The organism is Neisseria sp. Dent CA1/247 (assembly GCF_022870825.1).
GTDB classification, from domain to species: Bacteria; Pseudomonadota; Gammaproteobacteria; order Burkholderiales; family Neisseriaceae; genus Neisseria; species Neisseria zoodegmatis.
This window is the reverse complement of record NZ_CP091522.1, coordinates 230,687-288,357: the sequence shown is the minus strand read 5'-3', so window position 1 is coordinate 288,357 and position 57,671 is coordinate 230,687. Positions and strand designations below refer to the sequence as shown.

52 protein-coding genes, 3 tRNA genes and 5 pseudogenes (2 of these 60 running past the window's edge) are annotated in these 57,671 nt (G+C 52.3%); 33 read left to right on the top strand and 27 right to left on the bottom strand.

Going from position 1 to position 57,671, the window contains the following annotated elements:
- From LVJ85_RS01305 to parC, 5 genes are all read right to left on the bottom strand, one after another.
- Positions 1-569, bottom strand: the beginning of a protein-coding gene (locus LVJ85_RS01305; RefSeq protein WP_244740786.1) for a hypothetical protein. It extends 703 nt beyond the left edge of the window; 569 of the gene's 1,272 nt are visible here — the first part of the coding sequence; its start codon is at positions 567-569; its stop codon lies beyond the left edge, outside the window.
- Between the two features lie 94 nt (positions 570-663).
- Positions 664-1,422, bottom strand: coding sequence for a class I SAM-dependent methyltransferase (locus LVJ85_RS01300; protein WP_244742926.1), 759 nt, complete (start codon positions 1,420-1,422; stop codon positions 664-666).
- Between the two features lie 165 nt (positions 1,423-1,587).
- Entirely contained in the window at positions 1,588-3,276 is a 1,689-nt protein-coding gene (locus tag LVJ85_RS01295) for a sigma-54 dependent transcriptional regulator (RefSeq protein ID WP_244740783.1), read from the bottom strand.
- Entirely contained in the window at positions 3,263-4,858 is a 1,596-nt protein-coding gene (locus LVJ85_RS01290; RefSeq protein WP_244740780.1) for a nitrogen regulation protein NR(II), read from the bottom strand. The genes LVJ85_RS01295 and LVJ85_RS01290 overlap by 14 nt, the downstream gene beginning before the upstream one ends.
- 142 nt (positions 4,859-5,000) lie before the next feature.
- Positions 5,001-7,310: a DNA topoisomerase IV subunit A gene (parC, locus tag LVJ85_RS01285; RefSeq protein WP_244740777.1), complete on the bottom strand. Its 2,310-nt coding sequence runs from the start codon at positions 7,308-7,310 to the stop codon at positions 5,001-5,003.
- A 306-nt stretch (positions 7,311-7,616) separates the two neighbouring features.
- On the opposite strand from parC, the gene LVJ85_RS01280 reads away from it, so the two are divergent.
- Complete coding sequence (locus LVJ85_RS01280; protein WP_244740774.1) at positions 7,617-8,501, top strand: DUF4743 domain-containing protein; 885 nt, start codon at positions 7,617-7,619, stop codon at positions 8,499-8,501.
- Positions 8,502-8,740: 239 nt separating this feature from the next.
- Complete coding sequence (locus LVJ85_RS01275) at positions 8,741-8,980, top strand: TM2 domain-containing protein (RefSeq protein ID WP_085364146.1); 240 nt, start codon at positions 8,741-8,743, stop codon at positions 8,978-8,980.
- Between the two features lie 28 nt (positions 8,981-9,008).
- Here the strand turns inward: LVJ85_RS01275 and LVJ85_RS01270 are convergent.
- Positions 9,009-9,154: pseudogene (locus tag LVJ85_RS01270) on the bottom strand (lipoprotein signal peptidase).
- A gap of 126 nt (positions 9,155-9,280) precedes the next feature.
- Here LVJ85_RS01270 and pdxA point away from each other — a divergent pair.
- From pdxA to nrdR, 10 genes are all read left to right on the top strand, one after another.
- Positions 9,281-10,291: a 4-hydroxythreonine-4-phosphate dehydrogenase PdxA gene (pdxA, locus tag LVJ85_RS01265; RefSeq protein WP_244740770.1), complete on the top strand. Its 1,011-nt coding sequence runs from the start codon at positions 9,281-9,283 to the stop codon at positions 10,289-10,291.
- Between the two features lie 19 nt (positions 10,292-10,310).
- Positions 10,311-10,559, top strand: coding sequence for a cytochrome-c oxidase (locus tag LVJ85_RS01260; RefSeq protein WP_244740768.1), 249 nt, complete (start codon positions 10,311-10,313; stop codon positions 10,557-10,559).
- 91 nt (positions 10,560-10,650) lie between these two features.
- A complete protein-coding gene (locus LVJ85_RS01255) occupies positions 10,651-10,950 on the top strand; it encodes a hypothetical protein (protein WP_085364189.1) in 300 nt (99 codons plus the stop codon).
- 118 nt (positions 10,951-11,068) lie between these two features.
- Positions 11,069-11,647, top strand: a complete 579-nt coding sequence (locus LVJ85_RS01250) for a carbonic anhydrase (protein WP_085364149.1) — start codon at positions 11,069-11,071, stop codon at positions 11,645-11,647.
- A 22-nt stretch (positions 11,648-11,669) separates the two neighbouring features.
- A complete protein-coding gene (nadD, locus tag LVJ85_RS01245) occupies positions 11,670-12,281 on the top strand; it encodes a nicotinate-nucleotide adenylyltransferase (RefSeq protein WP_244740765.1) in 612 nt (203 codons plus the stop codon).
- 78 nt (positions 12,282-12,359) lie between these two features.
- A complete protein-coding gene (gene rsfS / locus LVJ85_RS01240; RefSeq protein ID WP_085364151.1) occupies positions 12,360-12,752 on the top strand; it encodes a ribosome silencing factor in 393 nt (130 codons plus the stop codon).
- Positions 12,753-12,874: 122 nt separating this feature from the next.
- Positions 12,875-12,952, top strand: a tRNA-Pro gene (locus LVJ85_RS01235).
- Positions 12,953-13,003: 51 nt separating this feature from the next.
- Positions 13,004-13,080 (top strand) — tRNA-Arg (locus LVJ85_RS01230).
- 13 nt (positions 13,081-13,093) lie between these two features.
- Positions 13,094-13,169 (top strand) — tRNA-His (locus LVJ85_RS01225).
- Between the two features lie 257 nt (positions 13,170-13,426).
- Entirely contained in the window at positions 13,427-13,885 is a 459-nt protein-coding gene (gene nrdR / locus LVJ85_RS01220; RefSeq protein WP_244740763.1) for a transcriptional regulator NrdR, read from the top strand.
- Positions 13,886-14,230: 345 nt separating this feature from the next.
- Here nrdR and LVJ85_RS01215 read toward each other — a convergent pair.
- The 6 genes and pseudogenes from LVJ85_RS01215 to LVJ85_RS01190 all read right to left on the bottom strand — a co-directional run bounded on the left by LVJ85_RS01215 (position 14,231) and on the right by LVJ85_RS01190 (position 16,502).
- Positions 14,231-14,400 (bottom strand): annotated as a pseudogene (locus LVJ85_RS01215) (lipoprotein signal peptidase).
- A pseudogene (locus tag LVJ85_RS01210) lies at positions 14,400-14,612 on the bottom strand (cysteine peptidase family C39 domain-containing protein); the annotation flags it as partial. The pseudogenes LVJ85_RS01210 and LVJ85_RS01215, both read right to left, overlap by 1 nt.
- A 104-nt stretch (positions 14,613-14,716) precedes the next feature.
- Entirely contained in the window at positions 14,717-14,944 is a 228-nt protein-coding gene (locus tag LVJ85_RS01205) for a hypothetical protein (RefSeq protein WP_244740760.1), read from the bottom strand.
- Between the two features lie 353 nt (positions 14,945-15,297).
- Entirely contained in the window at positions 15,298-15,507 is a 210-nt protein-coding gene (locus tag LVJ85_RS01200) for a hypothetical protein (protein WP_244740758.1), read from the bottom strand.
- Positions 15,508-15,547: 40 nt separating this feature from the next.
- Positions 15,548-15,865: pseudogene (locus LVJ85_RS01195) on the bottom strand (hemolysin D); the annotation flags it as partial.
- 244 nt (positions 15,866-16,109) lie between these two features.
- Complete coding sequence (locus LVJ85_RS01190; RefSeq protein ID WP_244740756.1) at positions 16,110-16,502, bottom strand: hypothetical protein; 393 nt, start codon at positions 16,500-16,502, stop codon at positions 16,110-16,112.
- 537 nt (positions 16,503-17,039) lie between these two features.
- On the opposite strand from LVJ85_RS01190, the gene LVJ85_RS01185 reads away from it, so the two are divergent.
- The 21 genes and pseudogenes from LVJ85_RS01185 (at position 17,040) to LVJ85_RS01085 (ending at position 40,245) form a co-directional block, all read left to right on the top strand.
- Positions 17,040-17,612: a cytochrome C gene (locus LVJ85_RS01185; RefSeq protein ID WP_244740754.1), complete on the top strand. Its 573-nt coding sequence runs from the start codon at positions 17,040-17,042 to the stop codon at positions 17,610-17,612.
- A 45-nt stretch (positions 17,613-17,657) separates the two neighbouring features.
- Positions 17,658-18,755 carry a bifunctional diaminohydroxyphosphoribosylaminopyrimidine deaminase/5-amino-6-(5-phosphoribosylamino)uracil reductase RibD gene (ribD, locus tag LVJ85_RS01180; protein WP_244740751.1) on the top strand — a complete coding sequence of 366 codons (1,098 nt, stop codon included), beginning with the start codon at positions 17,658-17,660 and terminating at the stop codon, positions 18,753-18,755.
- A 408-nt stretch (positions 18,756-19,163) separates the two neighbouring features.
- Entirely contained in the window at positions 19,164-20,468 is a 1,305-nt protein-coding gene (locus LVJ85_RS01175) for a nucleotide sugar dehydrogenase (RefSeq protein ID WP_244740749.1), read from the top strand.
- A gap of 15 nt (positions 20,469-20,483) precedes the next feature.
- The gene (locus LVJ85_RS01170; protein ID WP_244740747.1) at positions 20,484-21,536 is read left to right on the top strand and encodes a Gfo/Idh/MocA family protein; all 1,053 of its coding nucleotides are present in this window, start codon (positions 20,484-20,486) and stop codon (positions 21,534-21,536) included.
- A 16-nt stretch (positions 21,537-21,552) separates the two neighbouring features.
- Positions 21,553-22,593 carry a glycerol-3-phosphate dehydrogenase/oxidase gene (locus LVJ85_RS01165; RefSeq protein ID WP_244740745.1) on the top strand — a complete coding sequence of 347 codons (1,041 nt, stop codon included), beginning with the start codon at positions 21,553-21,555 and terminating at the stop codon, positions 22,591-22,593.
- Entirely contained in the window at positions 22,590-23,171 is a 582-nt protein-coding gene (locus LVJ85_RS01160) for an acyltransferase (RefSeq protein ID WP_085391120.1), read from the top strand. The genes LVJ85_RS01165 and LVJ85_RS01160 overlap by 4 nt, the downstream gene beginning before the upstream one ends.
- A 16-nt stretch (positions 23,172-23,187) precedes the next feature.
- On the top strand, positions 23,188-24,267 hold the full coding sequence (locus tag LVJ85_RS01155; RefSeq protein WP_304653904.1) for a DegT/DnrJ/EryC1/StrS aminotransferase family protein: 1,080 nt from the start codon (positions 23,188-23,190) through the stop codon (positions 24,265-24,267).
- A 59-nt stretch (positions 24,268-24,326) separates the two neighbouring features.
- Positions 24,327-25,757, top strand: coding sequence for a lipopolysaccharide biosynthesis protein (locus LVJ85_RS01150; RefSeq protein WP_244740742.1), 1,431 nt, complete (start codon positions 24,327-24,329; stop codon positions 25,755-25,757).
- 65 nt (positions 25,758-25,822) lie between these two features.
- Positions 25,823-26,998, top strand: a complete 1,176-nt coding sequence (locus LVJ85_RS01145; protein WP_244740739.1) for a glycosyltransferase — start codon at positions 25,823-25,825, stop codon at positions 26,996-26,998.
- 5 nt (positions 26,999-27,003) lie between these two features.
- Positions 27,004-28,302: an O-antigen ligase gene (locus LVJ85_RS01140; protein WP_244740736.1), complete on the top strand. Its 1,299-nt coding sequence runs from the start codon at positions 27,004-27,006 to the stop codon at positions 28,300-28,302.
- Positions 28,303-28,488: 186 nt separating this feature from the next.
- Positions 28,489-29,556: a glycosyltransferase family 4 protein gene (locus LVJ85_RS01135; protein WP_244740734.1), complete on the top strand. Its 1,068-nt coding sequence runs from the start codon at positions 28,489-28,491 to the stop codon at positions 29,554-29,556.
- A gap of 15 nt (positions 29,557-29,571) precedes the next feature.
- Complete coding sequence (locus LVJ85_RS01130) at positions 29,572-30,744, top strand: glycosyltransferase (RefSeq protein ID WP_244740732.1); 1,173 nt, start codon at positions 29,572-29,574, stop codon at positions 30,742-30,744.
- Positions 30,737-31,381 carry a sugar transferase gene (locus tag LVJ85_RS01125; protein WP_244740730.1) on the top strand — a complete coding sequence of 215 codons (645 nt, stop codon included), beginning with the start codon at positions 30,737-30,739 and terminating at the stop codon, positions 31,379-31,381. The genes LVJ85_RS01130 and LVJ85_RS01125 overlap by 8 nt, the downstream gene beginning before the upstream one ends.
- Positions 31,368-32,333, top strand: a complete 966-nt coding sequence (locus tag LVJ85_RS01120; RefSeq protein ID WP_085364171.1) for an ATP-grasp domain-containing protein — start codon at positions 31,368-31,370, stop codon at positions 32,331-32,333. The genes LVJ85_RS01125 and LVJ85_RS01120 overlap by 14 nt, the downstream gene beginning before the upstream one ends.
- A complete protein-coding gene (locus tag LVJ85_RS01115; protein ID WP_244740728.1) occupies positions 32,326-33,006 on the top strand; it encodes an HAD family hydrolase in 681 nt (226 codons plus the stop codon). The genes LVJ85_RS01120 and LVJ85_RS01115 overlap by 8 nt, the downstream gene beginning before the upstream one ends.
- A gap of 79 nt (positions 33,007-33,085) precedes the next feature.
- Positions 33,086-33,211: pseudogene (locus LVJ85_RS01110) on the top strand (formyl transferase); the annotation flags it as partial.
- Positions 33,204-34,379 carry a DegT/DnrJ/EryC1/StrS aminotransferase family protein gene (locus LVJ85_RS01105; RefSeq protein ID WP_244740726.1) on the top strand — a complete coding sequence of 392 codons (1,176 nt, stop codon included), beginning with the start codon at positions 33,204-33,206 and terminating at the stop codon, positions 34,377-34,379. The pseudogene LVJ85_RS01110 and the gene LVJ85_RS01105, both read left to right, overlap by 8 nt.
- A 101-nt stretch (positions 34,380-34,480) precedes the next feature.
- Positions 34,481-36,385, top strand: a complete 1,905-nt coding sequence (locus tag LVJ85_RS01100) for a nucleoside-diphosphate sugar epimerase/dehydratase (RefSeq protein ID WP_244740724.1) — start codon at positions 34,481-34,483, stop codon at positions 36,383-36,385.
- A 52-nt stretch (positions 36,386-36,437) separates the two neighbouring features.
- Complete coding sequence (locus LVJ85_RS01095) at positions 36,438-37,568, top strand: polysaccharide export protein (RefSeq protein WP_244740722.1); 1,131 nt, start codon at positions 36,438-36,440, stop codon at positions 37,566-37,568.
- A 32-nt stretch (positions 37,569-37,600) separates the two neighbouring features.
- Positions 37,601-38,041, top strand: a complete 441-nt coding sequence (locus LVJ85_RS01090; RefSeq protein ID WP_244740720.1) for a low molecular weight phosphotyrosine protein phosphatase — start codon at positions 37,601-37,603, stop codon at positions 38,039-38,041.
- Between the two features lie 38 nt (positions 38,042-38,079).
- A complete protein-coding gene (locus LVJ85_RS01085; protein ID WP_244740718.1) occupies positions 38,080-40,245 on the top strand; it encodes a polysaccharide biosynthesis tyrosine autokinase in 2,166 nt (721 codons plus the stop codon).
- 69 nt (positions 40,246-40,314) lie between these two features.
- Here the strand turns inward: LVJ85_RS01085 and LVJ85_RS01080 are convergent, their stop codons facing one another.
- From LVJ85_RS01080 to LVJ85_RS01010, 15 genes are all read right to left on the bottom strand, one after another.
- A complete protein-coding gene (locus LVJ85_RS01080) occupies positions 40,315-40,836 on the bottom strand; it encodes a hypothetical protein (RefSeq protein WP_244740716.1) in 522 nt (173 codons plus the stop codon).
- Positions 40,833-41,894 (bottom strand): DUF6402 family protein, encoded by a 1,062-nt coding sequence (locus LVJ85_RS01075; protein WP_244740714.1) that lies wholly within the window; start codon positions 41,892-41,894, stop codon positions 40,833-40,835. Before LVJ85_RS01075 ends, LVJ85_RS01080 begins: the two co-directional genes overlap by 4 nt.
- Positions 41,895-41,908: 14 nt before the next feature.
- Entirely contained in the window at positions 41,909-42,637 is a 729-nt protein-coding gene (locus LVJ85_RS01070; RefSeq protein ID WP_244740711.1) for a DUF2345 domain-containing protein, read from the bottom strand.
- A gap of 222 nt (positions 42,638-42,859) precedes the next feature.
- The gene (locus LVJ85_RS01065) at positions 42,860-43,864 is read right to left on the bottom strand and encodes a hypothetical protein (protein WP_244740708.1); all 1,005 of its coding nucleotides are present in this window, start codon (positions 43,862-43,864) and stop codon (positions 42,860-42,862) included.
- Entirely contained in the window at positions 43,830-44,990 is a 1,161-nt protein-coding gene (locus LVJ85_RS01060; RefSeq protein WP_244740706.1) for a hypothetical protein, read from the bottom strand. Before LVJ85_RS01060 ends, LVJ85_RS01065 begins: the two co-directional genes overlap by 35 nt.
- 2 nt (positions 44,991-44,992) lie before the next feature.
- Positions 44,993-45,343 (bottom strand): hypothetical protein, encoded by a 351-nt coding sequence (locus tag LVJ85_RS01055; RefSeq protein ID WP_244740704.1) that lies wholly within the window; start codon positions 45,341-45,343, stop codon positions 44,993-44,995.
- 105 nt (positions 45,344-45,448) lie between these two features.
- Positions 45,449-46,456: a hypothetical protein gene (locus LVJ85_RS01050; protein ID WP_244740702.1), complete on the bottom strand. Its 1,008-nt coding sequence runs from the start codon at positions 46,454-46,456 to the stop codon at positions 45,449-45,451.
- Positions 46,422-47,582 (bottom strand): hypothetical protein, encoded by a 1,161-nt coding sequence (locus LVJ85_RS01045; protein ID WP_244740700.1) that lies wholly within the window; start codon positions 47,580-47,582, stop codon positions 46,422-46,424. The genes LVJ85_RS01050 and LVJ85_RS01045 overlap by 35 nt, the downstream gene beginning before the upstream one ends.
- 2 nt (positions 47,583-47,584) lie before the next feature.
- Entirely contained in the window at positions 47,585-50,074 is a 2,490-nt protein-coding gene (locus LVJ85_RS01040) for a type VI secretion system Vgr family protein (RefSeq protein WP_244740698.1), read from the bottom strand.
- Between the two features lie 330 nt (positions 50,075-50,404).
- A complete protein-coding gene (locus tag LVJ85_RS01035; RefSeq protein ID WP_244740695.1) occupies positions 50,405-51,856 on the bottom strand; it encodes a sodium:alanine symporter family protein in 1,452 nt (483 codons plus the stop codon).
- 103 nt (positions 51,857-51,959) lie between these two features.
- Entirely contained in the window at positions 51,960-53,429 is a 1,470-nt protein-coding gene (locus LVJ85_RS01030; RefSeq protein ID WP_244740693.1) for an aldehyde dehydrogenase, read from the bottom strand.
- Positions 53,430-53,625: 196 nt separating this feature from the next.
- Positions 53,626-54,489, bottom strand: a complete 864-nt coding sequence (gene dapA, locus LVJ85_RS01025) for a 4-hydroxy-tetrahydrodipicolinate synthase (RefSeq protein WP_244740691.1) — start codon at positions 54,487-54,489, stop codon at positions 53,626-53,628.
- Positions 54,490-54,578: 89 nt separating this feature from the next.
- Positions 54,579-55,832: an FAD-binding oxidoreductase gene (locus tag LVJ85_RS01020; protein WP_244740689.1), complete on the bottom strand. Its 1,254-nt coding sequence runs from the start codon at positions 55,830-55,832 to the stop codon at positions 54,579-54,581.
- Positions 55,829-56,779 carry a 4-hydroxyproline epimerase gene (locus LVJ85_RS01015; protein ID WP_244740687.1) on the bottom strand — a complete coding sequence of 317 codons (951 nt, stop codon included), beginning with the start codon at positions 56,777-56,779 and terminating at the stop codon, positions 55,829-55,831. The genes LVJ85_RS01020 and LVJ85_RS01015 overlap by 4 nt, the downstream gene beginning before the upstream one ends.
- A 296-nt stretch (positions 56,780-57,075) precedes the next feature.
- Positions 57,076-57,671, bottom strand: the 3' portion of a protein-coding gene (locus tag LVJ85_RS01010) for an AraC family transcriptional regulator (protein ID WP_244740684.1). The gene runs 157 nt beyond the window's last position; only the last 596 of its 753 coding nucleotides appear in the window; its start codon lies beyond the right edge, outside the window — the gene reads right to left on this strand; the stop codon is at positions 57,076-57,078.

Here is a 57,671-nt window from a genome sequence, read left to right as displayed (position 1 = left end):
TCCGCGCCGTTTGCCTGCAAACGCTGCACGGCATCGGCCGGTACGCTGCCGTCGATATAGAAACGGCACACCCAGCCGGGATAAATCTGCCCGGCCAGCTCGGTATTCATCACGGCAGGTTCGATATATTCGGGGCTGCTGCCGAACAATGAAAAAGCGATGATTTTTTTACCGTTTGGTTTGATTTCGACATCTGGCAGCGCAGGCCGCGCGGTGATGCTGCGGTGGCGGAGGGTAAGTGCCTGCAAACCGTAGGTGCGGCAGTTTTCCCAGTCTTGCAGGCTGCCGTAGGCATGAGCCAGCGCATCTAATGAATTGATATGGTTCGGGTCGCGTTGCAGGGCTTTTCGGGCGTAAGTGATGCCTTCCTGCCAAAAGCCGCCTTTCACTGCTGCGGTGGCCGCGTCGCTCAACGGCGCAACCGACTGCGGAATCAGCTTGTGCGCTTTCAGGGCTTCGGTCAGCGCGCTGCGATAATCTCCGGCGGCCATGTATTGTAAGAAAGAGGCGGAAATGTGGTTGAGCTGTTGTTGGACTTTTTGTAGTTTGGGTGGTAAGCGTTTGTTCATATCCGTTTGTCAATTAATTGATTTTTATATATTTAAAGATTTATCTGCTGCGCTTGAATAGTGAGGCCGTCTGAAAACGTGCTTTCGGACAACCTTAGTCGGCCACGGGTTCGAAAGGCAGATACACATCGAAACGCGTGCTTTTGCCCGTGTATTGGTAGGCGGGCTTTTCGCCGTTTAGAAATTCGCCCAACCGCGGACGTTTGACTACGACGCGCTTTTTGGCAACGCGGCGGGCGGCAGAGAGCAATCCGGCTTCGTTTTGCGCCCCGCCGACCAAGCCGTGAAAATAGGCCATTTCTTTTTTCACGGCGGCGGATTTTTGCCTTTCGGGATACATCGGGTCGAGATACACGACATCGGGGCGGCCTTGCTCGTCGGCGAAGCGGGGCAGCAAGGCGCAAGTATCGCCTACATGCAGGGTAATGCGGGCGGCGGTTTGGGCTACTTCTGCATCTTCGGAAGCGGATGCACGCATGAGGCCGTCTGAAAGCAGGCAGGCAACGGCGGGATTCTGCTCAAACACATTTACCTGCAAACCGAGCGCAGCCAGCACGAAGGCATCGCGCCCCAAGCCGCCCGTGCCGTCCCAAACGGTGGGGTGCGCGGTGTGGTTGACCGCCTTGCCGATCAGTTCGCCCCCGCCTTTGGTTCGGCGGTATTGTGCCGCGCCGCCTGCGAAATCGACGCGAACCTTGCCTTTTTCTCCGGCACGGCATAAAGAGAGGCCGTCTGAATCGGCCAGCAGATATTCTCCTTGCTCGGGCGGTTGGCTGCATACGGGCAGATTGAAACGGCCGATTAATTCGCGGGCGGATTCGGTGGAGGATGCGTCGAGATAAACGTAGGTCATGGTTTCAATTTTTTTCAGACGGCCTCTGGGAATATCAATCACGGCAAACTGTTTGGCTGATTTTTGTACGGCTTGTGCTTGAAAGGGCAGAAAACCATCTGCCCTTTCAAGCCTTTTCTTCAGGCTTCATGATTGCGGACGGAAACACCCGGGCCGTCTGAAAAATCAGTGGATATCTAAGCGTTCCATGCGGTATCTCATGGAGCGGAAGCTGATGCCCAAGAGCTTGGCGGCCTGCGTGCGGTTGTAACGCGTCTGCTTCAAAGCCTGCTCGATGATTTCGCGCTCGATTTGGTCGAGATAATCCTGTATCTGCATTTTGCCGGGCACAAAATCGGGCAAGCCGCCGCTCAGTTGCAGGCCGTCTGAAACTTCGTCTTCCGTATCGTGAAGATGCTGCTGCTCGAGTTTGCCTGCCTGAAATTGCGGGGTAGTGCCGGTGTGGATTTGCAGGTCGTCCAGCTGGATCACCTGCCCTACCGTCAGGGCGACGGCGCGTTCCAAAATGTTTTCCAACTCACGGAAATTGCCCGGATAGCTGTAATGCAGCAATGCTTCTTGGGCTTTGGGGCTGAGTTTGTAATTCTCGTTGCCCGTGCAGTGTTTGTGCAGCAGGTGCATGATAAGTCCGCCCAAGTCTTCGCGCATTTCGCGCAACGGCGGCATGCTCAGCGACACCACGTTCAAGCGGTAATATAAGTCTTGTCGGAACGATCCCGCGTCCACCAAATGCTCGAGATTTTTATGCGTGGCGCAAATGATGCGCACGTCCACATATGTTTCTCGGGCATCGCCGATGCGGCGCACGGCTTTTTCTTGGATGGCACGCAGCAGTTTTACCTGCATCGCCAGCGGCAGGTCGGCCACTTCGTCGAGGAACAGCGTGCCGCCGTCGGCATGTTGGAAGAAGCCCAAGCGGTCGCTGTCGGCACCGGTAAAGCTGCCTTTTTTATAACCGAAAAATTCGCTTTCCATCAGGTTTTCGGGAATCGCGCCGCAGTTGACGGCGATAAAAGGCTTGTCAGCACGGTCAGACAGTTCGTGTATGGTGCGCGCCGCCTGCTCTTTACCCGTACCCGATTCACCTGCGATGTAAACCGGCACGACGCTTTTGGCCAAACGGCGGATCAAATGGCGCACTTCGATCATTTGGGGCGACATACCGAGCAGGCGCGGCATGTCGGACTCTCCGCCCAACTCTTTACCGGAATCCGGCAAAATCCGCGCCGTTAATTCACCGCTGGAAAAACGCTCTTTCAAAGAACGCAAGCCTTCCGGCACACCCGCCGAACGGGTCAGCGCAGAGCCGCTTTTACGCGGCAGAGACTGATTCGGAAAAGACGCGGGCATCATGCGCTGCGGCGGCGTCATGGCAGGATTGGGCATAAACGGTTTTGCCGGAACCGGACGGGCAACCACCTCCGGCGGGGGCGGTTCGGAGCGTACCGGCGCAGCACGCAAGTCTTCAACCGGTTCGCTGACTTTTACCGCCGACTTCACCAAAGAGCGGAGCTGCGACAGGGTAATCGGTTTTTGCAGGTAATCAAACGCCCCCGCCCGCAAAGCTTCTACGGCCTGATCGGCATTGCCGAAAGCGGTAATCACTGCCACGGGCGTATCCAAGGCCAATTCATTGATGTATTGGACCACTTCCAAACCCGAACCGTCGGGCATACGCATGTCGGTCAACACCAGCGAATAGTCTTCGTTGTCGAGCTTGTCTTTGGCATCTTCTACACCCACGGCCGTCTGAACGCGCAAACCCATCTTCATCAGGGTCATTTCCATCAAGTCGCGGATGTCGGCCTCGTCGTCCACGACCAATACGGGATCTTGCAGGTTATGGTTGCTCATCGCTTTCTCTCGGTAAAATCAGTTCGAAGCCGTTCATTTCAGGGTGGTAGTGCAGCTGCCCCATATTGGCATGCGCCAATTCGCGGGCAACATACAGCCCCAAGCCCGTACCCTGTTTTTCGGTGGTATAAAAAGGCTCAAACAAATGGTTGCGCACGTCGGGGGGGACGCCGGTGCCGTTGTCGGCAACCACAATGGAAATGTGCATACGCCCGCTCGATTTCATCAGCACGGTAATGGCATGGTGGTCTTGACGGCTGTGCCGCCAAGCGTTGTTACACAGGTTCCACATGATTTGCTGCAAGTGCATGGGATCGACCAACACGCTCAGGTTGCTGCCGTCCATATTCATGCGGATGCAGCCGACGGAATCGGGGTTGTTTAGCGTAAATTCCTGTTTGAATTCGAGCCAGAACTTCATCAGGTTGACCGGCTCGCGGCGCAGGCTGTCGCGCTTGTTGATCAGGGAAACGTCTTCCAGCATTTTGTCTATGCGCTGGATGTTGGTGTCGATGATGTTGTGCAGCTTGGCTTTGGTGGGGTCGTTGCCGTCTTCGTCTTGCAGCAAATCGCTGGCATGACGGATGGCCGACATGGGGTTGCGGATTTCATGCGCCAGATTGGCGGTAAGCTGGCCTAAAGAAGCCAGCTTGGTGGCCAACGCTTCCGCTGCCACTTCGCGCAACGAGCGCACAAACAGCATCAGCAGCTCGGTTTTTTCCTGAATCACCGGCACGGCACGCACATGCATGGAGTGCTGGAAAATATGGATGTCGGTTTCAAAGTTTTTATCGGGCTGGTATTGCCAGCGTGCCACCAATTCGCCGAACACGGTTTCCTGCTTGTCCACTTCCAAGCCGGGGAAATAGGTTTTGGCTTGGCGGTTAAACAGCCAAACGCGCTGGCTGGCGTCGATGACAATCACGGCTTCCTGTACGCGGTTGAGCACCACGCGGTTAAGGCCGCTCACGCGGCGGTAGGCCAATTGGTGTTTAGTGGCGGATTCGGTGGCGGCTTGCAGATAAGTGGCGGAAAAAGCGGTTAACGCCGCCACCAGAAAACACGCGCCCGACAGCAGCGCGCCGGATACAACAATGCGGCCGTCCCACTCCAACGGGCGGAACTGCACCTGCCCTGCGAAAAACATATTCAAAACAATCAGCATCATCGCATAACCGGCATACAGCATGGGATAGCGGCCATGACTGAGCAGGCAGGAGGTTGCGATAAAAGGCAGCACCAGAATGCCGAAACCGGATTCTATGCCGCCTGTGATATAGGTGAGCACCATCACCATGGTAATGTCGACCACGGCGCTGGCGTTGGGCAGTTCAAGCGTCTGGAGCTGCCAGTCGGGTTTGAAAATCGTCAGCAGAATCAGGAGGCCGTACACGGTTATCCAGCTGTAAAACTCAACGGTGGGAAACATGCTTTTGGCGGTTTCGCCACCGGTGGAAAAGCTGAATAAGTGAAAAACCAAGAGGGAAAGGACGATGGCAATCCGGGCAATATTGATTAAGCCGGGTATGCGTTCGTTGAGTGTTTCCCAATCCTGCTTAACGAATAATCTGTTTACACTCATGTAATGTCGGGCCTTGGATATTTTTGTTTTGGGCGGGTGGGTTTGTGTTGTTATGCCGGCAACTTGAATCGCTTACCGCCAGCCCCGGCAGGCGGTACTCCCATGCAATATAGTTGCCTTAGTATATTTACATCTCATGTAATTATACCGAATCTGCGCCGGATAATCTTTTCAGACGGCCTGAAATCTCTAAAACTTTGCCTTTTCTGCCCCGTTTGTTGTTTATATCTTGAATCCGCAGGCGTTCTTTGTGGGTTGCACCGCGTTTGCCGACGCTTTCGGCCACAAATTCGGGCGACGAGGTAACGGCGACATGTTCGAGCTTGATGCCGTCTGAAAGGCTGATTAATTGCAGGCCGCGGCCTTTGGCCATCACTTCCAATTCGCCGATGGTAAACGCCAGCAGGCGCGGCTCGTCGGTGGCCAGCAGCACTTTGCAGTCGGGGTTGATGAGCGAAACGGCATAGATGCTGACCGGCGGCAGGGTTCGCTCTCCGGCTTTGAGCGTCATCACGACTTTGCCTGCTTTGATGCGGCTGACCATATCGCCGAGTTTGGCGATAAAACCGTAGCCGCCGCTGTTGCTCAATAAATAATGCTGTTCGGGCAGGCCGGTCATCATGGCGACGACTTCGGCACCGTTTTGCAGTTCGATGAGCGAGGCTACGGGTACGCCGTCGCCGCGGCCGCCCGGGATTTCCGCCGCATCCAGCGTGTAGGTACGGCCGTGCGAGTCCAGCACTACTACCGGCCACACGGTACGGCCTTCGATTACCTGTTTCAGCCCGTCGCCTTCTTTGAAAGTGGTTTGACTTAAATCGACGTTGTGGCCGGAGCGGCTGCGCATCCAGCCTTTGTTTGACAATATCAGCGTAACCGGCTCGTCGGCGGTGGTTTGCGTGAGGGTGGCGCGGCTGGCTTCTTCGACCAAAGTGCGGCGTTCGTCGCCGAACTGCTTCATGTCGGCCTGCATTTCTTTGATGATGAGTTTGCGTTTTTCGTTTTCGTCGCCCAGCAGGATTTTCAGACGGCCTTCTTCTTCACGCAGTTCGTTCAATTCTTTTTCGAGCTTGAAACCTTCCAAGCGGGCCAGTTGGCGCAGGCGGATTTCGAGAATGTCTTCGGCTTGGATTTCGGTGAGGCCGAACGCCGCCATCAGGTCGGGTTTGGGTTCGTCGGATTCGCGGATGACTTTAATCACTTCGTCGATATGCAGAAAAGCGATCATGCGTCCGTCGAGGATGTGGATGCGTTTTTCCACTTGGGCGAGGCGGAATTTCAGACGGCGTGTAACGGTAATCACGCGGAAATCCAGCCATTCCTGCAAAATGGTTTTGAGGTTTTTCTGCGCGGGGCGGTTGTCCAAGCCCATCATCACCAAGTTCATCGGCACATTGCCTTCCAAACCGGTTTGCGCCATCAGCGTATTGATGAAGTTTTCCGGTTCGATACGGCTGGATTTCGGCTCGAACACCAAACGCACGGGCGATTCGCCGTCGCTTTCGTCGCGCACTTTTTCCAGCAGCGACAACATCAGCGCTTTGGTGTTTTGCTGGTCTTGCGTGAGGTTTTTCTTACCGGACTTGGGCTTGGGATTGGTTTGCTCTTCGATCTCGGCGAGGATTTTCTGCGCGCTGGTGTTGGGCGGCAGCTCGGTTACGATGATGCGCCATTGCCCGCGCGCCAGTTTTTCGATTTCGTAACGCGCACGCACGCGCACGCTGCCTTTGCCGGTTTCGTAAATCTGCTGCAAATCGGCGGCGGAAGTGATGATTTGCCCGCCGCCGGCAAAATCGGGCGCGGGAATATACTGCATCAGGTCGGCCGTTTCCAGCGACGGTTTTTTCAAGAGGGCGATGGCCGCTTGGGTAACTTCGGTCAGGTTGTGCGACGGGATTTCGGTAGCCAAACCGACGGCAATGCCCGATGCGCCGTTGAGCAGCACCATCGGTAGGCGGGCGGGCAGATGCACCGGCTCTTCAAACACGCCGTCGTAGTTCGGCACGAAATCCACCGTGCCCATATTGATTTCGGAAAGCAGCAGCTCGGCAATCGGTGTGAGCCGCGCTTCGGTGTAACGCATCGCCGCCGCGCCGTCGCCGTCGCGCGAGCCGAAGTTGCCGATGCCGTCGATTAGGGGATAGCGCAGGGTAAAGTCTTGCGCCATGCGCACCATGGCATCATAGGCCGAAGCATCGCCGTGCGGATGGTATTTACCGAGAATTTCCCCCACCACGCGGGCGGATTTCACGGGCTTGGCACCGTGCGTCAGCCCCATGTCGCGCATGGCGTAGAGAATCCGCCGCTGTACGGGCTTTTGGCCGTCTGAAACTTCGGGCAGGGCGCGGCCTTTGACCACGCTCATGGCGTATTCGAGATAGGCGCGTTCGGCATATTGGCCGAGCAGCAGATAATCGTCGCCGACGGCAGGCTGTGGGGTTTGTTCGTTCATCGCAAGCGGAAAATGCTGAATTGAAAAAGCCTGTATTGTAAAGCAATTTGGATTCATCCGCCCGCACGGCATTTCAGACGGCCTCATGCGCCACCCGAAGCGCATGAAACCTATGGCCGGACACGCAGTCAAAAAATGCGTAAGCCATATTGATTCAGGGCATGGCTAGCTGTTTGACTCCGGCACCAAGCACCGCACCGCATCTTTCGTTTGCTGCGGAAATACGGGCTTTGCACGTAGTAAGGTCAAAGTTTTTTACGCGCTTGTCCTGATATAATCCGCCCATCGTCTGCCACGGAAAACGCTATGACTACCCGCCCCCGATTTACCCGCCGCCTGAGCGAAACCGAACACGGCCGTTTGCTATCCCGCCTGCAAACCCATTTCAACCCGCAAGCCGACACATGGCAGCCTTTGTGGTTGAACGGCGTGAAGCTGGGCCGTCTGAACGGCGCTTGGCTTCAGCGCGTGCAGCAGGATTGGCCGGAACGCAGCGAAACCAAGCCCGATGGTTTTCATCTTTATACCGACAACTGGCTGACGATGGGCGACAGCCTGCAACACATGACCCAAAGCTGGCACCAGCTCGGTGTGCTCGGCGGCTGGCGGAATGAAAAATTCGATGTCGAAGATGCAGAAGGCAAGCCGCTGTTTGCGCTGGAGCGGGCGGCGTTTAGACCGTTGGGGCTGATGAGCCACGCCGTCCACATCAACGGTTTAACCCTGCACGAAGGCGAATGGATGTTTTGGATAGGCCGCCGCAGCCCGTATAAAGCGGTTGACCCCAACAAGCTCGACAACCTCGTCGGCGGCGGCATTGCCAGCGGCGAGAGCGTGCGCCAAGCCATGATGCGCGAGGGCGGCGAAGAAGCCGGGCTGGGTGCTGCACTGCTGCAAAACCTCGTCTGCCAAAACCGCCGTTTGAGCGTCCGCCCCGTGTCGCGCGGACTGCACAACGAACTGCTGCACATTTTCGACGTAATCCTGCCGTCTGAAACCCGCCCCGAAAACCAAGACGGCGAAGTGGCCGAGTTCAAACTGATGAACCCCGCCGACCTCACCGCCGCCATGTGCGACGGCCTGATGATGAACGACGCCATGCTCGCCACGCTCGATGCGTTTTCGCGCTACGGTTTGCTGGACGAAAACCACGGCCTGACGAAATGGCTGGCCGAAACCCGCAGCGCTTGAGTTTCAGCGTTTACCGTTCCTACTTATATATAAAAAGGCGAGGCCGTCTGAAAACATTTTTCAGACGGCCTCACGTTTGCCTGTTTTTACCAAATACATCTTTAACTTAAGCCAATTCGCACCATTTAAACGCCGTTACCAACAACAACACAGCCAGTAAAATGATTTTCCCGATCCGAAGCAGCAACGCCGGAGCAGAAATAAAGTTTATTGGCGATAAAGATAAAAAGGAAAACTCAATGAACGCACCCGTATCCTACGCCGCATCTTATCCGCACACCTGCAACAAAGCCCTGTATGTCGCCATGGCCTTGCTTTTCGGCACCTTCGGCGTCCACAAATTCTGCGCCGGCCGCGTGTGGATGGGCATCATCTATTTCCTGCTCAGCTGGACATTCATCCCCACCGTCCTCGGCATCATCGAAGGCGTGCTGGCCGCATTTAAACCCACCGATTCCTTAGGCGCCATCGTCGTATAAAGGCAAGAGGCCCTCTGAAAAACACTTTTCAGACGGCCTGAGACCTTTGCAAAACCTGCAGATGTGGATGCAGTTCAAGGCGTAGCAGCGCAGCGAGTGCAGACATATCACACGATAGGCAAACGAGCGAGCAGCGCACAACGCAGACATGCGCCGCAGATGCGGGTTTTGCAAAGGTCTCAGCCTTATTGATCCGCCGTACAGAACACGCTCTAATAACAGCCCGCCCGCACCTCGGGCAACCATCCATCACTACCGGCTGCTGCCCATTTTTCAGCAGCAACACCAGCGGAGCACCCCATGACCCTTCCCGTATTGGCCGTAACCAGTGGCGAACCCGCAGGCATCGGCCCCGACATCTGTTTGGACTTAGCCGAAGCAGACACCCGCTGCCACTGCGTCATACTGGGCGACAAACACCTGCTGCAACAACGCGCCCGACAGCTCGGCAAACACATCCATCTGCGCGACTACCAAACAGGCGTTCCGCCCGAGCGCGGCACGCTCGATGTTTGGCACATTCCCCTGCGCGCCCCGTGCGAAGCAGGCCGTCTGAATACCGACAACGCCGCCTATGTGCTCGAACTGCTCGACACCGCCTACAACGGCATCTGCGACGGCACGTTTGCAGGCATGGTTACCGCACCGCTGCACAAAGGCGTGATCAACGATGCCGGCGTACCCTTCAGCGGCCACACCGAATACCTCGCCGAAAAAAGCCACACCCCGCAAGTCGTCATGATGCTGGCCGGCGGCGGGCTGCGTGTTGCCCTTGCTACCACACACCTGCCGCTGAAAGACGTTGCCGCCCAAATTACCCGGCCGCTGCTTGAGTCCGTATTACCTATCCTGCACCGCGACCTGCAAACCAAATTCGGCCTGCCCTCGCCCCGCATCCTCGTTGCCGGGCTGAACCCCCACGCAGGCGAAGGCGGACATCTCGGCCGCGAAGAAATCGACACCATCATTCCCGCGCTCGAAACACTGCAACAGCAAGGGCTGAACGTGCGCGGCCCCTTCCCCGCCGACACCCTGTTCCAACCCTTTATCCTGAAAGACGCCGACGCCGTGCTCGCCATGTATCACGACCAAGGGCTGCCCGTATTGAAATACGCAGGTTTCGGCGAAGGCGTCAACATCACCTTGGGGCTGCCCTTCATCCGCACCTCGGTCGACCACGGCACCGCCCTCGATCTGGCCGGCACAGGCAAAGCCGCATCCGGCAGCCTGCTCGCCGCCGTGGACACCGCCCTCGAAATGGCGCATCATATCAACAGGCCAAAAACCCAATCCATTCAAACGACTACATAACCACACAAAGGAGGCACACATGTCACAACACGACAACGACATCGACTTCAGCAAAATCAAACCCCAGCCCTACGAAAGCTTTGAAGAAGCCGAACGCAAGCGCGAAGAAGACGCCCTCGCCGTCAACCCGCCCTTGAGCGAACGCGAAAAAGCCGTCGTACGCGAGCAGTCTGGCATCAACCCGATCGAACAAACCGTCAACGACGCGCTAACCGACTTCGACCACGTTCACGAAACCGAACGCAAATACGAAGATTCCAAAGACTAAATCAACACCACAGGCCGTCTGAAAACAAAGCCCGCCAAGTTTGCTTTCAGACGGCCTCGCCGCATTCCGCCCCTTTGCCGGACAAAACACCATGACACACAAACTGACTTCAGACACCGCCATCGCCCGCCGCTCATTCGAAGTAGTAGGCCGACCGGGAGAAAAAGTCGATATTTTCATCGGCAAACCCGAGCAATTACACGAAGAAGAATGGATCTGCCCCTACCGCATCGTCGGCGCAGGAAAAGACATCAACTTCCAAATCCACGGCTACGACAGCGTACAGGTTTTGCAGTTGATCTGGAAAGTGATCGACGGAGCCCTCATCGGCGCCGACCTCGAACTACTATTAGACGGACAAAAATTCCCCGGTTTTACCGAAGAATACTAAGCACATCACCCACAGGCCGTCTGAAACAGCGTTAATAAGCTTTCAGACGGCCTGTTCCCACTTCGCCGCACGAAACCGTTATAATGACCGCCAAACAAACCCAAAAACCAAAGCAGACATGAGCGAATTAGACAACATACTGAGCTTCAACGAAAATTTTGTAGAATCAGGCGAATACGCCCGATTTTTCACCAACAAATTCCCCGAACGCCAACTCGCCATCCTATCGTGCATGGACGCCCGCATGGTCGAGCTGCTCCCCCGCGCCATGGGCCTAAAAAACGGCGACGCCAAGCTCATTAAAAACGCCGGCGCACTCGTTACCCACCCGTGGGGTTCCGTCATGCGCAGCCTGCTCGTTGCCGTATTCGAACTAAAAGTCAAAGAAATCATGGTCATCGCCCACCACGACTGCGGTATGCGCGGCCTCAGCCCCGAGAAATTCCTAAAAAGCGCCCACGACCAAGGCATTCCCGACGACCGCATCACCACCCTGCGCAACGCCGGCATCGACCTCGACAACTGGCTTACCGGCTTCGACAACGTAGAAGAGAGCGTACGCCACACCGTCGGCATCATCCGCCGCCACCCCCTCATGCCCGAAAACGTCGCCGTGCACGGCATGGTTATCCACCCCACCACCGGCAAACTGACCGTCGTCGTCAACGGCAAAAACGAATGCCCCATCAAACCCTAACCTTTCAGACGGCCTCAAACACATGAAAAAAATAGGACTTTTCGGCGGCACCTTCGACCCTATCCACAACGGACACATCCACATCGCCCGCGCCTTCGCCGACGAACTAGCGCTCGACATGGTCGTCTTCCTACCCGCAGGCAACCCCTACCACAAAAAAGAAGAACAAACCCGCACCGACGCCCAACACCGCCTCGCCATGACCGAACTGGCCATCAGCGACGACCCGCGCTTTGCCGCCAGCGACTGCGACATCATCAGAGAAGGCGCCACCTACACCTTCGATACCGTACAGATTTTCCGCCAGCAATTTCCATCCGCACAACTCTGGTGGCTGCTCGGCAGCGACAGCCTGCTCCAGCTCCACACTTGGAAAAAATGGCAAACCCTCGTCAACCAAACCCACATCGCCGTCGCCGCCCGTGAAGGCGACAACATCGCCCAAGCCCCGCGCGAACTGCACGGCTGGATAGGCAGCGCCCTGCAAAACGGCAGCCTGCACCTGCTGCAAACCCCCATGTACAACATCAGCTCCACCGAAATCCGCCGCCGCATCCGCAACGGCGAACCGGTCAGCGGCCTCATCGACCCCCGCGTCGAAAATTACATTGCCCGAAACCACCTTTACCGTTAACCTTCCCCCTTTATCGACCCCCATAACAATCAGACAACCGCCACAGGCCGTCTGAAACACCTTAAAACAGGAAAACCTATGAACGAACAAGAACTGCAAGACCTGCAAAAAATGGTCGACATCGCCGTCAACGCCCTAGAAGACATCAAAGGCAAAGATATCGTCGTCCTCGAAACCCAAGAAAAAACCTCACTGTTCGCCCGCATGATCATCGCCAGCGGCGACAGCAACCGCCAAGTCAAAGCCCTCGCCAACAACGTAGCCGTCGACTTAAAAGAAGCCGGCTTCGAAATCATCGGCAGCGAAGGCCAAGACAGCGGAGAATGGGCGCTGGTAGATGCCGGCGACTTAGTCGTACACGTTATGCTGCCCGCCGTACGCGACTTCTACGACATCGACACCCTGTGGGGCGGCGAAAAACCCTCATTCCACGCCGGCGCACAAAAACCGTGGCACGCAGCAGACAATTAACCGCAACACCCCACCCGATTTCTTTTCCAAAAGAAATGAATTAGATAGACACATACGCCCAATTTCCCTCACACAGAGGCTTGACGGATAAACAGACTGTCGGTATAGTTCGGCTTTCTCGTCGGGGCGTAGCGCAGTCTGGTTAGCGCACCTGTTTTGGGAACAGGGGGTCGTGAGTTCGAATCCCACCGCCCCGACCAGTTTTCAGTTTCCTGCGAGTAGCCCGATATATTCAGGCGCGAAACCGCAACGCGCCCGTAGCTCAACCGGATAGAGCACCCGCCTTCTAAGCGGGCGGTTACAGGTTCGATTCCTGTCGGGCGTGCCAAGTTTTTATTGCGGTGGCTGTAGCTCAGTTGGTAGAGCCCCGGATTGTGATTCCGGTTGTCGTGGGTTCGAGCCCCATCAGCCACCCCAAACACCGAAACCCGTGTATGAAACCATACACGGGTTTTTCATTGGCTTTTCATCACCAATATCTATATTTCCACTAACGGAATCTACCTCAAACATTAGCACAAAACATTCACCCCCAAACCTCAGCAGGAAAATACGCAACCAAAATCACAAGCACATTCGCAATCACTCCCATCAGCTTCTGTTTTCTGCCCAGCGTCCACTTATTTACGCTACAATAAACAATTCAGCACCTTCACAACACACCCTTATTTTCGATGAAATGCCCTTTCTGCCATCACCCTAACACCCAAGTGACCGACTCGCGGCTTTTGGAAGAAACCAACAGCATCCGCCGCCGCCGCCGTTGCCTTTCATGCGGGCAGCGTTTCGGTACATTTGAAACCGTAGAGATGCGGATGCCGCAAATCATCAAAAGCACAGGCGCACGCGTACCATTCAATCCCCACAAACTGCGCACCAGCCTGGAACGCGCCCTGCACAAACGCCCGATTGACGCCGAAACCATCGACGATACCGTTGCATTAATCGAACAACGCTTATACAGCCTCGGGCACAAAGAAGTGTCGTCCCAACTCGTCGGCGAAATGGCCATGGAAGAGCTGGCTAAAATCGACCAAGTAGCCTATGTGCGCTTTGCCTCCGTTTACAAAAGTTTCAACGACGTATCCGAGTTCACACAAGCCATCGCCACGCTTCCGAAAGAAGGTAAGTAACTTTATTTTTGATATGAAATAAAGAAAAAACCACAGACAAAGCAAGCAGTACGAGATTAGATTGACTCCAGCGCTTTATGAAGTTTATACAATCGTTTCCTTTGTATTCCGCAACAAAATTCACTTTATTGACCACGGAAATCCTACTTTTGGAAATACGGCTAATGTGGAATCGCCGATAAATCCCCGGCCGGCTTAGTTGGCATCATATTCAAGATTCTATCTGCCGATTTAATTGTTTCTTTTCTATGGGCCACCATAATTTTGGCAATTTTAAGCTCTTTCAAATTTTCATTTATTGCTTTTTCATTGTTTATGTCCAAACGGCCGGCAGCTTCAAGCGACTTAATTCATCCATGTCCAAACGTAAAGCACGGGATGAGACCTTTGCAACCCCCTCAGATGCGGATGCAGTTTAAGACGTAGCAGCACAGCAAGTGCAGACATATCATAAGATAGGCAAACGAGCGAGCAGCGCACAACGCAGAAATGCGCCGCAGATGAGGGGTTTGCAAAGGTCTCGGGATGTCAGGTTCAAATCATGGGCCAAGCGCACAATATGGGCAAGGTTTGTCCCTTTGCGCGATAACGGATACTTCTGCCGCAGCGTTCTCAAATCGGTTTGGCAGCCGTGATAACCCAAAACAGCTGCCAAATATGCCAACCTTCATTCAGCCACCTCGGTTTGCAGCACCACCGGCAGCCTTTTATTGAAACCGAAAGACAAACGGTTTCAATAATCCATAGCGCCCCGCCTCGAAATACACCTAAATACACCTAATAAGGCCGTCTGAAATTTTCAGACGGCCTTATTGCCGAAATATCGTCCCGCTACGTCAGCCACTTCCATTTTGCTGTGCGCTTTACCATATAATAAGCCAGCCCCATCGACCATGAAAAAACAAAGCTTTCCACCCAGATGGCATCAATGGAATGCGCCGCGAACCAATCCGATAAAAAACGGTCGGCAATGTAATATTGCAAGCGCATCAAGATAAACATAAGGAAAACAAATAAAAAAAATTGCCGCCAATTATTCATAACTTCTCCAACGCCCATCGCGAAATATGCTTTGAATGCCGTCTGAAATGTTCAGACGGCCCCATACACCGCATCGCTACACTATGCCAGCCATTTCCATTTTGCGGTACGCTTTACCGCAAAATAAGCCAACGCTACCGACCACCAAAAAATATAGCTTTTTACCAACCCAGCATCAATGGAATGTGCAGTAAACCAATCCCATAAAAAACGGTTGACTACATAATGTTGCAAATGCCTAAATATAAAAGTTAGAAAAACAAATAAAAAAAATTGCCGCCAGTTATTCATCACTTCTCCAACGCCATCTCGAAATATGCTTTGAATGCCGTCTGAAATGTTCAGACGGCCTCATGCTCAGCATCGGCACACTACGCCAGCCATTTCCATTTCGCCGTGCGCTTTACCGCATGATAAGCAATCAGCATCGACCATGTAAAAACACAGCTACGCACCCAACTGTCATCAATAGAATGCGCCGCGAGCCAGTCCGATAAAAAACGGTCGGCAATGTAATATTGCAAGCGCATCAAGACAAACATAAGGAAAACAAATAAAAAAAATTGCCGCCAGTTATTCATTTACCGCCTCTTCTTTCCTGTCTCGAATATGCCAAATACCTTAATGCCACTTGCCCGAAATACTGTACAGCGGCTCCAACACCCACTCGTCAAGTTTTTTACGCTCGTGCAGAATATCTGCCTCCAACACCATGCCGATTTGCAGCGGCTTTTCTTCCCCGTATGCCTTAACCGTTTGCTTGACCGGCTTTAACTTCACCAAATAAGCAGGCTCGTTTACCAATGCCCGATTGGAAAAAATCAAGCCCAAGCCTGCCAACTCCTGCTTTCCTAATGCCGTTTTCGCCACCGAAACAATTCTGCTCTCGGCATGGCCGAACTTCTGATAAGAGAAAGCCTGATAGCGCAACACCACTTTGCCGGTCCAACGCTGCTTCTTCTCCACTAAAACTTCGGGGCGGAAAAAAGAATCACCCATACTGCCGCATTCCTCACGTTCGACCGAACATACTCTTTACGCACACCTTAAATAAAATCTTAAATAATGGTACTTTCCCGATACACATTATTTTCAGACGGCCTCAAAACAAAGGCCGTCTGAAAATAACGAAACGGCAACTCTTGCTATTTACACCCAAACGAAACAACCGTCCGCATTTCAATCAATGCCTATAATTCCTCCGCTTGCGGAAATCAACAAACACATATACAAGCAGCATGACGATTGCAGCCGCAATAACCGCCAAAACACCGGCCGAAGTTTCATTTCTCACTTCTTCCGCCGCAATCATGGCTGTTAAAAGCGACAACAATAAGAACACAAGCAGATATTTCACTATCAAAAAAGCTTTTTCCAGCCTGCTGCCGACCATAATCTTTGAAAAAACCGCTTTCTCGAAACAATGTATATCCACCCAAGCAAGCAGCCCGCCCAACAGTAACAAACCGAGAGCCGCCGTATCATGAAAAACAATAACCGATACAGCAAGATATACCCCAATCGAAATATAAACGGCTCTTACGAGATACAACCACTTCTTATCCATATTTTCCACCTATTTCCTTTCCGTATTTCCCATACCGTTTTTGAAACCGTTCAAATACTGTCTGAAGCATCAGCAAGACTTCTCCCAATCAACCCTAGCCGTTTTATAAATTAGGTCTGCCTTTTTCAGACGGCCTTCATACTCAGGCCGTCTGAAAATGCTGGAAAATAAGACGGAGCTATTTCATTCATAAAATAAGCTGCTTATCCTCCATAGTTATTTCCTGATTGATCATCGCCATTATTTCCTGACCTATGATAAAAGTAAACCAAATAAAAACTTCATTGTTTTACCCTGATAATAAACCCTGCTTTCAGAAGGCATCTTTGCAAGTTCGAAAACCATAAACTATGGCGGATGAAACGGATAAAGCGGAATCGATAAAGTAAAGGAATGGCAGGACATCTTTTGCCGTGGCAACAATATTTCAACAATAACCAATATTTCAACTATATTTGCAAGATACCCTACCGGCTTGTCCGCTAACGGCTTAAAAATTTGATATACTTAGAATCATTTTTTGCTAACACATACGGAATTTGACCAATGAAATTATCTGTTTTTACTTTGGCTTTGGCTGCCATCACCTCCATCGGCTTGGCCGCATGCAGCCAACAAGTTGAAACTTCAGTTCCTGCTTCCTCTGCAACTGCTTCCGCCCCTGCCGTCGAAAAACAATTACAAACCCTCACCGGCAAAGACGGCAAAGTAAGCGTTGTGATTCAAGGCAGCAGCTTTGAAGATGCTTCGCAAGACCCCAATGCGCTTCCCGAAGGTATTACGGCGGAAGAGCTGACGCTGCTCCAACGCGACAACAACAGCGATATCACGTTATACGTTGTGAATCTCGGCACACCCAAAACCGATGCCAAAAGCTATTTCTCCAACTTGAAAGCAGCATTGGAATCCACCCAAGGTTTGACCGAAGTGCAAGTCGGCGCCGCCACCGACACCCGCATGAATTACCGCTTTGCCCAAGACGACAAACAAGGCAATCTGCTGCGCGAGAGCTGCATTTCGATTTACGAAACCAATCTCTACAACGTCTGCGCCAGCAGCCCCACCGCTTCTGCGGAATCTTTGGCTGCCGTATTGAAAGAAGTGAATTTGGTTAAATAAACCGTCGTATCTTGCGGACGTTTAACGCTTAAGGCCGTCTGAAAAATGTTTGACGCAAACGATATACACATGATGCAAAACGCCCTCGCCCTCGCATGGCAAGGGCGTTTTTCAACATCGCCCAATCCGCGTGTAGGCTGTGTCATTGCCCGCGACAGCCAAATTGTCGGACAAGGCTTCCATGTCCGTGCCGGAGAACCGCACGCCGAAGTACATGCTTTGCGGCAAGCCGGCGCACTGGCACAAGGGGCAACGGCTTATGTAACGCTCGAACCGTGCAGCCACTACGGCCGCACGCCGCCCTGCGCCAAAGCATTGATTGAGTCGGGCGTATCGCGCGTAGTTGCCGCCATGACCGACCCCAACCCTCCGGTTGCAGGCAAAGGCTTGGCCATGTTGGAAGCGGCAGGCATCCGCACGCAAAGCGGCCTGCTCGAACAAGAAGCGCGCGAACTGAACCGCGGTTTTCTTTCCCGCATCGAACGCGGCCGCCCGTTTGTACGCTTGAAATGCGCCGCCGGCCTCGACGGTAAAACCGCCCTTTCAGACGGCCGCAGCCAATGGATTACCGGCGAAGAAGCGCGAGCCGACGTACAGATACTCCGTGCCGAAAGTTGTGCCGTGATTACCGGTATCGGTACGGTGCTGGCCGATAATCCCCAACTCAACGTGCGCAACTTCCCCACCCTGCGCCAACCCGCCCGAGTGGTACTCGACAGCCGTCTGAACATGCCGCTTGAGAGTAAATTGGTGCAAGACAACAGCAGCCCCACCATCATCGCTACGCTGGAAGATAACAAACAACGCCTGCAGACCTACACGCAATATCCGCATATCCATATCATTAGGCCGTCTGAAAACAACGGGCGGATAGATTTGCATGATTTATTGAAACAACTGGCGGAAAAAGGCTTCGGCGAAGTGATGGTTGAGGCCGGAGCGACACTGGCAGCGGCTTTCCTGCAAGCAGATTTGGCAGATGAAATCGTACTCTACCAAGCTCCGAAAATCTTGGGCAACAACGCTCGCGGATTGTTTCAAATGCCTGAAAACGCAGCCGCCTTGCACTCCGAAAGCCCTTGGTACACAAGTTCTTTAACAACCATCGGCAACGACATCAAATGGGTATTGCGTCGGAAATAACCCCTCCCCGACAATATTATTCGTTCGATAATTTTTCTAAAAACCTTAAAATTTGTGAGAAAAGTTTTGTAAACGTCATCTGCTTTGGTTTTGCAGACAACCATTCCACCAAGAATGCCGATCTGCTCAAGCGTGCACAAGGCATAAATTTTATGTAATTCTTCTTTCAGGGAATTCCCTCCTTCCCTAACCACTAATATCCATTATTTCAAACGCATTTCTCAATATCTCACATTGCATACTCCATAAACCGCAATACTTCGTTTTGTTGCCGTTTTGTAAACTTGCCCCTCACCCTTTCGCCATAAGGAAACCGATTGTCCGAGAATCGGTCTGAGTCTAAATAAACCAACATAAATGACTGTTTAAAAATTCCTTCTATCTTCCCTATATTCCACGAGAGCCATCATGAAAAATACCACCATTCAAAAATTCGCCGACAAATCTGCCAAAATCGGTATTGTCGGTTTGGGTTATGTCGGCCTGCCGCTGATGCTGCGCTATGTCGATATCGGCTTCAAAGTATTGGGGTTCGACATTGATGCCGAAAAAGTAGAGAAACTCAACAAAGGCCAAAGCTACATCGAGCATATCCCTTCTGAAAAAATCGCTGCGGCAAGTAAAAACCTGTTTGAGGCCACCACCGATTTCACACGCATCGGCGAAGTGGAAGCGGTGATTTTGTGCGTGCCTACTCCGCTCAACAAATACCGCGAACCGGATATGAGCTTCGTCATCGACACCACCGATGCGGTCAAACCTTATCTGCGCGCCGGTCAGGTATTGTCTTTGGAATCCACCACTTATCCCGGCACTACCGAAGAGGAACTGCTGCCCCGCATCGAAGAGGGCGGCCTGAAAGTGGGCGAAAACGTATTCTTGGTTTACTCTCCGGAACGCGAAGACCCGGGCAATCCCGATTTTGAAACCCGCACCATTCCGAAAGTGATCGGCGGCCATACGCCCGCGTGTTTGGAAGTGGGTATCGCGCTTTACCAACCGGCCATCGACAAAGTGGTTCCCGTCAGCTCAACCAAAGCAGCCGAGCTGACCAAGCTCTTGGAAAACATCCACCGCGCCGTCAACATCGGCTTGGTAAACGAAATGAAAATCGTGGCCGACAAAATGGACATCGACATCCACGAAGTGATTAACGCCGCCGCCACCAAACCGTTCGGCTTCGTTGCCTACTACCCCGGCCCGGGCTTGGGCGGCCACTGTATTCCCATCGATCCGTTCTATTTAACTTGGAAAGCCCGCGAATACGGCGTGAACACCCGCTTTATCGAGCTGGCCGGCGAAGTCAATTCAGGCATGCCCGAATATGTGGTCAACAAAACCGCTCTGGCGCTCAACGATCACCAACGTTCGATCAAAGGCAGCAAAATCTTGGTATTGGGCATTGCCTACAAGAAAAACGTGGACGACATGCGCGAAAGCCCTTCGGTAGAAATTATGGAACTGCTGCGCGATTTGGGCGCGGAAGTGGCTTACACCGACCCGCATGTGCCGGTGTTCCCGAAAATGCGCGAGCACACATTCGATTTGAAGAGCGAAGCTTTTACCGCTGAAAACATTGCCCGTTTCGACTGCGTGGTACTGACGACCGACCACGATAAATTCGATTACGACTTGCTCAAACAGCACGCCAAATTGATTATCGACACACGCGGCAAATATTTGGGCAAATCCGATAACGTCGTCAAAGCATAAAGAGGCCGTCTGAATATGTTTGAAACCATCAAAGACCGTAAAATCAAATTTGCTTTGGTCGGCTGCGGCCGTATTTCCAACAACCATTTCGGTTCGTTCGAAGCCTTGAAAGACCAATGCGAAATCGTCGGCGTGTGCGACATCGACCCCGCCAATCTGCAAGCTGCCGTCGAGCGCACGGGTGCCAAAGGCTATGCTTCTTATACGGAAATGCTGGCAGACACCGATGCCGACATTATCGTGCTCACCACGCCCTCCGGCCTGCACCCCGACCAAGCCGTGCAGGCTTTGGAAGCGGGTTTTCATGTGGTTACCGAAAAACCGATGGCCACCCGCCTGCACGACGGCGAGCGCATGGTGAAAGCGGCCGACAAAGCCGGCAAACGCCTGTTTGTGGTGAAGCAAAACCGCTTGAACGCCACTTTGCAGATGCTCAAACGCGCCGTCGAAGAAAACCGCTTCGGCAAAATCTGCATGGTGCATTTGAATGTATTCTGGACGCGCCCGCAGTCTTACTACGACCAAGGCGGCGGTTGGCGCGGCACATGGGAATTCGACGGCGGTGCGTTTATGAATCAGGCCAGCCATTATGTCGATTTGATGGAATGGCTGATCGGCCCGGTACAAGACGTACAGGCGATGATTTCCACCCACCGCGACATTGAAACCGAAGACACCGGCGTAATGAACATCCGCTGGCGCAACGGTGCGCTCGGCTCGATGGCCGTAACCATGTGCACTTATCCGAAAAACCTCGAAGGCTCGATTACCATTCTGGGCGAAACCGGCACGGTGCGCATCGGCGGCATGGCGGTGAATGAAATTCAGGAATGGAATTTCGCCGATTCCCGCGATTACGACGAACAAGTCAAAACCGCCAACTACGAAACCACCTCGGTTTACGGTTTCGGCCACCCGCTCTATTACAAAAACGTGGTTGACGTGATGCGCGGCGAAGCCGAACCGATTACGGACGGCCGCGAAGGTTTGAAATCGCTGGAATTGCTGATCGCCGCCTATCTCTCCGCCCGCGACAACAAAACCGTATCCCTCCCTCTGGTTTACTGATAAGGCCGTCTGAAAAATGAAAATCGCCATAGCAGGCGCAGGCATCATTGGTGCGTGTACCGCTTGGGCAGCGGCAAAACAAGGCCACGACGTTACCCTGTTTGAACAGGATACGGCAATGGCACACACCAGCCGGTCATCATCCAAGTTGTTACACGGTGGTCTGCGTTATCTCGAAACCGGGCAGTTTTCTTTAGTGAAAAAGGCTCTGCTCGCCCGCCGTTTCTGGTTGGAACGCGCACCCGAATTGTGCCGCCCGCTGGAATTGTTGTTTCCGATTTATAAAGGCCGCGGCCGCCCGAAATGGCAAATCGGCATCGGCACCAAACTGTATGATCTACTGGCCTCCGGCAGCGGCTTCCCCCGCAGCTCGTGGCTGAGTAAAACAGAAGTGCTGAACCGCTGCCCCGCCCTGCTTTCAGACGGCCTCAAAGGTGCGTTTTCCTTTTACGATGCCCAAATGGACGATTTCGCGCTTGGGCAATGGGTGGTCGGCCAATGCCGTGATTTGGGCGTGGAAGTGGTCGAACACCACAAAATCGAAACTTTCGACAGCCTCGCCGGTTTCGAACGCATCGTCAATGCCACCGGCCCGTGGGCGATGGAGTTGCGCCGACAGCAAGGCGGTTCTCCCGCCTATACCATCGACTGGGTGCGCGGCAGCCATATCTTTATCGACCGCAAACGCACGCAGGCTTTGATGCTGCCGATTCCGCAGGAAAAACGGATTTTCTTCGTGCTGCCTTATCAGGGCAAAACCTTAATCGGCACCACCGAAGTCCGCCAAGACCACCCCGAAGCGGAGAGGCCGTCTGAAGAAGAAACCGATTACCTGCTGGCCGCCTACAATGCCTATCACAGCGAAAAGCTCACGGCAGAAGACATCAGCGGCAGCTTTTCCGGCGTGCGTCCTTTGTTGAAAAGTGCCGCCAACCCCAGCGATGCCACCCGCGAATGGGCGTTCGAACGCGTCGGCAACGTGCTGCACATCTACGGCGGCAAATGGACGACGGCACAGATTCAGGGCGAAGCCGCCTTACAGGAGCTATTGAAATGACCGACTACACCGTACACCCCAGCGCCATTGTCGACGACGGCGCGAAAATCGGCGCAGGCAGCCGCATTTGGCATTTCGCGCATATCTGCGGCGGTGCCGAAATCGGCAAAAACTGCTCGTTCGGCCAGAACGTGTTTGTCGGCAACAAAGTAAAAATCGGCGACAACTGCAAAATCCAAAACAACGTTTCCGTGTACGACAACGTTTATCTCGAAGACGGCGTATTCTGCGGCCCCAGCATGGTGTTTACCAACGTCTACAACCCGCGTTCGCTGATCGAGCGCAAAAGCGAATACCGCGACACACTGGTTAAAAAAGGCGCGACTTTGGGCGCAAACTGCACCATCGTATGCGGCATAACCATCGGCAAATTCGCCTTTGTGGGCGCAGGAGCGGTGGTAAACAAAGACGTGCCCGACTACGCCCTGATGGTCGGCGTACCCGCCCGCCAAATCGGCTGGATGAGCGAATACGGCGAACAGCTCGACCTGCCCGTGCACGGCAGCGGCAAAGCAAGCTGTTCCCACACCGGAGCCGTTTATACGCTTTCAGACGGCCTCTTAACCAAATCAGAATAATATTAAGGAAACCATCATGCAATTTATCGACCTCGCCGCCCAACAAGCCCGAATCAAAGACCAAATCGATGCCAACATCCAAAAAGTGCTGGCACACGGCGGCTATATCCTCGGCCCCGAAGTCGCCGAATTGGAAGAACAGCTCAAAGCCTATTGCGGCGCACAATACTGCATCACCTGCGCCAACGGTACCGACGCGCTGCAAATCGCGCTGATGGCTTTGGGCGTGCAGGCCGGCGACGAAGTGATTACCCCCGGCTTTACCTACATCGCCACCGCCGAAACCGTGGCCCTGCTCGGCGCCAAACCCGTGTATGTCGATATCGACGAAACCACCTACAATATCGACCCTGCCAAAATCGAAGCGGCCATTACCGACAAAACCAAAGCCATCATTCCCGTATCGCTCTACGGCCAATGCGCCGACTACGACGCGATTAACGCCATCGCCGCCAAACACAATCTGCCGGTAATTGAAGATGCCGCCCAAAGTTTCGGTGCTACCTACAAAGGCAGAAAATCCTGCAACTTAACCACCATCGCCTGTACCAGCTTTTTCCCCAGCAAACCTCTGGGCTGCTACGGCGACGGCGGAGCGATTTTTACCAACGACGAAACGCTGGCGACCGTTATCCGCCAGATTGCCCGCCACGGCCAAGACCGCCGCTACCACCACATCCGCGTCGGCGTAAACAGCCGCTTGGACACGCTGCAAGCCGCCATCCTGCTGCCCAAACTGGCGATTTTTGAAGAAGAAATGCAGTTGCGCCAGCAAGTTGCCGCCATGTATGCCGAAGCCCTGCAAGATGCGGGCATTGCCGTGCCGTTTATCGAAGCGCACAACCGCAGCGCCTATGCCCAATACACCATCCGCGTGAAAAACCGCGATGCCGTTCAGACGGCCTTGAAAGAAGCGGGCATTCCCACCGCCGTGCATTACCCGATTCCGCTGAACAAACAACCCGCCGTCGCCAACGATGCCGTGCTGCCGGTGGGTGATTTGGTGGCACAGGAAGTCATGAGCCTGCCGATGCACCCGTATATGACGCAGGCACAAATAAAACAAATTGCAGACGCTTTGAAAGCCGCCGTTTGATTGTCTTTTTTTCAGACGGCCTCTCCGCTTTGAGGGAGGCCGTCTGAAAACATATCGGTATGAACATAACAAAAATATTAGGCTATGCACTCGGCCCCGTCGGCAGCGCTGCCATCGGCATCATCTCGCTGCCGCTGATTTCGTGGTATTTTTCCGCCGAAGACATCGGCCGTATCGTGCTGCTGCAAACCGTATCCGCACTCACGCTTACGTTGATGGGCTTGGGCTTGGATCAGTCGTACATCCGCGAATACCATGCCGCGGAAAACAAAGCAGAGCTGTTTAAAGCAGTGATTACGCTGCCGGTAATACTGACTGTGCTGTTTGTTATGGGGATTGCTTTATGGCAGCCGTCGTGGCCGTCTGAAAAAGTGTTTGACCTCGACAGCGGCACACTCGGACTGTTGTGTTTGGCTTTTTTCGGCGCGTCTGTTTTGTCACGCTATTTCGCCTTGATTTTGCGGATGAAAGAGCGTTCGTTTGCCTTCTCTTTCAGCCAATTGACACCTAAAGTGCTGATTTTGCTGTTGGTAGTGGTTTATGTAGCGGCAGGATTACCCAAAGACACCTTAACCCTTGTGCTGGCTTATGTAGTGGCACAAGTGCTGACCGTAGCGGTACTGACCTTGCAGACCCGTAGCGAATTGAAAGCCGCCGCCCGCACGAAGCTGTCGGCACCGCTGCTCAAAGACAGCCTGCATTACGGCATACCGCTGGCTTTGGGCGGCTTGGCCTATTGGGGCTTCACGTCGATAGACCGCTTTTTGCTCAAATCGTTGGGCGGGCTGTCAGAACTGGGTATTTACTCGATGGCAGTCAGTTTTGGCGCGATTGCTTTAATCTTTCAGAATATTTTTTCGGTTATTTGGGCACCGATGGTGTTTAAATGGGTCAAAGAAAATATCCATTTGGATAAAATCGACGGCATCACCGAATCCATGACCGATTTGATTGCCGCGCTGATCTGCATCGTAGGCATCTGCTCGCCGATGGTAACTTGGATACTGCCGGAAAAATACGCGCCTGTGCAGTTTATCCTGCTGTCGAGCATGTTGTTTCCGCTGCTCTACACCTTAACCGAAGTAACCGGCATCGGCATCAATGTGAGTAAGAAAACTTGGCTGATTACCTTGTTTTCACTCATTGCCCTGCTGTGCAATTGGAGCTTGCTCTCTTGGCTGGTGCCGCAGCTCGGCGCACGCGGTGCGGCAATGTCGACCGCCGTATCGTTTTGGGTGTTTTCGGTGCTGAAATCCGAAGCGTCCATACGTCTGTGGCTGCCGCTGCCGCGCGCAAAAATATACGGAAGCACGTTTTTATGCTTGGCTGCCTGCCTGAGTTATACCTACTACGGCAACAGCAGCAACTACTACTTCTTCGCCCTGTTTTGGCTGGCGGTATTGGTGTTTTTATACCTGAAACACCGTTCCGCGCTGCATCAGGCGGCCACGCAGATTAAAGGCCGTCTGAAACGCACCACGGCGGTTTGAAGCGAAAAATTTCCAGTATTGCGCTTACTTACATTCGATAAGATTAAATAATAAGGCAACACAAAATGCATGTTTTGATTATTCCATCTTGGTATCCCTCGTCACCGACCGATATCAACGGCATTTTCTTCCGCCAACAGGCGCACGCTTTACAGCGCGCCGGTTTGAAAGTGGGCGTGATCGCGCCGGTGTTCCGCTCATTGCGCGGCGAACCGGCTTCCATTGTGACCGGCGGCTACGGCCAGCGCTACCATCTCGACGAAGGTATTCCGACTTATCTGCACAAAAGCATGTATTTCTTTCCCCACACCCGGCTTGACCGCCTGCGGTGGCTGACCGCGGGGATGCGATTGTTCCGCCGTTATGTGCGCGAAAACGGTCTCCCCGACATCTTGCACGCACACAGTATGAATCACGCCGGCATTTTGGCGCATAAAATCCATCAAACCACAGGCATCCCCTATGTTCTGACCGAACACAGCTCAGCCCTCGCCCTTAACCGTACGCGCAAATGGCAGCGCAAAGGCATGCGGGAATCAGCGAAACAATGCGCGGCCCGCATCGCCGTGAGCCGCGATTTCTGCCGTCTGCTGGAAAAAGAATATCCGGGATTGGATTGGCAATATATTCCCAACATCCTGCCCGCGAAATTCTTTCAATCGTTTCATTTAGACGGCAAACCAAAAAACCAAGATTTTACCTTCTGCTCCGTAGCCAATTTAAAACGCAGCAAGGGCTTTGACATTTTATTGCCTGCTTTTGCAGACGCACTGAAAAAACACCCGAATCTGAAATTGAAAATCGGCGGCAGCGGTTTATTTGAAGCACAACTGCACAAAATGACCGAAGAGCTGGGCATCGACCATGCGGTTACGTTTCTCGGCAAGCTGCAAAATGAAGAAGTGCTGGATTTGATGCGCAGCAGCGATGCCTTTGTACTCGCTAGCCGCTATGAAACCTTCGGCGTAGTCTTTATTGAAGCGTTGTCGCAAGGTTTGCCGGTGGTCGCTACCCGCTGCGGCGGCCCGAATGCACTTATCACGCCGGAAAAAGGCTTGTTGGTGCCGACTGAAAATCAAGAAGCTTTAGCAGAAGCATTGGTCTCTCTGTATGAAAACCGCCACCGCTACGATCCAGAAGCTTTGCGGAAGAGTTGCCTTGAAGAATTCGGCGAACAGAGCGTTGTCCGACAAATTATTGAACAATACCGCCGCGTTCTCAATCACACGCAAACGGAATAACAGGTATGAAAGTTAAAAATATCCATCTATACAGCCTGTTGGTTTACGGCATGTTGGGCGCCTATATGATCGGCCCTTCTTTATCGTATAAATTCGGCATACAGCGTATCGACAACTTCCTGACGATACTGTTTATTGCCCTCACTTTGCTAATCGCCCTGCTGGAAAGCAAACGCTTCCCGTCCCGTATTGCCCTACTGCTGGGCAGTTTGACGGTCATGACAGCATGGAGCGCCCTGCATTTTGGCATTTCTTCCATCAGTGGGACCCAATTTATCGATTTGATGTTTTTCATCTCGATTCCCTGCTTTTTCTACCTGCTTTATTTGATTATTTCGCGCACGGAACATCCGCTGCGGTTTGTCCGCAATTTAATCGTATTTTTTTCCGCATTCATCTGTATCCCACCTTTTATCGAAATCGGTGCAGGCATGCAGTTTGTAACCGCCGCAGAAGAGCTGGCCATCGAAGCCGGTGCAGTAAAAGGCTTGTTTTTCAACCCCAATAACTTGGCCACTACTGCCGTGTGCTTAGCTCCCGCGGTGCTGATATTTTTCAATTTCGAAGCAGAAAACCGCAAACAGGTTTTGGCAGGTTGGGGCCTGTATCTGCTGCTGGGCATCATTATTTTCGCCAGCGTATCCCGCACCGCCATCGCCTGCTATGTATTGCTCACTTTGCTGGCACTGATGTACCGCAAAAACGGTTTGGCTACGCTGCTTTCCGTTGTGGCAGTTTACTTGGTGTTTGCCATGATTCCTTCCGAAGCCATACAAAACTTCTTGCTGTCATTAAACAGCAATGAGTTTTTAGAGCGCTTTTCCAGCCGCGTTTACCTGTTTTTATATGATTTCGAGAGCGACAACTCCGTCTCTTCCCGCCAAGAAATTTACAATCATTTTTTAAACAACTTCCCTTTGCTCATTACCGGTTACGGCCCGAAAAACTTTGGCGAATTTTTCGGCGGCCATCTCAGCAGCAGCTTGGGCTTTGAAAACCCGCACAGCTTCATCGTCGAGCTATATCTGGGCTTCGGTATCGTTTCCTTGCTCGGTTTCGTCTGCTATGTGGCTGGCTACATCGGCACCTTCGCCTTTACCCAACGGTTTGATTCTAGATTTCGTGTGTTTGCCCTAAGCGCAATGGCGGTGTTTTTGATCGGCGGTTTTATTCCTTCTTCGATATTAAGGCTTCCTTTCGTTTGGCTGCCTTGTTTCCTGATTGCCATCTACGCCTTGTGCGTTAAATTGCCGCAAACCTTTCAGACGGCCTCATGGTCAAAACACTTGCAACGCACCCGATAACAACAAACTAAACACAACAAAAAGCATAAGCGACAGTTTGTGACCAACCTATTCCGGCCTTTTGAAGCCTAATGGTTTTGCCGATTGGATATTTTTAATTTTATTTGCACTGCCCGTTAGATTTTTAACACCCTCAATCTGTCGAAAATCGATTAAGGGAATATTTATCTACATATATTTAGAGCCATGAAAATTATCATTACCACTTCAATGAGCGGACTGGGCGGAACGGAGCATGCTGCGTTCCGTTTGGGTAAACTGCTGTTAGATCACGGCCATACCGTTATTTTGGCGTCTTCAGACGGCCCTTTGGTCAAAGATGCCCAAGCGGCCGGCATGAAGTGGTACGACATCGATTTTTACAGCGGCAAATTAGGTTATCTGAAAGGCATGGCAGCCTACATCCGCATGCTGAAACAAGAACAGCCCGACGTGATTCACTGCCAAATGGCGCGCATTGTGCCTGCCTGCGCTGTTGCCGCAAAAATGGCTTCACCTAGAACCAAAGTGTTCTATCACGCCCGCGGTCTGGATCCGGAAACTTATCCGAAAATCGCCAAATTGTTCGACAAACTCGGCATATATATCATCGGCAACTGCAAGCATGAGCGCAAAAAGTTGATCCGTCACGGCTTTCCTGCCTCGCGCATCGCCTATACCTACAATGCACTGCCCGTCCGCGGCACTATTCTCGACAAAAAGCCTAAAGATTATGTGATGCTGGGCACTTTATCGCGCTTGAGCAAAACACGTGCCGTTCATTTGGTGCTCGACATCACTAAAGCATTAATCGACCGCGGCCTGCCTGTTCGTTTATCAATAGCCGGTATCGGCGAAGAAACCGACAGCCTCAAAGCCCAAGCCCAAGCATTGGGCATTGCCGACAAAGTCAGTTTTCTCGGCGGCGTGCGCGATTTGCCTGCTTACTTCCAAGAAGTCGATATTCTGCTCAACACACCGATACTCATCGGCGACCACGGTGCCGGCGTAGGTAACAATATCTTAGAAGCCGGTTTGTACGAAACTCCGGTTGTGACCTACGATGGGGCGGGTATTTCGGAAATGGTGGTGGACGGCGAAACCGGCTACTGCGTTCCCACTGAAAACCAAGAGCGGTTTATCGCCGCAGTGGAAACATTGGTCAACGATGCCGCATTACGCAGCAAAATGGGTAAAGCTCTTCACGACAGAGTAACCGCCTTGTGTTCAGACGAAGAAATCTACCGCACCACCATCGCCGCCTATAATCTCTAAACACGGGGAGCCGTCATGAAAATCGCCATTGTCGCACCTTACTGCTCGCTGCCGGGGGAACCCAACTTCAACCGTTTTTGGTATTTGGCCGTATTGTTGTCGCAGTCGCACGATGTGCTGCTGCTGACCAGCAACTTCAAACATATGAACAAATCTTTCAGACGGCCTGAAATGGCAGAAGAGTCTTCTCAAGGCCGTCTGAAAGTCAAGCTCCTGCGGGAGAGCGGCTACACCAAAAACGTTTCCCTCGCCCGCGTTCAAAGCCATCACGTTTTGGTTAAAGACTTTGAGCAATGGCTGGAGCACTGCCGTCCCGGAGAATGGGATGTGATGTATTCCGCCTATCCTCTGATTGCCACCAACATTCTGCTGGGCAAACACAAAGCACGTCTAGGCTATAAATTGATTATCGACGTACAAGACGTATGGCCGGAAGCCTTTTCCGCCGTGATTCCCACGCTGAAAAAAATTCCGCACAACCTGCTGCCTTTTGCCTCACGCGCCAATGCCGCCTATGCCTATGCCAACGGTTTGGTCGCCGTATCGCAAAGCTATCTCGACCGCGCCAAAGAAGCCAACCCAAACGTACCCGGCGAAGTGGTGTATATCGGCGCAGATTACGACAAGCTCGGCAGCGCGCAACCCAAACATTTTGAAGGCGACAAAACCCGTTTCTTCTATTTAGGCACTCTCAGTTACAGCTACGACATGGAAACCGTATGCAAAGGCATACAGCGCTTGGTAGAAGCCGGTGAAAATGTGGAACTGCATATCATGGGCGGCGGTCCCGACTTAGACAAACTCAAACAATATGAATCCGAATCCATCAAATTTTACGGCTACATTCCTTATGCCGAAATGATGTCGGTAGCCAAAGGATGCGATGTCGCCATCAATCCGATTCATTCTTACGCCATGCAGTCGGTAACCAACAAACTCTCAGACTATATGGCTTTGGAAAAGCCGATACTCAACAGCCAAGTCAGCAGCGAAATCGATGAAATTTTAACCTTGCTGCCCCATGCGAACTACCGCTCCGGCGACGTAAACAGCTTTATTTCGGCCGCCCGCCACATACTCACACACAAAGATGATCCGGTGAACAGCGAAGAAATCGTGCGCCGCTTCAAGCGCGATATCTCCTACCGTAAAATCGTCAACCTGATTGAGAGCTTCGGCCATGAATAAAGTCATAAAACGCCTGTTTGACATCTTTGCCTCGGCGGCCGGCCTGTTGGTATTATCGCCGGTGCTGCTGATTCTTGCGTATTTAATCCGCAAGAATCTCGGCTCTCCCGTCTTTTTTACCCAAACCCGCCCCGGCAAAGACGGCAAACCTTTCGAGATGATCAAATTCCGCTCCATGCGCGATGCCGTCGATGCAGAAGGCAAGCCGCTGCCCGACAGCGAAAGGCTGACACCTTTCGGCAAAAAACTGCGTGCTTCGAGCTTGGATGAATTACCTGAGCTTTGGAATGTCTTAAAAGGAGACATGAGTTTGGTCGGCCCACGCCCTTTGCTGATGAAATACCTGCCGCTGTACAATGATTTCCAATACCGCCGCCACGAAGTCAAACCGGGCATCACCGGCTGGGCGCAGGTCAACGGGCGCAATGCCATTTCTTGGGACGAAAAATTCGCCCATGACGTTTGGTATGTCGATAACCAAAGCTTTTGGTTGGATATCAAAATCCTGCTGCTTACCGTGAAAAAAGTATTTGTGCGAGAAGGCATTAACGCAGGCGAAGACGTTACCATGTCTAGTTTTACCGGAAATACCGGAAACGATCCTACCCAAGGGAAACAAGACAATGAAAACAAATAAAAACATTCTCATTCTGTCGGCCGGCCGCCGTGTGGAATTGGTTCAGGATTTCAAAACCGAAGCCGCACGTTTTTCAGACGGCATCCAAGTATTCACAACCGATTTGAATCCGGTCATGTCTGCCGCCTGCCAAGTGTCTGACGGCGCATTCAGCGTACCGCCGATTGCAGCCGACGAATACATTGATGCGGTTTTCGCAATAGCAGAAAAAAACAGTGTAGGGCTGATTATCCCGACCATCGACACCGAGCTGCAAAAACTGGCAGACGCCCGCGACCGCTTCGAGCAAGCCGGAATCCACATCATCATTTCCGACCCCGAGCTGATTACCATCTGCCGCGACAAACGCTTCACGGCCGGATTGTTCAACCGCCACGGCATCGACTCGCCGGAAATTTACGAGCGCGAAGATCTGACCTTCCCCTGCTTTGCCAAGCCTTACGACGGCAGCCGCAGCATAGGTGCGAAATATATCCACTCGGCCGAAGATTTGTCGTACGACCTGCTGAGCGACCCCAAAATCATTTTCTGCCGCTACATCGACATTACCAACGAATTTACCGAGTTTACCGTTGATTTGTATTACGACCGCGCAGGCCGTCTGAAATGTGCCGTACCGCGCGAACGCCTTGAAGTACGCTCCGGCGAAGTCAGTAAAGGTGCCACCCGCAAAAATAACCTGTATTCGCTGATGCTGGAAAAAATGCCGGTATTGGAAGGCGCGCGCGGCTGTATCACCGCCCAGTTTTTCTGTAAAGACGACACCGTTTACGGCATCGAAATCAACCCCCGTTTCGGCGGCGGCTTTCCGTTGACTTATGCGGCGGGCGGCCATTATCCCGGTTGGCTGATCAGCGAATATCTCTATGGAAAAGACATCCCGTTTTTCGACCAATGGGAAAATAACTTAATCATGCTGCGTTACGATGCGAAAGTATTGGTACATGAATAGACACAACATCAAGCCTTCGGAAAGCATTTTGGTCTTAGATTTAGACGATACGCTTTATCCAGAATACGACTATAAACTATCCGGCATACGCGCCGTGTGTAAGCACATCTCCCTGCTTTACCCCGAACACAGGGAAGACAATCTCATGGCGCAGCTGGATACAACGGGCAATAGCTGGCTCGACCAAATTTGCAGCTTATGCCGCTTCAATGAATCGGAAAAACACTCTTTATTATGGCTATATCGAACACACACACCGAACTTAACGCCATTTATGCCGTCTGAGAACTTAAAAGATATGCTGAAACCATTTCATGCCGGGATATTGCTTTCAGACGGCCGGAGCCTTACCCAGCGCTTGAAACTGCATGCGCTGGGACTTTTAGACTGTTTTGATGAAATTTTAATTTCAGAAGCATTTAATTCAGAGAAACCCGATGATAAGCGCCTGACACACATACAGCAGCAATATCCCAACAAACAATATATTTATGTGGGAGACAACATTGCCAAAGATTTCGTTACGCCCAACAAATTAGGCTGGCTGACCATAGGCATTCTTCCCAAACAAAACAACATACACCGACATCAAGAAAAGCATTTTGATACGAATTACCAGCCGCAAGTGTGGCTAAACGGAATCGAAGAACTGCCCCAATTACTCGAACAATAAAACCGGCTCCAACCGGCATCACAAAACACACATCCAATAAGATTGATAAATTAAAAAATACGCAGCCCGCGTTTTGGTTCCCCCTTACGACGATGCGTATATTGAAATCGACGGCAAAAAATTCACTCTGGTCAACCGCCGGATTTTAGAAGCCGTCGCCCCCAAAGATTCCACCAGCCTTTTTGCAGGACAAGCCGATGCTTAATACTTCTATTGCCCCGTGGCCTTCATTCACCCAAGAAGAAGCCGATGCCGTATCCCGCGTATTGCTGTCCAACAAAGTCAATTATTGGACGGGCACGGAATGCCGTGAATTTGAAAAAGAATTTGCCGCCTTTGTCGGCACGCAATATGCCGTCGCGCTCGGCAACGGTACGCTCGCTTTGGACGTTGCCTTGAAAGCCATGGGTATCGGCGCGGGCGATGATGTGATTGTGACCTCGCGCACGTTTTTGGCTTCCGCCTCCTCCATCGTGACCGCCGGTGCCAACCCCGTGTTTGCCGACGTGGATTTAAACAGCCAAAACATTTCCGCCGAAACCATTCAGACGGCCTTAACTCCGAATACCAAAGCCGTTATCGTGGTGCATTTGGCCGGTATGCCCGCCGAAATGGACGCTATTATGGACTTGGCCGACAAGCATAAACTGTGGGTCATCGAAGATTGCGCCCAAGCGCACGGGGCGAAATACAAAGGCAAACCGGTCGGCTCCATCGGCCATATCGGAGCATGGTCGTTCTGCCAAGACAAAATCATGACCACCGGCGGCGAAGGCGGCATGGTAACTACCAACGATAAAGAGCTGTGGTCGAAAATGTGGTCGTACAAAGACCACGGCAAAAGCTACGATGCCGTGTACAACCGCCAACACCCGCCCGGTTTCCGCTGGCTGCACGAAAGTTTCGGCACCAACTGGCGCATGACGGAGATACAGGCCGTTATCGGGCGCATCCAGCTCAAACGTATGCCGGAATGGACGGCCAAACGCCAAGCCAACGCCGCGCGGCTGGAGGCCGTCTTAAAAAACTTCGGCAGCATCCGTCTGGTAAACATTCCCGACTATATCGAACACGCGCAATACAAATTCTATGCGTTCGTCAAACCCGAAAACCTGAAAGAAGGCTGGAGCCGCGACCGCATCGTCGAAGAATTGGCCGTGCGCAAAGTGCCGTGCTATCAAGGCAGCTGTTCGGAAGTGTATTTGGAAAAAGCCTTCGACAACACCCCGTGGCGGCCGAAAGAGCGTTTGAAAAACGCGGTGGAACTGGGCGGCACCGGCCTGATGTTCTTGGTGCATCCGACCATCACGTCGGAAGAGATGGACTTCTGCTGCCGCCACATCGGAGAAGTGATGGCAGAGGCTACGGCATAAATCCTGCCTTTTCAGACGGCCTTTCTGGTTTTGAGGCCGTCTGAATATGCTGTACAAAACCGCCCACAACAACAATAAATAACAACACCGGATAAACGATTATGAATTTGGAAACCTTACTGTCGTTGCCGCGCAACGTAAAAAAAGCGTGCTTCATCATTCATGACTTATTGGTAATTTTCGTGTCTTTTTGGTTTGCGCAAAGCCTGAAAGCCAGCTACCACGCCGAATGGAGCAGCATGGCCAACTGGCTGGCGTTTGCCGCCACTGCACTGTTCACAACGATGCTGTTTGTGAAAATGGGGCTTTACCGTGCCGTAACCCGCTATGTGAGTACGCGCATCCTCAGTACGGCGGTATTCGGCTGCATGGTTTCCGCGCTGATTTTCCTGATCAGTGTGTGGGTATTCGAGCAACGTCTGCGGCTGGCGCTGCCGGTGGTGTATTTCCTGATGCTGGTGGTGCTGGTGACCAGCTCGCGCATCATTCTTAAATCGATTCTTTCCGACCGCCGCCACCGCAAGCAGATGGCGCCGGTGATTATCTACGGCGCCGGCCAATCCGGGCGCCAACTCTTGGAAGCCATCAAACAGGTCAACGAATACAATGCCGTGGCCTTTGTGGACGACAATCCCGCCATCCAACGTACCACCATTTACGATCTGCCCGTGTACAGGCCGTCTGAATTGGAAGACCTGATCAAACGCTACGGCGTGGAGAAAATCCTGCTGGCGATTCCGAGTGCTTCGAAAGAAGAACGCAAGCTGATTGTGGAACGCTTAAAAAGCTTTTCGTGCGAAGTGCTGGCGATTCCGGGCATGAAAGATTTGGTGGACGGCAAAATCAGCATCAGCTCGCTGAAAAAAGTGTCGGTTATCGACCTGCTCGGCCGCGACCCCGTTGCGCCCCGCCCCGAGCTGATGAGCGCCGACATTTCCAATAAAGTGGTGTTGGTAACGGGCGCGGGCGGTTCTATCGGTTCGGAGTTGTGCCGCCAGATTATCCGCTACCGCCCGGCCAAACTTTTGCTGTTTGAATTGTCGGAATTTTCGCTGTACAGCATCGATAAAGAGCTGCGCGAATTTCAGACGGCCTCAAACTTGGATATCGAAGTTGTGCCGCTGCTGGGTTCGGTTCAACACCGCAAGCGCCTGTTCAGCATCATGGAAGCCTACGGCGTGCAAACCGTTTACCACGCCGCTGCCTACAAACATGTGCCGATGGTTGAGTTCAACACCATCGAAGGCGTGCGCAACAATGTGTACGGCACGCTCTTCTGCGCACAGGCCGCGGTAGATGCGGGTGTGGAAACTTTCGTACTGATTTCCACCGACAAAGCCGTGCGCCCCACCAACACTATGGGCGCCAGCAAACGTATGGCCGAACTCTGCCTTCAGGCAATGGCCGCCGAAGCCGGCCAACAAACCCGTTTCTGCATGGTGCGCTTCGGCAACGTGCTCGGCTCGTCCGGCTCCGTGGTTCCCGTGTTTGAGAAACAGATTGAGGCAGGCGGGCCGATTACCCTGACCCACCAAGACATTACCCGCTACTTTATGACCATCCCCGAAGCCGCCCAACTGGTGATCCAAGCCGGTGCGATGGGCAAAGGCGGCGACGTATTCGTGCTCGACATGGGCGAATCGGTGCGGATTATCGACCTGGCCAAACAAATGATCCGCCTGAGCGGTTTGGAAGTGAAAGACGCAGAACACCCCGACGGCGACATCGAAATCAAAGTTACCGGCCTGCGCCCGGGTGAAAAACTATATGAAGAATTGTTGATAGGCGATGACGTGCAAAAGACCACACATCCCCGAATTATGACCGCCAACGAAGTCATGCTGCCGTGGGACGCTTTATCCGACATACTTAGCCGCATGGATACAGCATGCCGCGAAATGAACCAAATGGCCTTAAGACAACTCTTACTGGAAGCTCCAACCGGTTTTGCCCCCAAAGACGACGTCTGCGATTTGGTATGGCTGCAAAACCGACAGGCCGTCTGAAACCCCGTATTTTTTCAGACGGCCTGCCGCAACACCCTTAAAGGATAAAACCGTGAAGACCAAACTCACTGCAATCAGCTTGTCCCTGCTGGCTTTTACCGCCGGCTGTACCGTCGTACCCGGCTCCGGCCTGCCCACGCGCAACAAAACCGTGGTTTACGAAGACAACGAAAGCAAACAAAACACCGTTTTAGACAGCCGCATCAACATCTACCCCATCACAATGGGCTTGATCGAACGCATGCAGGAACATCCCCGAGGCGCATTAAGCAACCCCGCCCTCGAACGCCAAAAATCCGCCTACCGCTACCGAGTCGGCAGCGGCGACGTATTGAACGTGATGGTGTGGCACCATCCCGACCTGAATTCCCCCTCTTCGTCCGGCATGTCGGCCGAAAGCAAACAAGTGAGCAACGGCGTGTGGGTGGATGAAGCCGGTTATCTCGCCTATCCGCTGGCAGGCAAAATCTACGCCCGCGGCAAAACTCTGCCCGAGCTGCAAAACATCATCACAGGCCGTCTGAAACGCTACATCAAAAACCCGCAGGTTACGTTAACCGTAACCGAATTCCGTTCGCAGCGCGTTTCCGTGTCCGGCGCAGTCGGCAAACCCGGACAATTTCCGATTACCAATATCCCCCTTACCTTGGTTGACGTGATCGACCAAGCGGGCGGCGCGGCCGAAAACGCCGACACCAACAACATCAGATGGACGAAAAACGGCGTAGAACGCACCATCTCGCTGCAAGACATCCGCCAACGCGGCGACTTGTCGCAAAACCTGCTCTTGAGCGGCGGCGACATCGTATATGTACCCACCACCGACAACAGCAAAGTGCACGTAATGGGCGAAGTCGGCAAACAAACCTCCCTGCGTATGGGCAGCTACGGCCTCACCCTCACACAGGCACTGGGTGACGCAGGCGGCATGAACCAAGTAACCGCAAACGCATCGGGTGTATTCGTGATCCGCAACGTACCCGAAGACCGATCCAAACCGATACACGTTTACCAACTTAACCTGAAAGACGCGTCTGCCTACGCATTGGCCAACCGCTTCAAACTGCGCGCCGACGATGTCGTTTACGTAACCGCCGCACCGGTATCGCGTTGGAACCGCGTTGTTTCCCAAGTAACCAACTCCATTTCCAACATTACCTCTTTGAACAGCTCTTTCAAGTAATGCCGGCATAGACTTACCGAAGCGACGAGAGAATGTTTCAAAAGATTTTGATTGTTTGTATCGGCAACATCTGCCGCTCGCCCACCGCAGAGCGGCTGTTGCAGGAAAAAATGCCCCACCTGCACATATCCTCGGCAGGATTGAGAGCCATGGCGGGCAAAGATGCCGACCTGCAAGCCATACGCACGGCGTTGCGGCACGGCCTCATTATCGCCGGGCATACCGCACGCCAGCTTACCCCCGCACTGTGCGAGGAAGCCGATTTGATACTGGTAATGGAGCCTCAGCATATCGACATGGTTGCCGACGTACTGCCCTCCGCCCGAAGCAAAACCATGCTGTTTGCCCAATGGCTGCCGCAAAAAAGCATACCCGACCCCTACATGCAAACCGAGGAATTTTTTGAAACGGTTTACCGAAAACTCGAAGAGGCCGCCGAACAATGGGCTTATAAACTCACCGTCAAACCGTAAGCCGTTCCCGGTAAAAGAATGAGAAGGAAATCCCGACAATGCCAACACCATACCTGCCACACCCCCAACAAAAAAACAGCAGCGGTGAAATCGACGTAGGCTTACAGCTGCGCAATCTGCTCAACTACAAATACCCGATTGCCATCGCCGTGGTGGCGGGCGGGCTCTTGGGTGCACTTTACAGTTTGTCGGTAACACCCGAATACCGTGCCGATGCCATGCTGGAAGTCGAAACCAAGCAAAACCAGATTCTCACCGAAATCAACAATATGCTGCATCAGGCGGATTCACCCACTTCCGAGGCGGAGTTGGAACTGCTGCAATCCAGACTGGTGCTGGGCAAAACCGTTGACGACCTCCAGCTCGACCTTACCGTCGCCCCGAAATACCTGCCCGTATTCGGGCACTTGGTACACAACCTCAGCAACAGCGCCGAACCGGAGCTGAAAGTCCATACCTTTACCGTCGCAGACGAATGGCGCAACCAACCTTTCACCGTAACCGCCAAGAGCAAAAAACTCTATTCGGTAGAGCTGCCCAACGGCCGCATGATGGAAGGCAAAGTCGGACAAGCACTCAAAATCAACGGGCAAACCGTTTTGCAAATCAACCAGATTTTGTCCGAACCCGGTCAGCGTTTTACCCTGACCAAGCATTCACGCCTCAACGCCATTGAACAGATTAAAGAAAACCTGACCGTATCCAGCAAAGGCAAAACCAGCCCCATCATCAACTTGGCATACAAAGGCACCGAACCGGAAAAAATCACCACCATTCTGAACAGCATTGCCGACAACTACGTCAACCAAAACATCAACCGCGACGTTCAGGTGGCCGCCAGCGGTTTGGCCTTTATCTCCGAAGAGTTGCCGCGCCTGCAAGCCACTTTGCAGGAAGCGGAAAACAAATTGAACGAATACCGCAAAAAAAGCGGCTCGCTCGACATTCCCGTCGAATCCAAAGGCGCCTTGGAAAGCCTGATCAACATCGAAACCCAGATTACCAACCTGCGCACCGAAGAAGCCGGCTTAGCGGAACTCTACACCCCCGAACACCCCAACTATAAAGCCGTACTCGACAAACTGGCCGTGTTGGAAAAAGCCAAAAGAAAAATCAACCAGCAAATTGCCGACTTACCCAACACCCAGCAGGAAGTGATCCGCCTCACCCGCGATGTAGAAACCAACCAAAACACCTACACGCAATTGCTGACCAAGCAGCAAGAGCTGAATATTATGAAAGCCAGTGCGCAAGGTAACGTATGGATTGTCGATTATGCCGACAAGCCGGAAGAACCCGTCGCACCGCGCAAAACCGTGATTACCCTGCTTTCCGCCATCAGCGCCGGCGTATTGACCGCTGCGTGGTATCTATTGCGTTCCGTGATGCGTCACGGTTTGAGCAAACCCGAAGACATCGAAACGCTCGGCTTGGATGTTGCCGCCATCATCCCCTTCTCCAGAGCACAACAGAAACGCGACACGCTGGGCAGCAAACTCAAAAAAGGCCTGTCTTCCGGCAGCCGCCCCGGCTATCTGCTCAGCACCGAAGCACCGACCGACGCCGCCATCGAAGCCTTGCGTGCCTTACGTACCAATATTTATTTCTCGATGAACGACGCCAAAAACAATCTGCTGATGCTGACCAGCCCCGCTCCCGGCTCAGGCAAATCGTTCATCGCCGCCAACCTCGCCGCCATCATGGCGCAGTCGGGTAAAAAAATCCTGCTGATAGACGGCGATATGCGCAAAGGCTACCTCGACGAATATTTCGATGCCGACCCTGAAAACGGCCTGTCGGACATTCTCGAAGGCAAGCTCTCCCCCGGCCAAGCCGTGCAAGAGACTTCCGTGCCGAACCTGAGCTTTATCAGCCACGGCGCCCTGCCCGAAAACCCGTCCGAACTTTTGCTTGACGGCCGTCTGAATACCCTGCTCAGCCGCGCCCGCCAACGCTACGACTATGTGATTATCGACACACCGCCCGTTTTATCGGTAACCGATGCCAACATTGTCGGACAGCAGGCAGGCATTACGCTGATGGTAACCAGATACGACAGAACGTCCGCCCACGAGCTTGACCTCAGCGTCAACCGTCTGCAACAAAGCAATGTCGAAGTACACGGCACCATCCTCAATGCCATGAAGAGCGACGCGCCCAACGGCTACGGTTATTACACCTCCTATAACTACAAGAAGCCGTAAACCCACCGTATTGAACCGCCCTATATGTATCAAAAGAAGGCCGTCTGAAAACTCTCAGACGGCCTATTGTCAAATTCGGTCGTTTCTGCACTTCAAATCCCTAGCAAGAATGAATTCATATTTTTCTTTAAGTTCTTTATCCGTCCCGCCTTCATGTTTTCTTGCAAACGGTTTCCACTCTTCAAAGGTGGGATAGGTGGGGTAAGGAAAGCATATAATTTGAAAAGAATCATCTTTATCAAATAAATAAAATAAAATCTCAACTGCTGCAATACCATAGTAAGTCTTACTGATTTGAAGCTCCCCTCTAACTTTGACTGCCTTATACTGCTCCTTGGTTAGTGGATTTTCCAACACGAATACATAACTGTTTTTTTTCTCTTTTTCCCTGCAAATTAACAGTTGGTATGGTTTTCCCCCTTTAATCCAGTCTTTTTCTTCATCTCTGGAAGCTCCCCGACATTCCAAATCCATGTCAATAGGTTTTTTAGTCAGGCTAACCCTATGTTCGTCATAATAAAAATAAATTAAAAAGCCCGATAAAGCCAGCAACACAGACAATCCGATCAGTATCAAAAACGTTTTTTTCATTTGTTAATCTCCACCTCGATTTCAAAATCTGGTGTCGGGACGGGCAGGATTTTGGAAAACAGCAGCATATCCCTGCCTTTCCATTGCTCTTTCGGTTTGCCCTGATTGGTCGTTTCCCGCCATCTTCTGAAGTCGCTGTTGTTCACCGGCAGGAACAAATCGGTATGGATATTGTCTCCGTCCAAAAATGGTGTGGTTACTTTAAGCGAATTCAATTCTTTCCCTCTTGCGGCCTGCAGATTGTCCAATACGCCGTCGGCAAAGATTCTGACCCCTTTGGCATTCCAAAATCCCAAAAACTGCTCGCCGACATAATCGTAGGTGTCTTTGGCATAAACGGCAATCGTGGGAATCTTGGCTCGGTACAGATTACCCTGTTTATGTGTCAGGATAATTTGGTATGGTGCGGCACATAGACTAAATGAGCCGAATGCGACAAACCAGTCTTCGATTGAAGTATGTCTGATAGGTTTTTCCGAAATGGAATCTCCAATTTTAATATGCTGGAACTGCCATTCAGTATGGTATTTCAAGATGTTTTCAGCAGCCTGCTTGTAAAAATTATCTTTGGGAATCTTACGCCAACTGTCTTCAATTTTTCTCTTTAATATGGCTTTTGCAATATCTTTATAGATAGATTTTCTCACCAGCTCACGGAACTTTTCCATAATCAAAGGCGATTTATCCAGCCATTCCCATGTTACGAAATCCTGTTGCACCACGCCTTTTTTCATGGCTTCGGGGTCTTTCAGAATTTCTGAATTTTCTTCCTTTTGCTCTTTGGTGAACTCATAATAATCCCCCTCAAACCAAGCATCCTGCGCTTTCGCGCCCATATGCCAGCCATGATTCCTCATCACCGTGGCAATATCTCTCAGTTTGAAACGGTTCAGCGGAATATCTTGTTTGGGGAATCCGCCGTAGCGGTTGGGTGTGCTTACTTTTGCCTTGCACACAAGCATGGGGTTGCACTCAATCTTGACAATAACGGCCTCTCCTTCTTTTCTAGGCGCAACATCTTGTGTATAGACTTCTATAAATTTGGTTTTTTCTGCCATGCCTTTTTCCTTGATTACTCAATATCAATTTTGGTTTGCGGATAAATACTGATTTCAATTTCTTCAGATTTCATAGTATGAAATTTTTCAGCTTTCTTCTTATTGCTGCTTCCTGTTAGATTTTGCGTATCCGATTCCACATAAAAATCAATATTGTCAAGATATTTACCTGTTTTATCGTCAATAAACATAAATCTTTTACCATGCGGATAGCCAAGCGGAAAAGCCTCCAAAGGAACGGCCATTTCCTTCGGCCCCATCACCTGAAACCCCGCACACTTCACCCACACCATCTTCGGACAGCCCAGCTCGATATTGCCGTCTTTAATCTTGATGTACGCCCCGCCCCTGAGTGCATCTTTACCCGACAGCCTTGGCTGGGATAATTCAATAAACGGCTGCCATCCACTGTTTTGAATCTGCTCCATCAGCTTTACCCATAAATCATAGGCTTCGCGGTGACGGATAAGTTCATCTGCGCTGATGCCGCTGTTTAAGTCGATACTGGCCACTCCCTCGCCTGCGGGTTTAGGCCATACTGTACCCATTGCGGTAAAAGTATGCGGAATAGTTAAGCTGTGGCCGCCGTGCTTGATGGTTACATTACCCAAGGCGGAATGTTTCCATTTCAAATCAAGAAATCCCGCGATTTCGCCGGCGGTGCGGTTATCTATTACCGCACCTGCTTGTTGAAAAGTTTCCGGCCCCGCTTTGCCCAATTCCAAAGTAACTTCTTGTTGCATAATGTTTTCCTTTTCTGCCCGACAGGCTGCCGGAAGTAATAAAACAAGGGTAATTAAGGCAATGAAAACTGCCTGCAAGGGTTTATTGATTGCCCTGCGGATGATTGGAATAGGCATCGGGTTTTCCTTATTATTTAGTTCTCTAGTCAAACAATTATGTTTCAGACGGCCTTAAGTAAATGCCTGCCCGACATTCCGCCAAGCAGGCATATTTGCTTAAACTCAGAACTTCGGTTCTTGCTGCAAATAGGGCAACGGGTCGGGATCTTGGTAAGTTGTATCGATTTTGTAGCCCAATTTGGTCAGTCTTTCTTCTTCCTGTTTACGTTTTAACAGTTCTGAGGAACGGTAGCGTCGCCAATATCCGGCAAGGTTATTCGTAATGTCTTGTTTAGCTGCTTTTCGTTTTTCATCACGAAGATTTTCCAGAAACTTTAAATACATTTGTTCACGCAAACTCATTCTTGTAGTGTCGAAGGTAATTCTCATCATATACTGACCCCATTCGGTAAATTTTAAGTTACTGTTAATGCGGTCTAAATCTTCTTGATTGCTGATGGTCGGATCAAGAGAAATACTCATTGCGATGCCATTTAGGTGAAAATATGTAAAAATGCCTCTTTGAGCAACTACAGTCAGCCATGTTTGAAAATCCGGCAGAATGTAAGGATCTATGGCATGTCCTAAACCGAAATTTTCTTTATCCTGAAAATACCTGAGTGCATCTTTACCCGATAGCCTTGGCTGAGATAATTCAATAAACGGTTGCCAACCGCTGTTTTGAATCCGCTTCATCAGCTTTACCCATAAATCATAGGCCTCGCGATGGCGGATAAATTCGGCTGCGCTGATGCCGCTGTTTAAATCGATACTGGATACCCCTTCGCCTTCAGGTTCCGGCCACACCGTACCCATTGCCTTAAAAGTATGTGGAATGGTCAGGGTATGATTGCCATGTTTGATGGTAACAATGCCCAATTGCGAAGGCCGCCATTTCAAATCTAAAAAACCCGCAATGCTACCTGCCGTCCGGTTGTCTGTTACCGCACCTGCTTGCCGGAAACTTTCCGGCCCCGCTTTACCTAATTCCAAAGTAACTTCTTGCTGCATGATATTTTCCTTTTCTGCCCGACAGGCTGCCGGAAGTAATAAAACAAGGGTAATGAAGGCAATTAAAACAGCCTGCAAGGGTTTATTGGTTGCCTTGCGGATCGTTGGAATAGCCATCGGTTGCTCCTTTCTTGGTATCGTTTACCCAGCCGGCTATGATTTTCAGATGGCCTTCAACATAATCTCTTCCCTTATCTGTAATCATCAGTCTATGATATTTATCGGCCACATCTAAAATCCATTCCATTCTACTTTCATATTCTTCTGCCTTCATATTTTTAGGCGCGTAAGAGTACGGATGCTCGGGCAGGCTGTATTTCTGTTTGTCGGAAACAGGTACCGCCCCGTGGCGCATCAGTGAAGCGGCGGCAGCTCCGTAAGTTTCTATGTCCTGCTCGTAAACACCGTATGCTTCTTCTTCATAGCTACTGTGGAAACGGATAAAGGTTTTCGGTCTGCCCCAAAAACGTTGTGCCGCTGCACCCGATTTCATCCACGGATGGTTCCAGCAGATACTCTGTAAAATGTTTTTCTGTTCTTGCACTGCGATTATTTTTAGATACGTAAGTTGATCCTTCTTGATTTTTTCTGAAGAAAAAGGCTTTTGTTTTTCTATTTCCGGCAGCAAGGCAAAAGCCTTCCGAATTTCTTCGGTCAGCCTAAACCCCTTTACCCCGGGCAGAGCGGTGGAAGCCCACGGCAAAGCATTAAGTGCTTTTTTTACCGGAGCAGAGTAATTGCTGGCATTGCGGCTGCCTTTACACTGCTCAAACGAGCCGGGGCTAACCGCCCAAGCCCAATGCCAGGGTGCCACATCCATAAACAGCCACAAATTGCCTTTGGCAAAAATATGTACCGATTTCGGGGCATCCAAAAAATTAGCGGTTACTTTATTGCCCTGATAACCTGTTCGTGTCAGCCAAGAATCAAACGTAGCCGCTACGGTTTTGGAAGCAAATGCCCCCAAGCCCATCCAATAAAAGCGGCCTTTCAAGCGCGGATTGGCTCCCATGTCTTTGTCCGTTTCAAGGTAAATCCGTGCATAAACCGCAGCTATCCTGCGGGCGCGCTGTTCATACCATGCTTCTAAATGGTATTGATTTTTTACCGTTTGATTAGAAAGCAATACATAGCTTTTCTGCTGTAAAAGCGACCAAAATGTAGGGCATCCACATTGAGCAGTGGCACAACTTTCGGGTGTTTGATTGGTTTCTGCGGTCTTGAAAGTCAGTTGGGTTGTCATAATCAGGCGTCTCCCTTAGGTTCCGGCCATACCGTTCCCATTGCCTTAAAAGTATGAGGGATGGTCAGGTTATGATTGCCATGTTTGATAGTAACAATACCCAATTGCGAAGGCCGCCATTTCAAATCTAAAAAACCCGCAATGTTACCTGCTGTTCGGTTGTCTGTTATTGCACCTGCTTGTTGGAAACTTTCCGGCCCCGCCTTACCTAATTCCAAAGTAACTTCTTGTTGCATAATATTTTCCTTTTCTGCCCGACAAGCTGCCGGAAGTAATAAAACAAGGGTAATTAAGGCAATGAAAACTGCCTGCAAGGGTTTATTGATTGCCCTGCGGATGATTGGAATAGGCATCGGGTTTTCCTTATTATTTAGTTCTCTAGTCAAACAATTATGTTTCAGACGGCCTTAAGTAAATGCCTGCCCGACATTCCGCCAAGCAGGCATATTTGCTCAAACTCAGAACTTCGGTTCTTGCTGCAAATAAGGTAACGGATCGGGGTCTTGGTAAGTCGTATCGATTTTGTAGCCTGATTTAGCCAGTCTTTCTTCTTCCTGCTTACGTTTGGAAAGCTCTATATTCTGATAGCGTTTTAAGTAAGTCGGTAAGTCGGCGTTGATTTTTTTGATGGCTGCTTGTGTTTCTTCAATATCGAAAGAATCAGGAATGAATTGGTTATGTATTGCGTTACGGGTACTGTAACGTACGGTATCGAAGGTAATACGCATCATATACTGCCCCCATTCCTTAAAGCTTAATTTGTTATTGATATGGTCTAAATCTTCTTGATCTTTAACGGTCTGATCAAGAGAAATACTCATTGCAACACCATTTAGGTGAAAATATGTAAAAATGCCTCTTTGGGCAACTACTGTCAGCCATGTTTGAAAATCCGGCAGAATGTAAGGATCTATGGCATGTCCTAAACCGAAATTTTCTTTATCCTGAAAATACCTGAGTGCATCTTTACCCGATAGCCTTGGCTGAGATAATTCAATAAACGGTTGCCAACCGCTGTTTTGAATCTGCTCCATCAGCTTTACCCATAAATCATAGGCTTCGCGATGGCGGATAAATTCGGCTGCGCTGATGCCGCTGTTTAAATCGATACTGGCAACTCCCTCGCCTTCAGGTTCCGGCCATACCGTTCCCATTGCCTTAAAAGTATGAGGGATGGTCAGGTTATGATTGCTATGTTTGATAGAAACAATACCCAATTGCGAAGGCCGCCATTTCAAATCTAAAAAACCTGCAATGTTACCTGATGTTCGGTTGTCTGTTATTGCACCTGCTTGTTGGAAACTTTCCGGCCCCGCTTTGCCCAATTCCAAAGTAACTTCTTGCTGCATGATGTTTTCCTTTTCTGCCCGACAGGCTGCTGAAAATAATAAAACGACAAAAACTAAAACAGCCAAAACTGTCTGTTGATATTTACTGGTTACCTTGAGGATCATTGGAATAGCCATCAGTTTTTCCTTTTTTAGAGCTGTTTATCCAACCCGCTATGATACGCAAATGGCTTTCAACATAGCGATTACCGTTTTTATTTTGCATTAACCGATGATATTTATCGGCCACATCTAAAATCCACTCCATTCGGCTTTCATATTCTTCAGCCTTCATATTTTTAGGTGCGTAAGAATACGGATGCTCGGGCAGGCTGTATTTCTGTTTGTCGGAAACGGGTATCGCACCATGACGCATCAGTGAAGCGGCAGCGGCTCCGTAAGCTTCTACGTCCTGCTCGTAAACACCGTATGCTTCTTCTTCATAGTCACTGTGGAAACGGATAAAGGTTTTCGGTCTACCCCAAAAACGTTGTGCCGCCGCACCCGATTTCATCCACGGGTGGTTCCAGCAGATACTCTGCAAAATGTTTTTCTGTTCCTGTACCGCAATTATTTTTAGATGTGTGAATTGATCCTTCTTGATTTTTTCTGAAGAAAAAGGCTTTTGTTTTTCAATTTCCGGTAGCAAGGCAAAAGCGTCCCGAATTTCTTTAGTTAGTCCAAACCCCTTTACCCCGGGTAGGGCGGTGGAAGCCCACGGCAAAGCATTAAGTGCCTTTTTTACCGGAGCAGAGTAATTGCTGGCATTGCGGCTGCCTTTACACTGCTCAAACGAGCCGGGGCTAACCGCCCAAGCCCAATGCCACGGTGCCACATCCATAAACAGCCACAAATTGCCTTTGGCAAAAATATGTACCGATTTCGGGGCATCCAAAAAATTGGCGGTTACTTTATTGCCCTGATAACCTGTCCGTGTCAGCCAAGAATCAAACGTAGCTGCTACGGTTTTGGAAGCGAATGCCCCCAAGCCCATCCAATAAAAGCGGCCTTTCAAGCGCGGATTGGCTCCCATGTTTTTGTCCGTTTCAAGGTAAATCCTTGCATAAACCGCAGCTATCCTGCGGGCGCGCTGTTCATACCATGCTTCTAAATGGTATTGATTTTTTACCGTTTGATTAGAAAGCAATACATAGCTTTTCTGCTGTAAAAGCGACCAAAATGTGGGGCATCCGCATTGAGCAGTGGCACAACTTTCGGGCGTTTGATTGGTTTCTGCGGTGCTGAAAGTCAGTTGGGTTGTCATAATCAGGCGTCTCCGGATGGAAGGTCGGCGGTAAAGCCAACCCACTTTAATTCAACTTCTAATTCTTGCTTTTGTTCGGTGTGTATGCGTTGGCTCATGCCTTTTGAGGTGGTTTTCCCGGTAATTTCCTGCTCTCCCGACCGTATATTGTATTCAACGAAACGCATAGGGGAAGAATCGGGTAAAAGTAATTGAAACTGCTCATCATACTTTTCAACGGTGGGTATACCTTGCATGTTCACCCCGGCAGAACTCGGCCCCATCACCTGAAACCCCGCACACTTCACCCACACCATCTTCGGGCAGCCCAACTCGATATTGCCGTCTTTAATCTTGATGTACGCCCCGCCGCTGGTGAGCAGGATTTCGTCTTTCGCAGCGATGGTCACTTTACCGGCGCTGCTGGTAATGGTGGCGTCTTTAAGCGCGTTGATCTGCATCTCGTCGTTCTGTGCCTGAATTTCCACCTTGCCTTGATTGGCTTGTAGCTTCGCCCCTTTGCTCTGCGCGAACAAGTTGACGCTCTTGACTGCATGGGCGGTGAAGTTTTGGCCGGCGCTGATGTCGGTGTCGCCGCCGCTAATGTGGTGGATGTGTTGGCCGGCGGTGTGCAGTTGGCTTTGCGGGGTGGCGGTAGCGATGCCGTCGGGGGCGGATTGGATGATGCCCGCGCGTTGCAGCTGTATGAGGCTGTCTTTCAGACGGCCTGCCTGTTCTTCGGCCTCGGTGGCTTCGTTTTTGGCGGTATGGGCGGCTTTGTTGAGGCTTTTGGCTAAGGAGATTGCCTGCTCGAGTTGGGCAATGGCGGCATCCATATCCAACACCTGACCCGCAGCCTGATTCTGGGCATCGGCACTGATGAATAAACCCTTACCCGCCCGTAATGCGCCCCAACTGTCGGTACGCAGCTCGAAGCCTTCGCCGTTGTCGCCGCGCTTCTGTCTTTGGCTGTCGACGATATGGCCGAGGTTGAGTTGGGTTTTACCGTATTCGGTCGCCAGTTTGATATGTTCCTGACCCTGTTTGTCTTCCATCCGCAGTTTGTTATTCGCCCAAGTACGGATGACGTTACGGGTGTTCCAATCGGCGGGAACGTGGTCGGGGTGGGAGCTGTCGTGCATCACCCCGCTGATGTAGGGTCTGTCGGGATTACCCTGTACAAACGACAGCATCACTTCGGTGCCTTCGTGTAGCGGGAAGTGCTGGCCGTAGTCGGGGCCGGCATAGGGTTTGGCTAAGCGGATGGGACGGCTTTCTCCGCCCGGGCTCCATTCGTCGAGGTCGAACGGCAGTTTGACGCGGTAACGCCCCATATTGTCGATATAGGCGTAGGTGTAGTTGCCGGGGCTGGTGACTCTGGCAGGAAGGCTGCCCTGAATCTTGGGCAACGGGGTGATGCGTTCGGGGCGGAAGATGCTGTCGGCGGGAATGGCGGTAAAAGTATGGCTATATGCGCTGTCGCGGCTGCCGCTGTGGGTAAGCGACACTACCAACCAGCCGTTGGACGCTTCGCTGAAGCTTGGGGCCGTCTGAAACACTTGGCCGGGGCTGAGGGCGGTAATGTTGCCGCTGCCGGAAGCAACGATACGGCGACTGTGGTCGAGTTGTTGAAGTAAGGCCGTCTGAAGTTGGGCTTCTTCAGGTGTCTTTTGATGCAAACCCCAATGGCTGTCGCTGCCGAGTAAGACGCTGCTGTCGGTCTCCGTACCCTTAGCCGTTACTTGGGACGATAAGTCGGTATCGGCATCGCGGTAGTTGTAGTCACCGACGCGGATGGATTCGAGAATGGGGTTGTGTTTTACCTGTAAGGCAAACACCGTTTCCCGGCCGATGCTCTCCAATCCGCCGTGGGGGCGGTAGGCATACGGCAGACGGTTGTCACGAAAATAATGGGCGGCATCGTCACCGAATACCGCCACCTCGCCATATTGGGCATTCTGCTCGAAGGCGTACCAGATGCCTTCTTCTTCGCACAACCGGTTGAGAAAGGCGAAGTCGGATTCCTGATACTGGGTCACATACTCGCGCACACCGTATTCGCGTGAGGTATTGAAACGGAAATCGACGCCGGAGAAGCCGTGGTGTTTCAGCAGTGCGGCAATGATGTCGGGAACGTTTTGGTTTTGAAACAGACGGGAAGTGCGGTGATGCTTCAATGCGGCAATGCGCGGTTCCAATACCATGCGGTAGCGGGTCTCGTCCGCCGATACCGACAGCTTCTCGCAGGAAGTGATGATACCGCTCCATTCCTTCAACGCTTGGGGGGCGATCATTCCCTCAATCAATCCCAACGCATCAGAGCTTACCGGCGTTACCGTAAACTTGGCCGCCTGGTTGATGTACGACGACAGCGGCAAATCGGCATCGGCGGAGGTGAGTTCGATGTCGAGACGGTAGGCCGTATTCAATGCTTCGGTGGCGGTGAAGGAGACGACGGAGAGGGAGGGGCTGAAACGGGAGAAGCTGAGGTGGTAGGATTGGGTCGGGGTCATCGTGACACTTTCTCAAATCAGTAAAGCGGGATTGATGCGTTTATTTAAACTGAAATATATCAAATTGAATATTTATTTTCTATTTGCATATGACAAAAGGCCGTCTGAAATTTCAGACGGCCTAAAGCAAGTTATGTCAAGTTAAGCAGTAGTTATTTTTGCTTGTGCCCAAACACCTTATGCGCAGTTTGGTTGGTTTCGATAAAAGCCTCTCAAATAAGTCTGTATCGCACACCGCTAACGAGAAATGTCTTATTTTAAAGATGCCCTTTACTCATTTGGCTCAGTTGTACGACATTCAGTATCAAACTACTTATTTTTAACCGCACCTCAACGCTTACCGTGCTGCTGTGCATACTCTATCCAAAACTCCGCATTCTCCACTCCCGCCTCACGCGGGTCGAACACCGGATCGAGACCGGCTTTTTTCTGGCGGTCGTAATCACGCAGCGCGCGCAGGGCGGGTTTGCTCAGGAATACGATGGCAATCAGGTTGAGGTAACACATGCTGCCGAAGCCGATGTCGCCCAAGCCCCACATCAGGCTGGCGGACTGCACGCTGCCGGTAAACACGACGGCTAAAAACACCACCCGCAAAATCATGCTGAGAATGGGGTATTTCAGCTTTTGGTCGAGATAAAGCAGCGCGGTTTCGGCGATGTAGTAGTAAGCCAGCAGGCAGGTGAAAGCAAAGAAGAAAATGCCCACCGCCACGAATGCGCCGCCGAAATCGCCGAACACCGTGCCCAAGGCCGCCTGCGTGTAGGCCGAGCCTGCAACCACGCCGGGGATGTTTTCCACCAGCGGCGTTTCCATACCGGGCGGCTGCACGTTATACATGCCGGTAATCAGAATCATGATGGCGGTTGAGGTGCAGACAATCACGGTATCGATATACACCGAGAAGCCTTGTACCAAACCTTGTTTCACGGGATGGCTCACTTCTGCGGCAGCCGAGCTGAACGTCGCTTCGCCCGCACCGGCTACGTTGGAGAACACGGCACGGCGCACGCCCCAGGAAATCGCGGTGCCGACAATGCCGCCGAATACCGCGTCAGTGCCGAACGCGCTGCCGATAATCAGGCTCACGGTTTCGGGAATTTGCGCGGCATGGGTTACCAACACAATCAGCATCAGGCCGACATAACCCAAAGCCATCAGCGGAATGATGCGGTCGGCGGCGCGGGCGATGCGTTTGGTGCCGCCGAAAATCAGAAACGCCAGCATCGCGGAAACCGCCGTGCCGGTAATCCATGCAGACAGGCCGAAGGCGTTGTCAAACGAAGTTGCAATGGTATTGGCCTGAATGCCCGGCACCAACACGCCGTAGCTCAGGAAAATCACCACGGCCACCAGCACGGCGAAGGCTTTCAGCTTTAGGCCGCGCTCGATGTAGTAAGGCGAGCCGCCGCGGTATTCCGTGCCGACTTTGGTTTTATAAATCTGCGCCAAAGTCGATTCCACAAACGCGCTCGCGCCGCCCAACAGCGCCATTACCACCATCCAAAACACGGCACCCGGGCCGCCCGCGGCAATGGCAGTGGCCACGCCGGCGATGTTGCCGACACCGATACGCCCCGACAGCGACATACAGAATGCCTGAAACGATGAAATGCCCGCACCGGATTCCTGCTTTTCTTTCAACAGGCGGATCATTTCCGGCAGATAGCGGAACTGCACGCCTTTGGTGATAACGGTGAAATACAGGCCGACGGCCAAAGCCAGATAAACCAAGCCGTTGCCCCAGATATAGTCCACCAGCGTATTGACGATTTTTTCCATCTCTTTCTCCTTTGTGGTTATGTGTGGTTATCGGAGGCCGTCTGAAAAAACAGTTTGGGCTTCGCAGAAACCTACCGGTTTCAGACGGCCTGAGCTTTATTTTTTATTCCACAAACCAAATGGTTTTTGCTTGCGTGTACTGCTCAAACGCTTCCACGCCTTTGTCGCGGCCGCCGAAGCCGGATTGCTTGTAGCCACCGAACGGCGTGGCGATGCTGCCTTCCGAGAAGCCGTTTACCGATACCGTGCCTGCCTGAATTTTGCGGGCAACGCGGTGGGCGCGGCTCACATTCGAGGTGTAGAACGAAGCGGCCAGGCCGTAATCCGATTGGTTCGCCAAACGAACGGCCTCTTCTTCGCTGCCGAATGTGGTTACCGCCAGCACCGGGCCGAAAATTTCTTCTTTAAACACGGTCATATCTGCGGTTACCCCGTCGATAATCGCCGGCTCGAAATACCAGCCCTCGCCGGTTTTGCCGCCGCATACCAATTTGCCGCCCTCGGCCAGCGCGGTATCGAAATAGCGGCACACTTTTTCGAAATGCGCCTCTTCCACCAGCGGGCCGAGGTTGGTTTCGGGCAGGCGTGGATCGCCGACTTTCCAATCTTGCTTGAGGCCGTCTGAAAGTTTGACCAGCAAGGTGTCTTTGATGCTTTCTTCCACAATCAGGCGCGAACCGCAGCTGCAGTTTTCGCCCATATTCCAGAATGCGGCGGCCAAAATCGACGGCACGGCTTTGTCCAAATCCGCATCGGCAAACACGATTTGCGGGCTTTTACCGCCGCATTCCAACACGATTTCCTTCAGGTTGCTTTGCGCCGAATATTCCAAGAAATAGCGGCCGACTTCGGTAGAGCCGGTAAAGGCCACCATGTCCACATCTTGATGCACCCCCAAAGCCTTGCCGACCGTTTCGCCCAAGCCGCACACCAGCGTCAGCGCCGCTTCGGGCACGCCCGCTTCATGCGCCAGCTGCACCATGCGGTAGGCGCTCAATGAAGTCAGCTCGGCAGGCTTCACAATTACCGAATTGCCAGCCGCCAAAGCAGGCGCCACTTTCCATGCAAACATCTGCGCGGGGAAGTTCCACGGCAACACCACGCCGACCACGCCGACCGGCTCGTGCACAATCAAACCCAGCGCGTCGTTGCCGGTGGGCGCGACGCGGCCGAAAGCTTTATCCACATATTCGGCGTAGAAATAAAAGGTTTCGATGGTGGCGGGCATATCGGTGTTGATGCACTCACTGATGGGCTTGCCCGCGTCGATACAGTCCAACGCGGCCAGCTCTTCGGCATGCTCTTCAATCAATTGCGCCCAACGCAGCAGCACCGCGCGTTTTTCAGACGGGCTTTTGTCTGCCCAGAGGCCGTCTGAAAATGCGGCACGCGCGGCACGCACAGCGGCATCCATATCCTGTTCGCTGCCGTCGGCAATGTAGCCGATGAGGGAATTGTCGATGGGCGTGCGGTTTTCCAGCTTCTTGCCCGAATCGGCGTGGTTGGGAATCAAATGCCCCGCCCACAGGCTGCCTGCTTTGGCGGCCTCGAAGATTTGTTCAACGGTTTTCATCTACACTCCTTTTCGTTTGGAAACCTTTCTCAAGAAAGGTTGGATATTTTGTGAACACACTATAGTGAATCAACTTAAAAACAGTACGCTCGTCATACTCGGGCTTGACCCGGGTATCTTGAGTTCCGGTAACTTTAAAAGATACTCGGGTCAAGCCCGAGTATGACGAGTCGTAACAAGGCAAGCGGTTCGAAACTTATTTCAACAAAGCCGTAAATTCAGCGGCTTCCTGTGCGGTCAGGTTGTGCAGCGGCAGGCGCACTTTGCCGGCGGGTTTGGTGCCGTTTAAGCAGCCGATTTTGGCTTTTTGGTTGTAGTCGCCCGATTCCATCGAATGCAGGGCGGGATAGAGGTCGGTCAGAATCTGGCGGGCTTTGTCCCAATCTTTAGCTTGGGCGGCGTTAAACAGGGCAACCTGCTCGCCGGGGAACACGTTGGCCGCGCCGGCAATCCAGCTTTTCACGCCCCAGAAGAAGAAATCCAAAGGTTGGTCGTCACAGCCGCACACCACTTGGAAATTGTCGAATTTCGCCTGAATCATGCGCAGCGCGTTGGAGAAATTGCCGGTGCTTTCTTTGATGCCTACGATGTTGGGATGCTTTGCCAAATGCGCCACGGTGTCGAATTCGAGTTCTACGCCGATGCGCGCGGGGAAGTTGTAGAGAATAATCGGCAAGTCGGTTTTGGAAGCCACATATTCAAAGTGTTTGATGATGCCTTGTTGCGACGGCAGGCTGTATGGCGGCGCCGACAGCATCAGGCCGTGGTAGCCCAACTCTTTGGCGCGGACGGCGCGTTGTGCAGCCACTTCGCTCGACATATCGCTGACACCGGCAATCAGCGTGCAGCGGCCGGCAGCAGCTTTCACGATGGTGGTCAACACGGTTTCGCGCTCAGCTTCCGACAAAGCGTAATACTCGCCCGTGGTGCCGCAGGCCACGATGCCGCGCACGCCTTTGGCGATAAACGCGTCCACCAATTCGGCCAGCAGCGCGGTGTCCACCTGATTGTCGGCGGTAAACGGGGTAACGATGGGAACTAAAATACCTTCGATGTTCATGATGCTTCTCCTCTTGAGATGAATAGTGAATCAATTTAAAAAAACTACATTCGTCATACTCGGACTTGATCCGGGTATGACGGGGCTTTCTAGCTGCCGAAGCGGTTAAAACGGTAAGGGCTTAAATCCATGGCAGGCTGTTCGCCGAAATACAGGGCTTTCACCAGTTGTGCGGTCAGCGGCGCTTGGGTCAGCCCCAAATGCTGGTGCCCGAACGCCAGCAAAATGTTTTCTTTGCGGTCGATTACCGGCAGCGAGTCGGCAACCGACGGGCGGAAACCCATCCACGGCACGGCGCCTTGCCGGTTCAGACGGCCTTTGAGCATAGGCTCCGCCAAGCGGAACAGCTGCTCCGCCCGTTCCATATTCGGCGGCGCGTCCAGCCCGGCAAACTCCACCGTACCGGCCAAGCGCAAGCCCGCGTTCATCGGCGTCATGATGAATTTGCGCTCGAAGCTGCTCACCGGCACGTTCAAAATATTCGGGCTTTGCGGCAGCATCAGGTGGTAGCCGCGTTCGGTGTCGAGCGGAACTTCGCTGCCGCACAGCTTTTTCAGCCACGGCTTGGAAAACGCACCGGCGGCAATCACCACGCGCTTGGCTTCAAACGCCTTGCCGCCACCGATGATGCGGAACAGGCCGTCTGAAAATGATTGGATGTCGGAAACGTCGGTATGTTCACTCACCGTGCCGCCCGCCTGCACGAAAGCGCGCTGCAAATCCGCCGCCATGCCCGCCAAATCGACCACATGGCCGGTATCGGGGTAAAACAGCGCGCCGCGTTGCGTGTCGGCCAGCGCCGGTTCGCGCTCGTGCAGGCCGGCATGGTCGAGCCATTCGTTGGTCACGCCCAATTCATTCAACACCCTGCCGTGCTTTTGCAACGCCGCCTGCCCGCTTTCGGTTTCGCACACCAGCAGCGAGCCGTCGATGCGGATATGCTTTTCCACGCCCCACTCGCGCGCAAACGCCTGCCATGCCGGCAAAGCGCGGCTGTTGAGCGCCATCAGGGCGCGGTGGCTGCGCTGGAAGCGTTCGGGCGTGAGGTTGCGCAACAAGCTGAACAGCCACGGCGTGATTTTCGGCAGGTATTTCCAGTCCATCCGCAACGGGCCGAGCGGGTCGAGCAGCATTTTCGGCAGCTGCTTGAGCACGTCGGGCGACGCAATCGGAAACACCTGCTCGGTGGCGATATGCCCGGCATTGCCGTAAGACGCGCCGCCACACACGTTATCGCGCTCCAGCAACAATACGCTTTCGCCACAGCGTTGCAATTCCAGCGCAATGCTCAAACCGACGATGCCGCCGCCGACCACGGCCGCAGAAAAAACCTGCCCGCTCATGATGTTTCGATTCCGTAGCGGAACGGGTCGTCTGCGTTCACAAAAATCTCCGCCGCCGCATGAATGTGCGCTTCGCCTTTGATGGTCGGCACGATTAGGCCGTCTGAAAACGGTTCGTAAGACGCGGCAAAGCGGCTGCCGATCACGCTTTCCTGTATCCATTCTTTTTCAGACGGCCACACACCGTCCGCAGCCAAACAGGCCATCTTCGCGCTGGTGCCCGTGCCGCAGGGCGAGCGGTCGTAGGCTTTGCCCGGGCAGAGCACAAAGCTGCGGCTGTTTGCCGTATCGGTTTTGCCGAAAAGTTCGATATGGTCGATTTCCTGTCCGTCTTTGCCGGTGATGCCCTGCTCGTTCAGCACGGTGCGGATGCGCCAGGAAACATCGGTAAGCTGCTCCAGATTGTCGGGCGCGATGGTGCAGCCGTGGTCGTTCACCAAGAAAAACCAGTTGCCGCCCCAAGCAATATCGCCGGTGATGCTGCCGATGCCCTCCACGTTGAGCGACACGTCTTTGCGGTAGCGGTAAGCCGGCACGTTGCGCACGCTCACCGAGCCGTCTTCATGCAGCGTGCAGCGCACATTGCCCACCGGCGTTTCGATGGTGTGCGTGCCGACATCAATGCGTTTGAGGTGTTGCAGCGTTTTAATCAGACCGATGGTGCCGTGGCCGCACATGCCCAAATAGCCGCTGTTGTTGAAGAAAATCACGCCGGCGGCAGAAGCGGGGTCTTGCGGTTTGCACAACAACGCCCCCACCAAAACATCCGAACCGCGCGGCTCCAAAATCAACGCGCGGCGCAAATGGTCGAAACGTTCGGCAAAATCGGCGCACTGCTCCTGCAGGCTGCTGCCGGAAAGCTCGGGGAATCCGCCGTACACCACACGGGTCGGCTCGCCGCCGGTGTGGGAATCAATCACGGAAAAAGTGTATTCGGTATGCGGCATGGCAAAATCCTATCGCTAAACAAACTTCCGCTAACCTTACAAAACCGCCGCTGCCGCCGTCTTGATGAATTTCCCGTTTTTTGTGCAGAAATGGGCATACCCACAGTTAAATCACAGAGCCGTCATACCCGAGCTTGACCAGAGTATCCCCCAACATTACTGGAATTCGAGATACTCGGGTCAAGCCCGAGTATGACGAATGCAATATTGAGCCAATTGATTCACGAACAGCTCGCACACAACAAAATGCCTGTCTGAAAAACAGTTTTCAGACAGGCATTTCTATACTTCCGACGTTATCTCGATTTCTTAAATTCAGACGGCGACAAACCCACCAGCGCCTTAAACTGCCGCGTAAACGCGCTGTGGTCGGAATAGCCGCAACGGGCGGAAATTTCCGTTACCGACAAGCCCGTTTCCAGCATCGCCATTGCCGCCTCAATGCGCACTTTTTGAATATATTGCGAAGGCGTGATGTGGAAAATCTTTTTGAAATACCGTTCGATTTGGGCGGTGGAAAGGCGGGAAACGGCTTCCAAGTCTTTCATTTTGATGCTTTGGTCAAAATGGCCGGCAATGTATTTTTCAATCAGCGCGATTTTTTTGTTCAGCTCGGGGCGGTTGCTGTCGTTGGTTTCCACGTCCACCGACACACCCAGCATCGCGATAATCTCGCCCTGCGGATTGCGCACGGGCATCTTATGCGTGATACACCAGCCCAATTCGCCCGAAGCATAAGTATGCAGCTCCAGCTTGTTGCTGATGGTTTTGCCCCCGCTCAGCACTTCCCTGTCCTGCTGCGTATAGCGCTGCCCCCATTCCGACTGAAACAGATCTTCCGACGTTTTGCCGATCAAAGCCGCCATATCCGGCAGTTGCAAGCGGTGCAGCA

Bases quoted from the DNA above. Each gene is read 5' to 3' on its own strand.
- LVJ85_RS01120 (WP_085364171.1), top strand. From the start codon at position 31,368: ATGAAAACAAATAAAAACATTCTCATTCTGTCGGCCGGCCGCCGTGTG.
- LVJ85_RS01175 (WP_244740749.1), top strand. From the start codon at position 19,164: ATGAAAAATACCACCATTCAAAAATTCGCCGACAAATCTGCCAAAATC.
- dapA (WP_244740691.1), bottom strand. From the start codon at position 54,489: ATGAACATCGAAGGTATTTTAGTTCCCATCGTTACCCCGTTTACCGCC.
- LVJ85_RS01050 (WP_244740702.1), bottom strand. From the start codon at position 46,456: ATGGCTATTCCAATGATCCTCAAGGTAACCAGTAAATATCAACAGACA.
- LVJ85_RS01055 (WP_244740704.1), bottom strand. From the start codon at position 45,343: ATGCCTATTCCAATCATCCGCAGGGCAATCAATAAACCCTTGCAGGCA.
- LVJ85_RS01300 (WP_244742926.1), bottom strand. From the start codon at position 1,422: ATGACCTACGTTTATCTCGACGCATCCTCCACCGAATCCGCCCGCGAA.
- LVJ85_RS01260 (WP_244740768.1), top strand. From the start codon at position 10,311: ATGTCACAACACGACAACGACATCGACTTCAGCAAAATCAAACCCCAG.
- LVJ85_RS01290 (WP_244740780.1), bottom strand. From the start codon at position 4,858: ATGAGTGTAAACAGATTATTCGTTAAGCAGGATTGGGAAACACTCAAC.
- LVJ85_RS01090 (WP_244740720.1), top strand. From the start codon at position 37,601: ATGTTTCAAAAGATTTTGATTGTTTGTATCGGCAACATCTGCCGCTCG.
- LVJ85_RS01075 (WP_244740714.1), bottom strand. From the start codon at position 41,894: ATGGCAGAAAAAACCAAATTTATAGAAGTCTATACACAAGATGTTGCG.
- LVJ85_RS01125 (WP_244740730.1), top strand. From the start codon at position 30,737: ATGAATAAAGTCATAAAACGCCTGTTTGACATCTTTGCCTCGGCGGCC.
- pdxA (WP_244740770.1), top strand. From the start codon at position 9,281: ATGACCCTTCCCGTATTGGCCGTAACCAGTGGCGAACCCGCAGGCATC.
- LVJ85_RS01160 (WP_085391120.1), top strand. From the start codon at position 22,590: ATGACCGACTACACCGTACACCCCAGCGCCATTGTCGACGACGGCGCG.
- nrdR (WP_244740763.1), top strand. From the start codon at position 13,427: ATGAAATGCCCTTTCTGCCATCACCCTAACACCCAAGTGACCGACTCG.
- LVJ85_RS01065 (WP_244740708.1), bottom strand. From the start codon at position 43,864: ATGGCTATTCCAACGATCCGCAAGGCAACCAATAAACCCTTGCAGGCT.
- LVJ85_RS01115 (WP_244740728.1), top strand. From the start codon at position 32,326: ATGAATAGACACAACATCAAGCCTTCGGAAAGCATTTTGGTCTTAGAT.
- LVJ85_RS01045 (WP_244740700.1), bottom strand. From the start codon at position 47,582: ATGACAACCCAACTGACTTTCAGCACCGCAGAAACCAATCAAACGCCC.
- LVJ85_RS01275 (WP_085364146.1), top strand. From the start codon at position 8,741: ATGAACGCACCCGTATCCTACGCCGCATCTTATCCGCACACCTGCAAC.
- LVJ85_RS01255 (WP_085364189.1), top strand. From the start codon at position 10,651: ATGACACACAAACTGACTTCAGACACCGCCATCGCCCGCCGCTCATTC.
- LVJ85_RS01100 (WP_244740724.1), top strand. From the start codon at position 34,481: ATGAATTTGGAAACCTTACTGTCGTTGCCGCGCAACGTAAAAAAAGCG.
- LVJ85_RS01060 (WP_244740706.1), bottom strand. From the start codon at position 44,990: ATGACAACCCAACTGACTTTCAAGACCGCAGAAACCAATCAAACACCC.
- LVJ85_RS01170 (WP_244740747.1), top strand. From the start codon at position 20,484: ATGTTTGAAACCATCAAAGACCGTAAAATCAAATTTGCTTTGGTCGGC.
- LVJ85_RS01040 (WP_244740698.1), bottom strand. From the start codon at position 50,074: ATGACCCCGACCCAATCCTACCACCTCAGCTTCTCCCGTTTCAGCCCC.
- LVJ85_RS01030 (WP_244740693.1), bottom strand. From the start codon at position 53,429: ATGAAAACCGTTGAACAAATCTTCGAGGCCGCCAAAGCAGGCAGCCTG.
- LVJ85_RS01155 (WP_304653904.1), top strand. From the start codon at position 23,188: ATGCAATTTATCGACCTCGCCGCCCAACAAGCCCGAATCAAAGACCAA.
- LVJ85_RS01135 (WP_244740734.1), top strand. From the start codon at position 28,489: ATGAAAATTATCATTACCACTTCAATGAGCGGACTGGGCGGAACGGAG.
- LVJ85_RS01280 (WP_244740774.1), top strand. From the start codon at position 7,617: ATGACTACCCGCCCCCGATTTACCCGCCGCCTGAGCGAAACCGAACAC.
- LVJ85_RS01140 (WP_244740736.1), top strand. From the start codon at position 27,004: ATGAAAGTTAAAAATATCCATCTATACAGCCTGTTGGTTTACGGCATG.
- LVJ85_RS01035 (WP_244740695.1), bottom strand. From the start codon at position 51,856: ATGGAAAAAATCGTCAATACGCTGGTGGACTATATCTGGGGCAACGGC.
- LVJ85_RS01070 (WP_244740711.1), bottom strand. From the start codon at position 42,637: ATGCAACAAGAAGTTACTTTGGAATTGGGCAAAGCGGGGCCGGAAACT.
- parC (WP_244740777.1), bottom strand. From the start codon at position 7,310: ATGAACGAACAAACCCCACAGCCTGCCGTCGGCGACGATTATCTGCTG.
- LVJ85_RS01205 (WP_244740760.1), bottom strand. From the start codon at position 14,944: ATGGGCGTTGGAGAAGTTATGAATAATTGGCGGCAATTTTTTTTATTT.
- LVJ85_RS01105 (WP_244740726.1), top strand. From the start codon at position 33,204: ATGCTTAATACTTCTATTGCCCCGTGGCCTTCATTCACCCAAGAAGAA.
- LVJ85_RS01080 (WP_244740716.1), bottom strand. From the start codon at position 40,836: ATGAAAAAAACGTTTTTGATACTGATCGGATTGTCTGTGTTGCTGGCT.
- LVJ85_RS01150 (WP_244740742.1), top strand. From the start codon at position 24,327: ATGAACATAACAAAAATATTAGGCTATGCACTCGGCCCCGTCGGCAGC.
- LVJ85_RS01200 (WP_244740758.1), bottom strand. From the start codon at position 15,507: ATGAATAACTGGCGGCAATTTTTTTTATTTGTTTTCCTTATGTTTGTC.
- rsfS (WP_085364151.1), top strand. From the start codon at position 12,360: ATGAACGAACAAGAACTGCAAGACCTGCAAAAAATGGTCGACATCGCC.
- LVJ85_RS01295 (WP_244740783.1), bottom strand. From the start codon at position 3,276: ATGAGCAACCATAACCTGCAAGATCCCGTATTGGTCGTGGACGACGAG.
- LVJ85_RS01165 (WP_244740745.1), top strand. From the start codon at position 21,553: ATGAAAATCGCCATAGCAGGCGCAGGCATCATTGGTGCGTGTACCGCT.
- LVJ85_RS01145 (WP_244740739.1), top strand. From the start codon at position 25,823: ATGCATGTTTTGATTATTCCATCTTGGTATCCCTCGTCACCGACCGAT.
- LVJ85_RS01250 (WP_085364149.1), top strand. From the start codon at position 11,069: ATGAGCGAATTAGACAACATACTGAGCTTCAACGAAAATTTTGTAGAA.
- LVJ85_RS01085 (WP_244740718.1), top strand. From the start codon at position 38,080: ATGCCAACACCATACCTGCCACACCCCCAACAAAAAAACAGCAGCGGT.
- LVJ85_RS01015 (WP_244740687.1), bottom strand. From the start codon at position 56,779: ATGCCGCATACCGAATACACTTTTTCCGTGATTGATTCCCACACCGGC.
- LVJ85_RS01020 (WP_244740689.1), bottom strand. From the start codon at position 55,832: ATGAGCGGGCAGGTTTTTTCTGCGGCCGTGGTCGGCGGCGGCATCGTC.
- nadD (WP_244740765.1), top strand. From the start codon at position 11,670: ATGAAAAAAATAGGACTTTTCGGCGGCACCTTCGACCCTATCCACAAC.
- ribD (WP_244740751.1), top strand. From the start codon at position 17,658: ATGTTTGACGCAAACGATATACACATGATGCAAAACGCCCTCGCCCTC.
- LVJ85_RS01130 (WP_244740732.1), top strand. From the start codon at position 29,572: ATGAAAATCGCCATTGTCGCACCTTACTGCTCGCTGCCGGGGGAACCC.
- LVJ85_RS01185 (WP_244740754.1), top strand. From the start codon at position 17,040: ATGAAATTATCTGTTTTTACTTTGGCTTTGGCTGCCATCACCTCCATC.